This window comes from Nocardia vaccinii NBRC 15922 (genome assembly GCF_001613305.1).
GTDB lineage: Bacteria > Actinomycetota > Actinomycetes > Mycobacteriales > Mycobacteriaceae > Nocardia > Nocardia vaccinii.
This window is the reverse complement of sequence record NZ_BDCC01000016.1, coordinates 57672-112564: the sequence shown is the minus strand read 5'-3', so window position 1 is coordinate 112564 and position 54893 is coordinate 57672. Positions and strand designations below refer to the sequence as shown.

General features: G+C 66.0%; 58 protein-coding genes and 5 pseudogenes (1 of these 63 only partly in view). 34 read left to right on the top strand and 29 right to left on the bottom strand.

The genetic code is table 11. The annotated features are described in order from the left end of the window. Positions 1 to 129 precede the first annotated feature (129 nt). Both NV1_RS12370 and NV1_RS12365 read right to left on the bottom strand, forming a co-directional pair. The gene (locus NV1_RS12370; protein ID WP_067889772.1) at positions 130 to 1353 is read right to left on the bottom strand and encodes a hypothetical protein; all 1224 of its coding nucleotides are present in this window, start codon (positions 1351 to 1353) and stop codon (positions 130 to 132) included. A gap of 141 nt (positions 1354 to 1494) precedes the next feature. Continuing rightward, the gene (locus tag NV1_RS12365; RefSeq protein WP_067889769.1) at positions 1495 to 2937 is read right to left on the bottom strand and encodes an FAD-dependent monooxygenase; all 1443 of its coding nucleotides are present in this window, start codon (positions 2935 to 2937) and stop codon (positions 1495 to 1497) included. Positions 2938 to 2991: 54 nt separating this feature from the next. Here NV1_RS12365 and NV1_RS12360 point away from each other — a divergent pair, with 54 nt between their 5' ends. Beyond that, a complete protein-coding gene (locus tag NV1_RS12360; RefSeq protein WP_245713682.1) occupies positions 2992 to 3645 on the top strand; it encodes a TetR/AcrR family transcriptional regulator in 654 nt (217 codons plus the stop codon). Between the two features lie 171 nt (positions 3646 to 3816). Here NV1_RS12360 and NV1_RS12355 read toward each other — a convergent pair whose 3' ends face one another. Further along, positions 3817 to 4782 (bottom strand): quinone oxidoreductase family protein, encoded by a 966-nt coding sequence (locus NV1_RS12355; protein ID WP_067889766.1) that lies wholly within the window; start codon positions 4780 to 4782, stop codon positions 3817 to 3819. Positions 4783 to 4863: 81 nt separating this feature from the next. Between NV1_RS12355 and NV1_RS12350 the strand changes: the two genes are divergently transcribed. From NV1_RS12350 to NV1_RS12340, 3 genes are all read left to right on the top strand, one after another. After that, entirely contained in the window at positions 4864 to 5208 is a 345-nt protein-coding gene (locus tag NV1_RS12350; protein ID WP_067889761.1) for a hypothetical protein, read from the top strand. A 94-nt stretch (positions 5209 to 5302) separates the two neighbouring features. Beyond that, complete coding sequence (locus NV1_RS12345; protein WP_067889758.1) at positions 5303 to 6076, top strand: transporter substrate-binding domain-containing protein; 774 nt, start codon at positions 5303 to 5305, stop codon at positions 6074 to 6076. A 63-nt stretch (positions 6077 to 6139) separates the two neighbouring features. Then, on the top strand, positions 6140 to 7018 hold the full coding sequence (locus NV1_RS12340) for a class I SAM-dependent methyltransferase (protein ID WP_067889754.1): 879 nt from the start codon (positions 6140 to 6142) through the stop codon (positions 7016 to 7018). A 19-nt stretch (positions 7019 to 7037) separates the two neighbouring features. Here NV1_RS12340 and NV1_RS12335 read toward each other — a convergent pair whose 3' ends face one another. The 5 genes from NV1_RS12335 to mptB form a co-directional block, all read right to left on the bottom strand. Beyond that, on the bottom strand, positions 7038 to 7259 hold the full coding sequence (locus tag NV1_RS12335; RefSeq protein ID WP_067889819.1) for an FmdB family zinc ribbon protein: 222 nt from the start codon (positions 7257 to 7259) through the stop codon (positions 7038 to 7040). Between the two features lie 81 nt (positions 7260 to 7340). Next, entirely contained in the window at positions 7341 to 8315 is a 975-nt protein-coding gene (locus NV1_RS12330) for a COX15/CtaA family protein (RefSeq protein WP_245713681.1), read from the bottom strand. Between the two features lie 97 nt (positions 8316 to 8412). Continuing rightward, positions 8413 to 9195, bottom strand: a complete 783-nt coding sequence (locus tag NV1_RS12325; RefSeq protein WP_067889748.1) for an ABC transporter permease — start codon at positions 9193 to 9195, stop codon at positions 8413 to 8415. Positions 9196 to 9280: 85 nt separating this feature from the next. Further along, complete coding sequence (locus tag NV1_RS12320; RefSeq protein WP_067889744.1) at positions 9281 to 10210, bottom strand: ABC transporter ATP-binding protein; 930 nt, start codon at positions 10208 to 10210, stop codon at positions 9281 to 9283. Continuing rightward, entirely contained in the window at positions 10207 to 11913 is a 1707-nt protein-coding gene (mptB, locus tag NV1_RS12315) for a polyprenol phosphomannose-dependent alpha 1,6 mannosyltransferase MptB (protein WP_067889741.1), read from the bottom strand. The genes NV1_RS12320 and mptB overlap by 4 nt, the downstream gene beginning before the upstream one ends. Positions 11914 to 12230: 317 nt before the next feature. Here mptB and NV1_RS12310 point away from each other — a divergent pair, with 317 nt between their 5' ends. The 8 genes from NV1_RS12310 to NV1_RS12275 all read left to right on the top strand — a co-directional run bounded on the left by NV1_RS12310 (position 12231) and on the right by NV1_RS12275 (position 19341). Then, a complete protein-coding gene (locus NV1_RS12310) occupies positions 12231 to 13076 on the top strand; it encodes a helix-turn-helix transcriptional regulator (RefSeq protein WP_084525318.1) in 846 nt (281 codons plus the stop codon). Next, positions 13073 to 14509 (top strand): Fe-S cluster assembly protein SufB, encoded by a 1437-nt coding sequence (gene sufB / locus NV1_RS12305; RefSeq protein WP_067889738.1) that lies wholly within the window; start codon positions 13073 to 13075, stop codon positions 14507 to 14509. The genes NV1_RS12310 and sufB overlap by 4 nt, the downstream gene beginning before the upstream one ends. Continuing rightward, on the top strand, positions 14509 to 15726 hold the full coding sequence (sufD, locus tag NV1_RS12300) for a Fe-S cluster assembly protein SufD (protein WP_067889735.1): 1218 nt from the start codon (positions 14509 to 14511) through the stop codon (positions 15724 to 15726). Before sufB ends, sufD begins: the two co-directional genes overlap by 1 nt. 51 nt (positions 15727 to 15777) lie before the next feature. Beyond that, entirely contained in the window at positions 15778 to 16578 is an 801-nt protein-coding gene (sufC, locus tag NV1_RS12295; RefSeq protein ID WP_067889732.1) for a Fe-S cluster assembly ATPase SufC, read from the top strand. A 1-nt stretch (position 16579) separates the two neighbouring features. Then, on the top strand, positions 16580 to 17857 hold the full coding sequence (locus tag NV1_RS12290; protein WP_067889730.1) for a cysteine desulfurase: 1278 nt from the start codon (positions 16580 to 16582) through the stop codon (positions 17855 to 17857). Between the two features lie 18 nt (positions 17858 to 17875). Continuing rightward, the gene (sufU, locus tag NV1_RS12285; protein ID WP_067889727.1) at positions 17876 to 18373 is read left to right on the top strand and encodes a Fe-S cluster assembly sulfur transfer protein SufU; all 498 of its coding nucleotides are present in this window, start codon (positions 17876 to 17878) and stop codon (positions 18371 to 18373) included. Then, the gene (locus tag NV1_RS12280; RefSeq protein ID WP_067889724.1) at positions 18366 to 18743 is read left to right on the top strand and encodes a metal-sulfur cluster assembly factor; all 378 of its coding nucleotides are present in this window, start codon (positions 18366 to 18368) and stop codon (positions 18741 to 18743) included. Before sufU ends, NV1_RS12280 begins: the two co-directional genes overlap by 8 nt. Before the next feature lie 175 nt (positions 18744 to 18918). Further along, positions 18919 to 19341 (top strand): DUF4189 domain-containing protein, encoded by a 423-nt coding sequence (locus tag NV1_RS12275; protein WP_067889721.1) that lies wholly within the window; start codon positions 18919 to 18921, stop codon positions 19339 to 19341. 54 nt (positions 19342 to 19395) lie between these two features. Here NV1_RS12275 and NV1_RS45650 read toward each other — a convergent pair. Continuing rightward, a pseudogene (locus tag NV1_RS45650) lies at positions 19396 to 19479 on the bottom strand (ferredoxin family protein); the annotation flags it as partial. A gap of 494 nt (positions 19480 to 19973) precedes the next feature. Here NV1_RS45650 and NV1_RS12270 point away from each other — a divergent pair. Together NV1_RS12270 and NV1_RS12265 are read left to right on the top strand one after the other, a co-directional pair. After that, complete coding sequence (locus NV1_RS12270) at positions 19974 to 20345, top strand: DUF488 domain-containing protein (RefSeq protein ID WP_067889813.1); 372 nt, start codon at positions 19974 to 19976, stop codon at positions 20343 to 20345. 125 nt (positions 20346 to 20470) lie between these two features. Next, positions 20471 to 21166 (top strand): uracil-DNA glycosylase, encoded by a 696-nt coding sequence (locus NV1_RS12265; RefSeq protein WP_245713683.1) that lies wholly within the window; start codon positions 20471 to 20473, stop codon positions 21164 to 21166. 148 nt (positions 21167 to 21314) lie between these two features. Here the strand turns inward: NV1_RS12265 and NV1_RS12260 are convergent, their stop codons facing one another. Next, positions 21315 to 21641 (bottom strand): cupin domain-containing protein, encoded by a 327-nt coding sequence (locus NV1_RS12260; RefSeq protein WP_067889715.1) that lies wholly within the window; start codon positions 21639 to 21641, stop codon positions 21315 to 21317. A 562-nt stretch (positions 21642 to 22203) separates the two neighbouring features. On the opposite strand from NV1_RS12260, the gene NV1_RS12255 reads away from it, so the two are divergent. From NV1_RS12255 to NV1_RS12240, 3 genes are all read left to right on the top strand, one after another. Beyond that, complete coding sequence (locus NV1_RS12255; RefSeq protein WP_067889710.1) at positions 22204 to 22464, top strand: hypothetical protein; 261 nt, start codon at positions 22204 to 22206, stop codon at positions 22462 to 22464. A 228-nt stretch (positions 22465 to 22692) separates the two neighbouring features. Next, positions 22693 to 23130, top strand: a complete 438-nt coding sequence (locus NV1_RS12250) for an SRPBCC family protein (RefSeq protein ID WP_067889707.1) — start codon at positions 22693 to 22695, stop codon at positions 23128 to 23130. A 967-nt stretch (positions 23131 to 24097) separates the two neighbouring features. Next, complete coding sequence (locus NV1_RS12240) at positions 24098 to 24562, top strand: DUF2231 domain-containing protein (RefSeq protein WP_067889702.1); 465 nt, start codon at positions 24098 to 24100, stop codon at positions 24560 to 24562. On the opposite strand, the gene NV1_RS12235 is transcribed toward NV1_RS12240, so the two are convergent. From NV1_RS12235 to NV1_RS43440, 5 genes and pseudogenes are all read right to left on the bottom strand, one after another. Beyond that, positions 24559 to 25419: an RDD family protein gene (locus NV1_RS12235; RefSeq protein ID WP_067889700.1), complete on the bottom strand. Its 861-nt coding sequence runs from the start codon at positions 25417 to 25419 to the stop codon at positions 24559 to 24561. The two genes, NV1_RS12240 and NV1_RS12235, sit on opposite strands and share 4 nt — an antisense overlap. A 224-nt stretch (positions 25420 to 25643) precedes the next feature. Next, complete coding sequence (locus NV1_RS12230) at positions 25644 to 25892, bottom strand: hypothetical protein (protein ID WP_067889697.1); 249 nt, start codon at positions 25890 to 25892, stop codon at positions 25644 to 25646. Positions 25893 to 25989: 97 nt separating this feature from the next. Further along, positions 25990 to 26892, bottom strand: a complete 903-nt coding sequence (ku, locus tag NV1_RS12225) for a non-homologous end joining protein Ku (protein WP_067889694.1) — start codon at positions 26890 to 26892, stop codon at positions 25990 to 25992. Positions 26893 to 27505: 613 nt separating this feature from the next. Next, positions 27506 to 27832, bottom strand: coding sequence for a hypothetical protein (locus NV1_RS12220; RefSeq protein WP_157116842.1), 327 nt, complete (start codon positions 27830 to 27832; stop codon positions 27506 to 27508). 112 nt (positions 27833 to 27944) lie between these two features. Continuing rightward, positions 27945 to 28061 (bottom strand): annotated as a pseudogene (locus NV1_RS43440) (IS110 family RNA-guided transposase); the annotation flags it as partial. 298 nt (positions 28062 to 28359) lie between these two features. Between NV1_RS43440 and NV1_RS12215 the strand changes: the two are divergent. Then, positions 28360 to 29463: a GGDEF domain-containing protein gene (locus NV1_RS12215; protein ID WP_067889689.1), complete on the top strand. Its 1104-nt coding sequence runs from the start codon at positions 28360 to 28362 to the stop codon at positions 29461 to 29463. 877 nt (positions 29464 to 30340) lie between these two features. Here the strand turns inward: NV1_RS12215 and NV1_RS12205 are convergent. From NV1_RS12205 to NV1_RS12195, 3 genes are all read right to left on the bottom strand, one after another. Next, positions 30341 to 30679, bottom strand: coding sequence for a hypothetical protein (locus NV1_RS12205; RefSeq protein WP_067889683.1), 339 nt, complete (start codon positions 30677 to 30679; stop codon positions 30341 to 30343). A 606-nt stretch (positions 30680 to 31285) separates the two neighbouring features. After that, positions 31286 to 31699, bottom strand: a complete 414-nt coding sequence (locus NV1_RS12200; RefSeq protein WP_084525316.1) for a helix-turn-helix domain-containing protein — start codon at positions 31697 to 31699, stop codon at positions 31286 to 31288. A gap of 241 nt (positions 31700 to 31940) precedes the next feature. Beyond that, positions 31941 to 33431, bottom strand: a complete 1491-nt coding sequence (locus NV1_RS12195) for an aldehyde dehydrogenase family protein (protein ID WP_084525315.1) — start codon at positions 33429 to 33431, stop codon at positions 31941 to 31943. 225 nt (positions 33432 to 33656) lie between these two features. Here NV1_RS12195 and NV1_RS12190 point away from each other — a divergent pair, with 225 nt between their 5' ends. Continuing rightward, complete coding sequence (locus NV1_RS12190) at positions 33657 to 34772, top strand: NDMA-dependent alcohol dehydrogenase (protein ID WP_067889673.1); 1116 nt, start codon at positions 33657 to 33659, stop codon at positions 34770 to 34772. A 43-nt stretch (positions 34773 to 34815) separates the two neighbouring features. Here NV1_RS12190 and NV1_RS12185 read toward each other — a convergent pair whose 3' ends face one another. Both NV1_RS12185 and NV1_RS45640 read right to left on the bottom strand, forming a co-directional pair. Continuing rightward, positions 34816 to 36402 carry a helix-turn-helix domain-containing protein gene (locus NV1_RS12185; RefSeq protein WP_067889670.1) on the bottom strand — a complete coding sequence of 529 codons (1587 nt, stop codon included), beginning with the start codon at positions 36400 to 36402 and terminating at the stop codon, positions 34816 to 34818. Positions 36403 to 37233: 831 nt separating this feature from the next. Beyond that, positions 37234 to 37998 carry a hypothetical protein gene (locus NV1_RS45640; RefSeq protein ID WP_245713684.1) on the bottom strand — a complete coding sequence of 255 codons (765 nt, stop codon included), beginning with the start codon at positions 37996 to 37998 and terminating at the stop codon, positions 37234 to 37236. Here NV1_RS45640 and NV1_RS12180 point away from each other — a divergent pair. Beyond that, positions 37897 to 38299: pseudogene (locus NV1_RS12180) on the top strand (recombinase family protein). The gene NV1_RS45640 and the pseudogene NV1_RS12180 overlap by 102 nt on opposite strands. Positions 38300 to 38559: 260 nt before the next feature. Here the strand turns inward: NV1_RS12180 and NV1_RS12175 are convergent. The 4 genes from NV1_RS12175 to NV1_RS12165 all read right to left on the bottom strand — a co-directional run bounded on the left by NV1_RS12175 (position 38560) and on the right by NV1_RS12165 (position 42298). Continuing rightward, positions 38560 to 39582, bottom strand: coding sequence for a glycoside hydrolase family protein (locus NV1_RS12175; protein WP_218026962.1), 1023 nt, complete (start codon positions 39580 to 39582; stop codon positions 38560 to 38562). 352 nt (positions 39583 to 39934) lie between these two features. Further along, positions 39935 to 40075, bottom strand: a complete 141-nt coding sequence (locus tag NV1_RS45100) for a hypothetical protein (RefSeq protein WP_218026961.1) — start codon at positions 40073 to 40075, stop codon at positions 39935 to 39937. 44 nt (positions 40076 to 40119) lie between these two features. Then, positions 40120 to 40881 (bottom strand): MerR family transcriptional regulator, encoded by a 762-nt coding sequence (locus NV1_RS12170; RefSeq protein ID WP_067889667.1) that lies wholly within the window; start codon positions 40879 to 40881, stop codon positions 40120 to 40122. Between the two features lie 37 nt (positions 40882 to 40918). Further along, positions 40919 to 42298, bottom strand: a complete 1380-nt coding sequence (locus NV1_RS12165) for a serine hydrolase domain-containing protein (RefSeq protein WP_067889664.1) — start codon at positions 42296 to 42298, stop codon at positions 40919 to 40921. A gap of 287 nt (positions 42299 to 42585) precedes the next feature. On the opposite strand from NV1_RS12165, the gene NV1_RS12160 reads away from it, so the two are divergent. The 4 genes from NV1_RS12160 (at position 42586) to NV1_RS12145 (ending at position 46114) form a co-directional block, all read left to right on the top strand. Further along, on the top strand, positions 42586 to 43281 hold the full coding sequence (locus NV1_RS12160) for a nuclear transport factor 2 family protein (protein ID WP_067889807.1): 696 nt from the start codon (positions 42586 to 42588) through the stop codon (positions 43279 to 43281). A gap of 123 nt (positions 43282 to 43404) precedes the next feature. Continuing rightward, the gene (locus NV1_RS12155) at positions 43405 to 44037 is read left to right on the top strand and encodes a TetR/AcrR family transcriptional regulator (RefSeq protein ID WP_067889661.1); all 633 of its coding nucleotides are present in this window, start codon (positions 43405 to 43407) and stop codon (positions 44035 to 44037) included. A 320-nt stretch (positions 44038 to 44357) separates the two neighbouring features. Further along, positions 44358 to 45044, top strand: coding sequence for an alpha/beta hydrolase (locus NV1_RS12150; RefSeq protein ID WP_281181821.1), 687 nt, complete (start codon positions 44358 to 44360; stop codon positions 45042 to 45044). A 449-nt stretch (positions 45045 to 45493) separates the two neighbouring features. Beyond that, entirely contained in the window at positions 45494 to 46114 is a 621-nt protein-coding gene (locus tag NV1_RS12145) for an SRPBCC family protein (RefSeq protein WP_307628830.1), read from the top strand. 122 nt (positions 46115 to 46236) lie between these two features. On the opposite strand, the gene NV1_RS43435 is transcribed toward NV1_RS12145, so the two are convergent. Further along, entirely contained in the window at positions 46237 to 46479 is a 243-nt protein-coding gene (locus NV1_RS43435; protein ID WP_157116836.1) for a hypothetical protein, read from the bottom strand. A gap of 183 nt (positions 46480 to 46662) precedes the next feature. Next, the gene (locus NV1_RS45095; RefSeq protein ID WP_218026960.1) at positions 46663 to 46953 is read right to left on the bottom strand and encodes a hypothetical protein; all 291 of its coding nucleotides are present in this window, start codon (positions 46951 to 46953) and stop codon (positions 46663 to 46665) included. A 570-nt stretch (positions 46954 to 47523) separates the two neighbouring features. Here NV1_RS45095 and NV1_RS12140 point away from each other — a divergent pair. Together NV1_RS12140 and NV1_RS44520 are read left to right on the top strand one after the other, a co-directional pair. Then, positions 47524 to 48411 carry an SAM-dependent methyltransferase gene (locus NV1_RS12140; RefSeq protein WP_245713678.1) on the top strand — a complete coding sequence of 296 codons (888 nt, stop codon included), beginning with the start codon at positions 47524 to 47526 and terminating at the stop codon, positions 48409 to 48411. A 40-nt stretch (positions 48412 to 48451) separates the two neighbouring features. Continuing rightward, positions 48452 to 48697, top strand: a complete 246-nt coding sequence (locus NV1_RS44520) for a DUF6081 family protein (RefSeq protein WP_067889655.1) — start codon at positions 48452 to 48454, stop codon at positions 48695 to 48697. Here NV1_RS44520 and NV1_RS42075 read toward each other — a convergent pair. Continuing rightward, a pseudogene (locus NV1_RS42075) lies at positions 48669 to 49370 on the bottom strand (transposase); the annotation flags it as partial. The gene NV1_RS44520 and the pseudogene NV1_RS42075 sit on opposite strands and share 29 nt — an antisense overlap. A 148-nt stretch (positions 49371 to 49518) precedes the next feature. Further along, positions 49519 to 50070 carry a MarR family winged helix-turn-helix transcriptional regulator gene (locus NV1_RS12120; protein WP_067889645.1) on the bottom strand — a complete coding sequence of 184 codons (552 nt, stop codon included), beginning with the start codon at positions 50068 to 50070 and terminating at the stop codon, positions 49519 to 49521. Between the two features lie 110 nt (positions 50071 to 50180). Between NV1_RS12120 and NV1_RS46790 the strand changes: the two genes are divergently transcribed. The 3 genes and pseudogenes from NV1_RS46790 to NV1_RS46780 all read left to right on the top strand — a co-directional run bounded on the left by NV1_RS46790 (position 50181) and on the right by NV1_RS46780 (position 51146). Beyond that, entirely contained in the window at positions 50181 to 50399 is a 219-nt protein-coding gene (locus NV1_RS46790) for a hypothetical protein (protein WP_245713677.1), read from the top strand. 15 nt (positions 50400 to 50414) lie between these two features. After that, positions 50415 to 50486: pseudogene (locus tag NV1_RS46785) on the top strand (alcohol dehydrogenase catalytic domain-containing protein); the annotation flags it as partial. An 84-nt stretch (positions 50487 to 50570) separates the two neighbouring features. Then, positions 50571 to 51146 carry a zinc-binding dehydrogenase gene (locus NV1_RS46780; protein WP_373864606.1) on the top strand — a complete coding sequence of 192 codons (576 nt, stop codon included), beginning with the start codon at positions 50571 to 50573 and terminating at the stop codon, positions 51144 to 51146. Between the two features lie 286 nt (positions 51147 to 51432). Here NV1_RS46780 and NV1_RS12110 read toward each other — a convergent pair whose 3' ends face one another. Beyond that, a complete protein-coding gene (locus NV1_RS12110; RefSeq protein WP_169813319.1) occupies positions 51433 to 51798 on the bottom strand; it encodes a hypothetical protein in 366 nt (121 codons plus the stop codon). Between NV1_RS12110 and NV1_RS12105 the strand changes: the two genes are divergently transcribed. The 5 genes in view from NV1_RS12105 to NV1_RS12085 are tightly spaced (at most 26 nt apart) and all read left to right on the top strand, a layout consistent with a single transcriptional unit that may run on beyond the window. After that, on the top strand, positions 51719 to 52132 hold the full coding sequence (locus NV1_RS12105) for a Chromate resistance protein ChrB (RefSeq protein WP_307628828.1): 414 nt from the start codon (positions 51719 to 51721) through the stop codon (positions 52130 to 52132). The two genes, NV1_RS12110 and NV1_RS12105, sit on opposite strands and share 80 nt — an antisense overlap. Positions 52133 to 52158: 26 nt before the next feature. Further along, entirely contained in the window at positions 52159 to 52755 is a 597-nt protein-coding gene (locus NV1_RS12100) for a phosphatase PAP2 family protein (protein WP_067889804.1), read from the top strand. Further along, positions 52752 to 53933, top strand: coding sequence for a hydantoinase B/oxoprolinase family protein (locus NV1_RS12095; RefSeq protein WP_245713675.1), 1182 nt, complete (start codon positions 52752 to 52754; stop codon positions 53931 to 53933). Before NV1_RS12100 ends, NV1_RS12095 begins: the two co-directional genes overlap by 4 nt. Beyond that, positions 53882 to 54562 (top strand): isochorismatase family protein, encoded by a 681-nt coding sequence (locus NV1_RS12090; protein ID WP_218026959.1) that lies wholly within the window; start codon positions 53882 to 53884, stop codon positions 54560 to 54562. The genes NV1_RS12095 and NV1_RS12090 overlap by 52 nt, the downstream gene beginning before the upstream one ends. Further along, positions 54546 to 54893, top strand: partial view of a hydroxymethylglutaryl-CoA lyase gene (locus tag NV1_RS12085; RefSeq protein WP_067889636.1) — the 5' end (the start) only. 564 nt of this gene lie beyond the right edge of the window; the window shows 348 of its 912 coding nt (coding positions 1–348); the start codon lies at positions 54546 to 54548; the stop codon falls past the right edge of the window. The genes NV1_RS12090 and NV1_RS12085 overlap by 17 nt, the downstream gene beginning before the upstream one ends.

Here is a 54893-nt window from a genome sequence, read left to right as displayed (position 1 = left end):
TAGTGGTCGCGGCACGTCATGGCTGTGCCGGACGGGCCGTTGCCGATCGGATGACGGTCGCGGGTTGGGCACTCCGAGGCACCGAAAACCGCCGGAGCGGGCCGGAGGCATTCGGTGCGGACTCCTCAATTATCTACCCGGACAGGGCTGTAGCGGGTAGCACGCCGGTGCGATCGTGTCGGAGGGGATGGTGGGATCGGGGGTGGTCGTACCGGTGGGTTTGGTGAACTCGTCCGGCTCGGAGGTGGTGGCCGCCGGGCCTGTACTGGGATGCTTGCTGTTGCCGCCGCCGGTGCAGGTGGCCGCCACCACCAGGACGATCACCAGGAATCCCAGCAGTACCAGCGGGACGATGCTGCGGCCTCGACGACGGGGCGGCTCGGGCGCCGGGCGCGGGTCGAACGGAACCGAGTACGGCTGCGCCTGAGTCGGATACGGTGCTGCGGCGGAGAAGGATTCGCGCTGTTGCTGGTGCTGTTGCGGGGGGCGGTTCTGTGGGAAGCCGGGCGGGGGCGCGAATTCGCGAGGCGGCCCGGGCTGTTGCTGCTGTTGTCGCGGCGCCGGCTGCTGCGGTGGCGGCGGTTGCGGTGGCCGCGGACGCGGTGCACTGCCGGTGAGCGGAACGCCGGAAACCGGAGCCGCGGGCCCGGAGGGTGTGGAAGCCGCGAGCTGCGGGGCGGCGGCCGGTGCGGGTTCGCGGGTCTGGCCGCGGTCCGCGCGGGGGGCCGGGAATCCCTCGGCGATCAGATCGGAATACGTTGCGGCGGCCGCGAATCCGAGTGTGCCGAGCGCCTGGCCGACCTGCGCGGCATCCCAGGTGTCGGCCGGGGCCGGATTCCTCCCGGATTCGTCACCGGCGATCCGGTTGAAATAGGCCCGCAGCGAGGACGGACCGTCCCCGACGACCACGTCGACACCGCTCGGCAGCGGCCCCTTCTCCAGAGCGATCCGCGTGCCGAGCTGGGGGATCACCAGCACGATGCCGGTCACCGCGACCGACTCGCGACCCGGTGCACAGCGCAGTTCGTGCTCGAGTCCGCGGGTGCGGGTGTCGACCTCCTCCATCGGCTCGGTGCCGGTCTGCACGCCTTCCAGTGGGGCGATCTCGCCATCGATCGTCCACGGTTCGGTGGCGGCGCAGAGCAGCGTGCCGTTCACCCGCTCGGTGAAGCCTTTCAGGACGACCACCACGCACGTCTTGGGCGTCCATACGATGACGTCGGCGCTGTCGGACTTGACGATCGCGATGCCGGGTAACGCGTGTGCTCCGGTCCAGGACTTCAGCCAGTTCACCACTGTGCGCTCGGTGCTGGACAGCCGCGACGGGTCGTCACCACGAACCTTCACCAACATCTGATCAACCCCTGCCCGATGCCTCGTTGCCGACCGAGCGAGCAGCCGCCCGATCACCGTAAAGGGTACGGGGATCCGGGCGAATCGGCTTGCGCGGCAGCACAGATGATGCATCATCGGCGCTGCCGCGCCGCAGCCGGGTCATCCGTCGTTGCGCCAGGCCAGGTAACCGTCGGGCCGGACCAGTACGCGGGTTCCGGGGTTCGCCGCGTATTCGGTGAAGGCGTGCGAGCCGATCGCGGCCAGCTGTCCGCCGCGGGGGCGGGTATCGGGTCCGACCAACGAGTATGCCCGGGTGGCGGTGTCTTCGGGAGCGACCGCGGAGTCGTGCTCGCCGCCGAAATTCAGCAGTGTCGCGTGCGGCCCGCGGAACAATTCGAACAGCCGCACGGTGCTGCCGTCGGCCCGGCGCAGTGGTGCGTCGGGTGCGCGGTCACCAGCGACCAGCGGGCCGGTCGCGTTCGCGGCCCGGTAGGTGATGGCGAGCTGATGGGTGTCCTCGCCCCGGTCCATCGCGTCTTCGGCCCCGGAGACGTGCTTGTCCAGCAGCGCCGCGCTCAGGCCCAGGACCTGCGCGGCGACCGCGCGCCGCTCGGGCTCGTAGGTGTCCAGTGGCGCGGCGTCGCCGCCGAGCGCGGCGGCGAGCTTCCAGCCGAGGTTGTAGCCGTCCTGTATGCCGGTGTTCATACCCTGCCCGCCGGTCGGGGGGTGGGCGTGCGCGGCGTCACCGGCAAGGAACACCCGGCCGACCCGGAAACGTTGTGCCAGGCGGATATTCGGCCGCCACACGGTCGACCACGTCGGTTCGCCCACGACCAGCTCGGTGCGGCCCGAGACCCGGTCGAGCGAGTTCTGGAGTACGGCGCGGGTGGGTTCGGCGTCCTGTGCCAGTGGCGCCGCGAACTGGAACAGATTTCGGCCCGCCAACGGCGTCAGCGCGATTCCGCTCGTCGGCTCGCGCTCGTCGGCGAACCAGTAGCCGTAGCCGTGGTCGAGGGCGTCGACCGGCACGTCGCCCAGCAGCATCCGGATCGACTCGTCGGTTTCGCCCTCGAATGGGATGCCGAGGGTCTTGCGCACGGTGCTGCGGCCGCCGTCGGCGCCGACCAGATAGTCCGCGGGCACCCTTTCGCTGCCACCGGGACCCGCCAGGATGGCGGTGACTCCGTCGGCATCCTGTGTGAATGTGACCAGGGCCGTGGACAATTCGACTCGGACGCCGAATTCGGCGAGACGGGCGCGCAGGATCGCCTCGGTATCGGACTGACCGAGCATCCACGGATTCGGGTACGGCACAGCCGCGGTGGGCTCGCGCACCTCGCTCATGCGGCGCTCGGTGACCAGAACCCCGTCCAGGAACACCCGCGTCAACGGCACCGGAATGCCCGCCGCGTGTATCGCGTCCAGGACGCCGAGATCCTCGAAGACCTCCAGGGTGCGCGGCTGGATGCCGTCGCCGCGCGAGCCCGCGAAGTATTGCGCGGCCTGGTCGATGATCCGGACGCCGACGCCCCGGCGGGCCAGATCGATGGCGAGGGTGAGCCCGGTCGGACCGGCTCCGGCGATGAGTACCTGCGGTGTCATGAGACCTCTCCGTTTCTGAATCTATATTCAGTGAATGCTAATTCAGTATTGAGGTTGGTACTGTCCGCTGTCAAGGAGGTGGTCGCGATGGCCGCGGGTGGCGTGGCGAAGGGCGGACGCAGGGAGCGGTCTGCGGAGACCGAACAGGCGCTCAAGGATGCGGCCCGGCGGCTGTTCGCCGAGCGGGGCTATCTGAACACCAAGATCACCGATATCACCACGGCGGCCGGACGGGCGGCGGGCTCGTTCTACAACCACTTCGCGAGCAAGGAGGAATTGCTCCAGGCGTTACTGGAAGACTTTGCCGCCGAAGGGGATTCCGCGGCGCAGGAGCAGGAGCACAATCCGGATTTCACCGATCCGGACGCGGTGCGTTTCCACGTGGCCGCGTACTGGCGGTTCACCAGGCGGAACTGGCCGGTGCTGCACGCGATGCATCAGGCCGCGCTGGTCAACGCCGACTTCGCGCAGGTGGCGGCGCGTTTCTCGGCGGAGCATCGCAATGAGGTGGCGGATCATCTGGATGGCTTCGACGCCGCGGGCCTGCGGCTGCCCAGCACTCCCGAGGCGAGTCTGGCCATGATGTTCCTGGCGATACACGGGCTGCTCGAGGTGGTCGAGGAGGGCGCGCTCGATCTGAGTGACGAGCAGGCCGTCGAGGGACTGACCCGCTTCGTCTACCGCGGTCTCACCGGGCGGGATTGCTGATTTGCGGGGGCGCTTGCGTCGTACGTCCGGCTCACGCTCGATTCGTCTCTGCGGCAAGCGGTTTCATCGTCAATACGACAGAGCGGGACCGTCGAGGGCCGCGCCAGGTCCGAGTGCTCGAACGGGGGTGACACGATGGCGGTCACCCTCGTCCGATGGCGCGGGTGACGGTCAGGGAAGCAGGACGATCGAGCCGGTGGTCTTGCGGCTCTCCAGATCCAGGTGCGCGCGCTCGGCTTCGGCCAGCGGATAGGTCGCGCCGACCCGCACCCGGAGGGCGCCCGCGGCGATGGCGTTCATGACATCGCCCGCGCGCCATAGCAATTCGGCGCGGTCGCGGGTGTAGTGCGCGAGGGTGGGGCGGGTGATGAACAACGACCCGCCGCTGTTGAGGCGCTGCAGATCGAACGGGGGCACCTGCCCGCTGGCGCCGCCGAACAGCGCGAGCATGCCGCGGACCCGCAGCGAGGCGAGGCCGGCGTCGAAGGTGTCCTTGCCCACGCCGTCGTAGACCGCGGCCACGCCGATCCCGTCGGTCAGCTCGCGCACCCGATCGGCCAGATCGTCGCCGTAGCGCAGCACCTCGGACGCACCGGCCTCGCGCGAGAGCGCCTCCTTCTCGTCGGTGGACACGGTGGTGATGACGCGCACGCCCCGCGCGGCGGCCAGCTGGGTCAGGAGCAGGCCCACACCACCCGAACCCGCGTGCACCAGAATGGTTTCCCCGGCTTCGGGCTTGTAGACCGATTCGATCAGATAATGCGCGGTCATCCCCTGTAGCAGCGCCGACGCGGCCACCGGAGGTTCCACCCCGTCCGGCACCGGGACCGCGATCGCGGCGTCGACGGCCACCTTCTCCGCGTAACTGCCGGGTGCGTCCGCCCAGGCGATCCGGTCGCCGACCCGGATATCGGTCACTTCGGAGCCGACCTCGCGCACCACCCCGGAACCCTCGACCCCCGGGATATACGGCGGATTCGTCCGATAGACGCCGCTGCGGATGTAGGTGTCGATGAAGTTGATGCCGATCGCCTCGGTATCGACGAGGACCTGCCCGGGGCCGATCGCCGGATCGGGTACCTCCCGGTACTGCAGGACCTCGGGACCGCCCAGCTCGGAAACCTGAATCGCATGCATGTGTCGGTTCTACACCCGCACGGGTGTGATCATTCCCGGCAGTGTGCCGATACGGACCTACCGGGCGGTAAACTCGCCGTCATGAGTGCATCCGCGGCCCCAGCCAAGCCGTCGTCCGCCGTGATCGATTCGGTCGAGGATTTCGTCACCGCCCACGGCGGTTCCGCGACCGCGGTACTGCAGCCGCTCGGCCGCATCGGCGTTCGCATCACCCTGGTCGGCGGGGACGGCGTCCTGGGCGACCGTGTCGTCGGCGATCTGACCACCGCGAAGGCCGTGGTCGAGGCCGTACCCGGACTGAGCGAGGCCGAGCACTGGGACCGCGAGCTGACCTCCGTGGTCACCCCGGCCGCGGGTCACTGGGCGAAGATGGCCGGGTGGGTGGCGCACCAGGTCCGCTTCCCCAAGGCGCGAAACGAGCGCTGACCCGGCCCACATCACGTATCCTCTGCAACGCCCGGCACGATCGCCGGGCGTTGCTCGTATCCGGGCGGACCCTACGAGGACGAGGGCGGGAGACATGCGAATCCGGCGTTTGGTGACCGCGGTGGCGGTCGGTGCGTTGTCCCTGATTCCGGTGACGGCGCCGGCCGCCGCGCAACCGGGAGCCCTGCGGGTCTGCACGCCCGGAGACTATCCGCCCTATTCGGTGAGCGACGGGCACGGCGGCTATCGCGGCATCGATGTCGACCTGGTCCGCGGCCTCGGCGAAATACTGCGTCAGCCGGTGGAATTCGTCCCGACGACCTGGTCCGCCATGGCGGTGGATTTCGGCGCGAAGCACTGTGACATCGCCGCGGGCGGCATCTCCGATTCGGCCTCGCGGCGCTCCTACGCGGACTTCTCGATCGGTTACGACACCGACGGGAAGGCGCCCATCGTGCGTGCCGCCGATGCGGGCCGGTACGCGACGATCGAGCAGATCAACCGCCCCGGTGTGCGCGTCGTGGTGAATCCCGGCGGGACCAACGAGGCGTTCGCCCGCACGCATTTCCCGGCCGCGCGGCTGATCCTGTGGCCGGACAACCTGACCATCGTCGATCAGCTCGATCGGGGTCGCGCCGACGTCTTCGTCACCGATTCGGTGGAAGGCCGCTATCGGGTGCGTCAACATCCCGGGCTGCGGGTGCTGCATCCGGATCACCCGTTCGACTCCTCGAACAAGATCTTCCTGCTGCGCCGCGGCGATCCGCTACTGGCGGCCGAGGTGAACGGCTGGCTGGCGAGCCGGCTCGCGAGCGGCGAAGTGAACCGCTCCTTCGACGCCTGGATCGGCCCGCATGCGACCGCCTGAGCGCCATGCCCGTGGGACGTGACGTCGAGCCCCGTGAAAGTCGAGTACCGGTGAGGTGAGGTCGTGAAGGAGACGGAGGCGAGCCGCACGGCGGTGCTGGTGTGCCAGGGCCGCGCCGTGGGGGACGGGCGGCTGGCGCCGGATCGGTTCGCCGATCCTGTTGCGGCACAACTACTTCGCGAGGACGAGCGCGCGGATGTGGAGCTGGCTCGGTCCGGGAACGCGCCGTCGGGCTGGCGGGCGCGGATGCGCTACGAGATGCTCAACGCGACCGCCGCGGTGTTGGTCACCCGGACGGTCGTGATCGATGACGCCGTGCGTGCGGCGGGAAATCCGCAACTGGTGGTCCTCGGGGCGGGGCTGGACGCGCGCGCCTGGCGGATGCCCGAACTGGGCGAGGCCGCGGTATTCGAGGTGGATCACCCTGCCTCGCAAGGGGATAAGCGCGAACGGGCCGAGGGGCTCGAACCGGTCGCGAAATCGCTGTCCTACGTACCGGTGGACTTCGCCCGCGACGCGCTCGGCTCCGCGCTCGCGGCGGGCGGACACGATCCGGCCGCGGCGACGACCTGGATCTGGGAGGGTGTGCTGCCGTATCTGACGACCGAGCAGGTGGAGTCCACCCTCGCGGTCGTGGCCGAACGCTCGGCCGCCGGCAGTCGCCTGGTCGCGACCTATCCGGTGCACAACCGGGTGGCGACGCTCGGCCGCCGGGCATTGCGCCTGTACAGCAGGCTGACCGGTGGCAAGGATCCGCTCGAGCACGAACGGCACATCTCGGCGTGGACGCCGGAGCAGATGGGAGTGCTGCTGGCCGGATACGGCCTGCGGATCACCGTCGACCGGGACTTGCACGAAATCGTCCGAGAACTATCGATTCCGGCCCGGGAATCCCGCTTCTACGGGCTGGGCCGGGTGGCGATCGCGGATCACTCCGGCTGAGCCGCGGATCGGCCGGCGGCTAACCGCAACCGCAGCCTCCGCCGCAGCAGCCGCCACCCGAGGGCGCCGGGGCGGCGGGCGCCGGGCTGTTCGCCGAGCCGGTCAGCGCGATGGTCGTGAGGAGTTTGACGGTGTCGGCATGGCCGTCGGGACACACCGCGGGCGCGCTCGATTCGCTCATCGGCCGCTGGAGTTCGAAGGTGCCGGTGCATTCCCGGCAGCGGTACGCGTAGGTCGGCATAGACAAATTATCCCCGATCGCCGTGATCGCCCGCACTCGGCACCCGCCGAATCGCGCCGAACACGATGCGGTGCAGCGGCTTCAGGCGACCTGGGTGACCGAAGCGGGGGTTTCGGCGGTGATCCGCTCGCGGGTTCGCATCGCGGCCCACAACGCCGCGGTGGCGGCGGTGCATGCGGCCGCGCCGCCGACGTGCACGGCGACCAGTGCGGCGGGGACGTGCGTGAAGTACTGCACGATGCCGACCACCCCCTGTGCGCAGACCAGTGCGATCAGGACGATGTAGCGGTTGCGCAGCGCGCGCGTCATACCCACCGTGGCCAATCCGAAGCCCAGGCCGATCAGCAAGGCCAGGTAGGCGACCAGCATCTGGGCATGGGCGTGCACCAGCGTCACGATCTCGACCTTCAGGCGCACAACGGGTTTGCTGACGCTCTCGTCTCCGGCGTGCGGGCCCGCACCGGTCACCAGGGTTCCGGCGATGAGGGTGGCCGTCAGGGCCAGCGCGCTGAGCGCGGTCAGCCACCGCAGCGGTGCCGGGACGCGCGGCGCGGGAACCGCGTCGTCCGGTTCGCCGATCTTCGCGAACAACAACACCGCCAGCCACACCATCAGCATCGAGACCAGCAGGTGGATCGCGACCGTCCACCACAGCAGTCCGGTGCGCACCGTGATGCCGCCGATGATCGCCTGCAGCACTGTGCCGCCGGGCATCAGCCAGGCGTAGCCGACGACCTCGCGCCGCCGGCGGGCGCGCAGCACCGCCAGCACCACCAGCGCCGCGAACAGCGTCACCCCGAAGGTGAACATGCGATTGGTGAATTCGACCGTCTGATGCCAGACCGGCACCGCCGCGTGCGGCAGCGGGGTGAAACTTCCTGGGAAGCACTGCGGCCAGGTCGGGCAGCCCAGCCCGGAGGAGGTGACGCGCACGACCGCGCCGGTCACCGAGATTCCGGCCTGCGACAGGATCACCAGGAACGCGATGATTCGTTGCAGGCGGAGCGAGGGCAGCGGCAGCAGGTCGACGAGTCGCATGAAGGCGCGTGACAGCACGCACCGATGGTAGCCCCGGCCCGGTCCCGCACCACACCCGGGCTACTACAGTCCGTCGTTTTCGCTCGTCGCGAGCGGTTCGGCGAGACGGCGGGCGCTAGTCGAAACGGAAATAGCGCGTGGCGAGCCAGCCGGTCACGCCGCCCCACACGATCAGCACGACGAGTCCGTACCAGTCGACGCCGGTGCGCAGCGCCTGATCGAGCGTCTGGGCCAGGGCGCCGGACGGTAGCAGTCGAGCGACGATGCTCAGCGGCCGCGGGATGTCACCGGCGGCGAAGACGACACTGGCGACCGCGAGCATCACGAACCACAGGATATTGGCAAGGGCCAGAACGATTTCCGCCTTGAGGGTGCCGCCCAGCAGCAGACCCATCGCGGCGAAGGTCGCCGTGCCCAGGGCGATGACCACCGCGCCGAAGACCAGCCCGCCCGCGCCGGGCCGCCAGCCCAGCGCGACGCCGATCAAACCCAGCAGAATCGATTGCAGCACAACGACTATCAGCACGGCCGCGCATTTCCCGCCGACGATGCCCCAGCGCGGCAGCGCGGTGGCGCCCAGGCGCTTGAGCGCGCCGTAGCGGCGGTCGAAGCCGACCGCGATGGCCTGGCCGGTGAAGGCGGTGGACATGATCGCCACCATCATCACCGCGGGCACGATCCGGTCCACCCGATGCTCGCCGAGACTGCTCAGCGGCAGCAGCGTCAGCCCGACGAGCATGGCGATCGGGATGAACATGGTCAGCAGAAGCTGTTCTCCGTTGCGCAGCAACAGGGTCAGCTCCATCCGGGTCTGTGCGAGGAGCATCGCCGCGCGAGCGGCCGGGCGCGGGGCGGGGGTGAAGGTGCCGGGCGCGAATCGGGCGGAGGTTTCGGTCATCGCGAGTGCCTTCCGCTCGGATGCTGGGCTGGTGCGGACGGGGGAACCGGGACGGACCGAGCACGTCGGGGATGCGGGTGCGCGCTCAATTGCGCAGCTCCCTGCCGGTCAGTTCGAGGAAGACGTCCTCGAGTCGGCGCTGGTCGATCCGAATGTCGGTGGGCAGCACGTCGATTCGCGCGCACCAGGCGGTGAGGGTGGCCAGCACCTGCGGGGTGATGTCGCCGCGGAGCAGATAGGAGCCCGGGGAGGTTTCCTGCGGTGCGAACCCCTCCGGCAGTGCCGTGGTCAGCAGTCGCAGATCGAGTTTGGGTGGTGCGTTGAAATGCAGCTGGCCCTCGGCTCCCGCGGAGGTGACCTCGGCGGGCGTGCCCTGGGCGACGATGCTGCCGTGATCGATGATGACCAGGCGGTCGGCGAGTTGTTCGGCCTCGTCCATCATATGTGTGGTCAGCAGGACCGCGACCCCGTCGCGGCGCAGCGCGTCGATCAGTTCCCAGACCAGATGTCTTGCCTGCGCGTCCATTCCGGCCGTGGGCTCGTCGAGGAACACCATCTCCGGCCGCCCGACCAGCGCGCACGCGAGCGCGAGCCGCTGCTGCTGACCGCCGGACAGCCGCCGGTACGGTGTGCGCCGCGCCTCCCGCAGCCCGAGCGTGTCCAGCAGCCACTGCGGATCGAGCGGATCGGCCGAATAGGCGGCGACCAGATCCAGCATCTCCCCGGCCTTCGAACCGGGATAGGCGCCCCCACCCTGCAGCATCACGCCGATCCGGGGGCGCAGGGCATCGGTGTCGGCGATCGGATCCAGGCCCAGCACCCGCACCGATCCGGCGTCGGGTGCGGAGAATCCCTCGCACATCTCGACGGTCGTCGTCTTGCCGGCGCCATTGGGTCCCAGCAGTGCGACGACCTCCGCGCGGGCCACCTCGAAACTCAGGCCGTCCACGGCGACGGTCTCGCCGAAGCGTTTGCGGACACCGTCGACGCTGACAGCGGGTTCCGATGCGTTCACGAGGTCACACCGTATGCCGCGGGCGGTTGTGACGAGGCAGACACCCCCGTGCGGTCGCGCCACGGCAGCCGGTTGCGGGTGAGCACGATGAATCCGACGCCGACCACGACGGCGGCGCCGGCGGCCTCGATGATCTGGAAGACGCCGAAATCCGCGCCGCGCGGCATGAGGATCATGCCGACCACCGCGGACAGCACGATCGCGGGTGCGCGGAACGCCCGCGTTGTGGCCCAGGCGGCCAGCGGCACGATCGCCCACAGCAGATACCACGGCTGCACCACCGGGAACAGCAGCACGATCGCCGCGAGTGAAACACCCAGGGCCCCAACGGGATGCAACCGCCCGGTCCAGGTGGCCACGAGCATGCGCAGGCTCAGGAACGCGGCGACGGCCCCGGCGATCGGCCGCGTGATGCTCAGGACCGCGGTCGTGTGGTCGCCCAGGCCCAGCAGGACGCCGCCGAATCCGGTGATGACGCCGACCGCGGTCGGCAGTGACATCCAGCTGCGCACCGCCCCGGCGGTGTTGAGCGTGTAGATCCAGCCGAAGCCCAGACCGCTGACATAGCTGACGAACAGCGTGGTGACCACCGCGATGACGCCGAGGACCACCGCGGCCTGCAGCAGTGGGCGCACGCCGCGGCCCCAGCGCCGGGCCAGCGCCATGCCGACGAATCCGAGCACCAGGATCGATGTGAATTTGATCGACGACGACAGGGTGATGACCACCGCGCCGAAGGTCAGCAGCGCCCACTCTTTTCGCCCGAACGGATGCATCGGCTCGGTGCCCGGAATGTCGAGTCCGTGGATGGCACGCAGGCAGAACTCCAGGCCCGCGAGCATCAGCCCGAGCATCAGCGCGTCGTTGTGCACCCCGCCGACCAGGTGGAACAGCACCAGCGGATTGGCCGCGCCGAGCCACAGCGCACTCACCGGCGCGACCCCGCAGCGCCGCGACAGCCGCGGCAGCGCCCAGACGATCAGCGCGACGCCGCCGAGTTCGAGCAGCCGGTGCACCCAGACGCCCGCGATGATGTTGTCGCCGGTCAGCTGGGCGATGCCGCGGCCCATCCACAGGAACAGCGGGCCGTACGGCGCCGGGGTGTCGCGCCAGATGTTGGGCACGTTGTTGGTCAGCACATTGGCCAGGCCCAGCCCCTCGGCCGGGCCGACGACGTACGGATCCATGCCGCGCTCGGCGATCTGGCTCTGCGCGAGATAGGAGTACACGTCGTTGGAGAACATCGGCGGTGCGATCGACAGCGGGACGATCCACAGCAGCAGCGTGCGGTCCAGTTGGGAGCGGCTCAGGCGATGCCGCACCGTACCGCCGAACCCGCCCACCGCGTAGCGGCCCAGCAGCAGCCAAGCCAGCACGACCGCGACCGTGCCGATCATGCACATGGCCAGCGTCGGGGTGGCGGCGCGGGCGAACAGCCCGACCACCCGCATGCCGGAGACCGGATTCTGGTGGACCGGTTGTGCGCCCACGCCCAGGGCGCTGATCGCCATCAATACCGCGCCGGTGGCTCCCAAGAGGCGAATTCGCTTGAACTGTGCGGTTTCTCGGGCGTTGAGGCCGGGGGCATCGGCTTCGTTCGTATGGAGGACCGCGATGGTGTGGTCGGCAGGGGGCACGTCCAGGCCCAATGCCCGGCGAGTCACTCCGATGGATTTGCGCCGAATGTCTTCCACTACCGCCACGGGGTAGAGCGTAGCTGTGTCTTTTTTGCGCCGAAAACCTTGGAGTTGATGTTGCTGAACCTATCGCTTCGCGGGCGACTTCCGGCCGGACAGAGACGCTTCGCCGCTGGGTGCGTGGGGGTGGCTGGGTTGGTTCGGAGGCTCGGGTGAGAGCTGGGCTCGCCTGCGGTAACGGTAATCGGCGTGGCGGGCTTGTTGCGAAATTCAACGGGTCGCAGCAGTGGTGTGAGGAAGCCGGCAGGTTAAGGGAAATGCGCTCGAGCAGCGGTTATGTCTGTTTCCGAGGTCGAGGAAGGTGAACCTTACTAGAATGCGGGATGGAATTCCGTCACACTGATGTTGTGAAAACCGTGGGTTTGCGGAATGCGGAAACTTCCGCCGGGCGCCGGGAGGGCGCTCGGAGTGCTGTCGCGCCCGCCGCGCCGGCGGGCGAGGGGCACACCCGTGAAGCGGTCGTTCAGTTGCTGCTCGAGCAGGGGCCGGTGACGGCCACGGCCATCGGTGAGCGGCTGGGGTTGAGCCCGGCCGGTGTGCGTCGGCATCTGGACGCGCTGATCGATTCCGGTGAGGCGCGGGCGACCCGGTCCGCGCCCTGGCAGCAGAAGGGCCGCGGGCGTCCCGCCAAGCAATATCAGCTGACCGCGGCGGGCCGGGGACGGCTCGGGCACGCGTACGACGATCTGGCCGGTGCGGCCATGCGCCAGTTGCGCGAGATCGGCGGTCAGGCCGCGATCACCGATTTCGCGCGCAAGCGGGTGTCGACGATCGTGGCCGGTATCGATCGCCTCGCCCGGCACACGCCGGAGACGACCTCGGCCAAGGCGCGCGAGATCGCCGAGGCGTTCACCGATGCCGGATTCGCCGCCTCGACGCGCAAAGTCGGTGCGGGAGTTCAGATCTGCCAGCATCACTGCCCGGTGTCGCATGTGGCCGAGGAATTTCCGGAACTGTGCGCGGCAGAGCTGGAAGCCTTTCGTGAGCTGCTCGGCACCCATGTGCAGCGCCTGGCGACCATCGCCAACGGCGACTGCGCCTGCACCACCCACGTGCCACTGGTCGTTCCGGCGGCCTCCGAAACCGCAACCCTCGATGAGAACGAATCCGACGCCGCCGCGCAGCCCGCGACGGCATCTCGCAACAACTCCGGAAGGAGTGCCGAATGACGACGACGACCGATCAGTCGCAGCCGCTGACCCAGGAGGAGACCATTGCCTCCCTGGGCACCTACGGCTACGGCTGGGCAGACAAGGACGTCGCAGGTGCCAGCGCCCGGCGAGGCCTGTCCGAGGAGGTCGTGCGCGACATCTCGGCGAAGAAGAACGAGCCCGACTGGATGCTCGAAGCGCGCCTGAAGGCACTGCGCATCTTCGACCGCAAGCCGATGCCGGGCTGGGGTTCGAACCTCGAGGGCATCGACTTCGACAACATCAAGTACTTCGTGCGCTCGACCGAGAAGCAGGCCGAGAGCTGGGAAGATCTGCCCGAGGACATCAAGAACACCTACGACAAGCTGGGCATCCCGGAAGCGGAGAAGCAGCGCTTGGTCGCCGGTGTCGCCGCGCAGTACGAGTCCGAGGTCGTCTACCACCAGATCCGCGAAGACCTGGAGGCCCAAGGCGTCATCTTCCTGGACACCGACACCGGACTGCGCGAGCACCCGGAGATCTTCCAGCAGTACTTCGGCTCGGTCATCCCCGCCGGTGACAACAAGTTCTCCGCGCTGAACACCGCGGTGTGGTCGGGCGGTTCGTTCATCTACGTGCCGCCGGGCGTGCACGTGGACATCCCGTTGCAGGCCTACTTCCGGATCAACACCGAGAACATGGGCCAGTTCGAGCGCACGCTGATCATCGTCGACGAGGGCGCCTACGTGCACTACGTCGAGGGTTGCACCGCGCCGATCTACAAGTCCGATTCGCTGCACTCCGCGGTGGTCGAGATCATCGTGAAGAAGGGTGGCCGCTGCCGCTACACCACCATCCAGAACTGGTCGAACAACGTCTACAACCTGGTCACCAAGCGGGCCAAGGCCGAGGCGGGCGCGACCATGGAGTGGATCGACGGCAACATCGGCTCCAAGGTCACCATGAAGTACCCGGCGGTCTGGATGACCGGCGAATACGCTCGCGGCGAGGTGCTCTCGGTGGCGTTCGCCGGTGAGGGCCAGCACCAGGACACCGGCGCGAAGATGCTGCACCTGGCGCCGCACACCTCCTCGAACATCGTGTCCAAGTCGGTGGCGCGCGGCGGCGGCCGGTCCTCCTACCGCGGTCTGGTCCAGGTCAACAAGGGTGCGCACGGTTCGCATTCGTCGGTGAAATGCGATGCGCTGCTGGTGGATACGATCAGCCGCTCGGACACCTACCCGTACGTCGACATCCGCGAGGACGACGTCACGATGGGGCACGAGGCCACCGTCTCGAAGGTGTCCGACGATCAGCTGTTCTACCTGATGAGCCGCGGTATGACCGAGGACGAGGCGATGGCGATGGTGGTGCGCGGCTTCGTCGAGCCCATCGCCAAGGAACTGCCCATGGAGTATGCGCTCGAGCTGAACCGCCTGATCGAGCTGCAGATGGAAGGAGCCGTCGGCTGATGCCGGTCGAGAACATCGCAGAAGCCGGCGAGGCCCGCGTGAGCGGAGCGAACCATCGGCAGAGCCCCGCGCTCAACAAGGGCGAGGTCTTCACCTCGTTCGACGTGAATGCCTTCGAGGTACCCTCGGGCCGGGACGAGGCGTGGCGGTTCACCCCGCTGCGCCGCCTGCGCGGTCTGCACGACGGCACCGCGGGGGAGAACTCCGGTGGGGCGATCGAGGTGTCCGCCGTTCCGAACCTGACGGACGCCGGTGTGTCCGTCACCTCGGTCGCCCGGGACGACGATCGACTCGGCGTCGCCGGTGCTCCCGCGGATCGCGTTGCCGCCCAGGCGTTCTCGTCTTTCCAGTACGCTGTGATCGTCGAGATCGGCGCAGAACGGGAGGTCGCCGAGCCGGTCTCGGTGACCGTCGAGGGGCCGGGTGCGGACAAGTACGGCTACGGCCACCTGCAGATCCGGCTCGGCGCCTTCGCCAAGGCGACGGTCGTCATCGACTACCGTGGCAGCGGAACCTATGCCGAGAACGTGGAATTCATCGTAGGCGACAGCGCGAAGCTCACCGTCGTGGCCGTGCAGGACTGGGCGGACGACGCCGTGCACGCCACAGCGCAACACGCGAAACTGGGCCGCGACGCGGTGCTGCGGCACACCAACGTCACCCTGGGCGGCGACCTGGTACGCCTGACCGAGACCGTCCGCTTCGACGGCCCCGGCGGCGACGCGGAACTGCTCGGCCTGTACTTCGCCGACGACGGACAGCACTTCGAGCAGCGCCTGCTGGTGGATCACGCGGTGCCGCACTGCAAGTCGAACGTGCTGTACAAGGGCGCGCTGCAGGGCGATCCGTCCTCGGACCGGCCCGACGCGCGCACCGTCTGGGTCGGCGACGTGCTGATCCGCGCCGCGGCCGAGGGCACCGACACCTATGAGGCCAACCGCAACCTGGTGCTCACCGACGGCGCCCGCGCCGACTCGGTGCCGAACCTCGAGATCGAGACCGGTGAGATCGTCGGCGCCGGACATGCCTCGGCCACCGGGCGTTTCGACGACGAGCAGCTGTTCTACCTGCGCGCTCGCGGTATTCCGGAGGAGACCGCCCGCCGTCTGGTGGTGCGCGGATTCTTCCACGAGATCATCCAGAAGATCACGGTCCCGCAGGTCCGGGAGCGGCTCGAGGCGGCCGTGGAGGCCGAACTCGCCGCTATCGGGGTTTGAACACTGTCGGCTGACTCCATTTCTTCCACCCCCGCAAAGGAATTCGATTCGATGACCATCCTGGAAATCAAGGACCTGCACGTCGAGGTCGCCAATCCGGACGAGTCCGGTGACCCGATCCGGATCCTCAACGGCGTGAACCTCACCATCAAATCCGGTGAGACGCACGCCATCATGGGTCCGAACGGCTCGGGCAAGTCGACGCTGTCGTACGCGATCGCCGGACACCCCAAGTACACCGTCACCCAGGGCTCGATCACCCTGGACGGCGAGGACGTACTGGCCATGTCGGTCGACGAGCGCGCCCGCGCGGGCCTGTTCCTGGCCATGCAGTACCCGGTCGAGGTTCCCGGCGTGTCCATGTCGAACTTCCTGCGCACCGCCGCCACCGCGGTCCGCGGCGAGGCGCCCAAGCTGCGTACCTGGGTCAAGGAGGTGAAGGAGTCGATGAAGGAACTCGAGATCGACTCCGCCTTCGCCGACCGCAGCGTCAACGAGGGCTTCTCCGGCGGTGAGAAGAAGCGTCACGAGATCCTTCAGCTCGGCCTGCTGAAGCCGAAGATCGCCATCCTGGACGAGACCGATTCGGGTCTGGACGTGGACGCGCTGCGGATCGTGTCCGAGGGCGTGAACCGCTACGCCGAACGCGGCTGGGATGATGGCTCCGGCACGCCTACGGCAGGCGGCATCCTGCTGATCACCCACTACACCCGGATCCTGCGGTACATCCAGCCGCAGTTCGTGCACGTGTTCGTCGGCGGCCGCATCGTGGCCGAGGGCGGACCCGAGCTGGCCGAGGAACTGGACGCCAACGGATACGTGCGATTCACCTCTGCCGCCGTAGGAGCATGAGATGACCGTTGTCTCGGACGTGACCGTTCCGGCCCTGGACGTGGCTCGCATCCGGGCCGACTTCCCGATTCTGAGCCGCACGGTGCGCGACGGGAAGCCGTTGGTGTACCTGGATTCGGGCGCGACCGCGCAGCGACCGCTGCAGGTGCTCGACGCCGAGCGCAAGTTCCTGCTCGAGCACAACGCGGCCGTGCACCGCAGCGCGCACGCCCTGGCCGAGGAGGCCAACGACGCCTACGAGGCCGCGCGTGCCACCATCGCGGCGTTCGTCGGCGTCGGCGCGGACGAGATCGTCTACACCAAGAACGCCACCGAATCGCTGAATCTGGTCGCCTACGCCTTCTCCGACGACCGCTTCCGGTACCGCCTGGGCGCCGGCGACGAGATCGTGATCACCGAGGTGGAGCACCACGCGAATCTCGTCCCGTGGCAGGAGTTGGCTCGTCGCACGGGCGCCACGCTGCGCTGGTACGACGCCACCGACGAAGGCCGGATCGATCTGGATTCGCTGGATCTGTCGCCGCGCACCAAGGTGGTGGCTTTCACCCACCAGTCCAATGTGACCGGGGCGGTCGCGCCGGTGGCCGAATTGGTCCGGCGCGCAAAGGAAGTCGGCGCTCTCGTGGTGCTGGATGCCTGCCAGTCGGTGCCGCACATGCCGGTGGATCTGCGCGAGCTGGGTGTGGATTTCGCCGCCTTCTCCGGGCACAAGATGCTCGGCCCGTCCGGCATCGGCATCCTGTACGGCCGTCGCGCGCTGCTCGAGGACACTCCGCCGTTCATCACCGGCGGGTCGATGATCGAGACGGTCTACATGGACCACAGCACATTCGCGCCGCCGCCGCAGCGGTTCGAGGCCGGATCCCAGATGATCTCGCAGGTCGTCGGATTGGCTGCGGCGATCGATTACCTCGGCGGCGTCGGCATGGCATCCGTTGCGGCACATGAGCATTCGCTGGTCGGCGCGGCGCTGGCCGGTCTGGGCGAGCTGGACGGCGTGCGGATCATCGGTCCGACCGAGAACGTGGACCGCGGCGGTGCGGTGTCCTTCGTCGTCGATGGCGTACACGCGCACGACGTCGGCCAGATCCTGGACGACGAGGGTGTGGCGATCCGTGTCGGGCACCACTGCGCGTGGCCGCTGCACCGCCGGTTCGGCATCGCCGCGACCGCCCGGGCGTCGTTCGCGCTGTACAACACCCTGGACGAGGTGGACGCCCTGGTCGCCGCTGTGCGCAAGGCGCAGAGCTTCTTCGGTGTGAGCTCGGGCGAGCAGTAGACAGGAGGGGAATACCCCATGCGCATGGAGCAGATGTACCAGGAAGTGATCCTCGATCACTACAAGCATCCGCATCACCGCGGACTTCGCGAACCCTTCGGGGCCGAGGTACACCACGTCAACCCGACCTGCGGGGACGAGATCACCCTGCGGGTGCATATCGATGACAACGGCGACGTCGCGGACGTCTCCTACGACGGTCAGGGCTGTTCGATCAGCCAGGCGGCCACCTCGGTGCTCACCGATCAGGTGATCGGCATGCCGGTGCAACAGGCGATGAAGGTCGTGGACGCGTTCAGCGAGATGATCTCCAGCCGCGGCACCGTCGAGGGGGATGAGGATGTGCTCGGCGACGGCATCGCGTTCGCGGGTGTCGCGAAATATCCGGCTCGCGTGAAGTGCGCACTGCTGGGCTGGATGGCGTTCAAGGACGCGGTCGTGCGGATAACCTCCGCGCAGGATGCGAAGAATGTGATGGGAAACGGCATCTCCACGAAGGGGGAGCACGATGAGTGACACGTCCGCGAGCGAATCCGCGGCGGTCGCGCCCGAGCGCGAGCTATCGGCCGAGGAGATCGGTCGGCTGGAGGACCTCGAGGAGGCCATGCGCGACGTCGTCGACCCCGAACTCGGGATCAACGTGGTCGATCTGGGCCTGGTCTACGACATGCGCGTCGAGGGCGAGATCGCGGTGCTCGACATGACGCTGACCTCGGCGGCCTGCCCGCTGACCGACGTCATCGAGGATCAGTCGCGCAATGCCCTGGTGCGCAGCGGCCTGGTCGAGGATCTGAAGATCAACTGGGTCTGGATGCCGCCGTGGGGCCCGGACAAGATCACCGAGGACGGTCGCGAGCAGTTGCGCGCGCTCGGTTTCACCGTCTGATCGAGCGTTCGCCGAGCCTGCCGCGGGCGTGGTGCCGGGCGGTGCGAATCACCCGAACCGGTTGCGGCTACTCGGATTTGGGGCGCTGTCCCCGATCCGGTAACGAGCTGGACAAAATCCAGCAACTCGGCAATGATCCTCCCCGACATATTTCTCGAACGGGGAGGATTCATCGATGTCATTGCTGCGCAAGGCCGTCTTGGGCCTGGCAGTCGTCTCGACCACGGGGCTGAGCGTCCTGGGCACGGGTACCGCGAATGCCGATCCCAATGCGTACGGGGCTTTTTCGCTATCGGAGAGCACCGGAACGGTGGCCTACGCGCTGAACTACGCCAACTATCCCGACGCTATCCACGCCGCGGACCGCAAGTGCGGACATGCGGACTGCCACAACATCATTCAGATCGTGAATGCCTGTGGTGCGGTCGCGCAGGGCGCGGACGGGCGGTTCGCCTGGAACTGGGCGCGCTCCAAGACCGAGGCCGAGCAGTCCGCGGTGAAGGCGCTGGGCTTGAGCGCCCCGCCGTTCCCGGACCTGGGCAGTGCGTCGCCGCGGGCGGCGCATGTGGTGCTGTCGGCGTGCACGGCCAACGTGTGATCTGAGCGTCGCCACGGTGGTTCGGCCGGTCCGCGAGTCGGGTCGGCCGAACCATTCGTAGATGCAGTCGACCGGGCACTCCTGCACGCATCCGTGGTCCATCACATCCACGCACGGCTCGCCGATCACATATGCCATAACCCGTTTTTACAATAAATTCTTGAATAAACCAGGGTGATCGCATGTTCGGCATCGGCCGCCCGCCACCGGCGTGCGACCGGCGAGTCGTACGAACCGGCGACCAGGGGGACCAATGGCCCCTGGCTGGGATGTTCGCTGCCGGACTACCGTCACTGTTATGGGGTGGTGCCTGCAATATCCCGGCCGGCCGCCGCGGCATGCCGTGCAACGAACCGCGCCTGCGCGCCGCCGGCGTACATCGCCGGTGACGGCCCGGCAAATCGCCGAGCTGGAGAATGTCCCCGCGGGGCTAATCGAGATCCGGCTGCGGTGTGCGGGCGGCACTGGTTCTCGCCACCAGAAGTATTCCAGCGCGGGTTGGCCGGTGCGGGAGTCCGGTACCGGATCGCGCATCCGGCGGTGACCGGGCCGGCCGGATCCGCCTCACCGGCGAGCAACTCGACGCCGGGGAATATCCGCCCCACCACATCGCAGACAGATCGGAGACAGACATGAGTGGTCATGTCACCTATCGCAGGGTTTACGACGAGATCTCACCGGCCGATGGCGCGAGGGTGCTGGTCGACCGCGTCTGGCCGCGTGGATTGCGCAAAGACAGCTTGGACCTGACCGAATGGCTGCGCGATATCGCACCGTCGACCGAGCTACGGCAGTGGTACAACCATCAGCCCGAGCGATTCGCCGAATTCCAGCGCCGCTACCTGGCCGAACTGCGCACACCCGAGCGGCGTTCGGCTGTCGATCACCTCGAGCAGATCGCCGACCGCATGGATGTGACGCTGTTGACCGCCACCAAGGACGTTGATCACAGCCAGGCCGCGGTCCTTGCGGACTGGTTCGCACACACTCAGCGACGGGGCTGATCAGGCCCGGAATGCGACGATACGACCGCGCCGGAACCGGGCCGCAACCGTCGGCGGACACGTCCGCTCACGACTATCCACGCACCGGGGCCCCGGCTGCGGATACCATCTCGGGTCTCGAATCGATGCTGGTGCGATGCCGGGCATGTCCACGCCTGGTCGCCTGGCGCGAAAACGTCGGCACCCTCAAGCGCGCCGCCTACCGCGACTGGGATTACTGGGCCAAACCGGTGCCAGGGTTCGGGCCACCCGATGCCCCGGTGCTCCTCATCGGTCTCGCACCGGCGGCGCACGGCGGCAACCGAACCGGCCGAATCTTCACCGGCGACCCCTCCGGGGACCTGTTGTATGCCACTCTCCACGAACTGGGCGCCACGTCCCAACCGACCGCGACCCGCCGCGATGATGGCCTGAGACTGCGCGGAGTTCGAATCACCGTCCCCGTGCACTGTGCCCCGCCCGACAACCGCCCGACCCCAGGCGAGCGCGACACGTGCCGCTCCTGGCTGGTCCGCGAACTTCAGCTCATGAAACCGGGTCCGTCGGTCGTCGTCGCATTGGGGCGATTCGCCTGGGATGCCTCGATCCCCGTGCTCGTCGAGGCGAGATGGCGGTTTCCCACGCCTCGGCCAGGTTTCGGCCACGGCCACCATGTCCTGCTCGACGATCCGGTGGCGGACCGTCAGCTGCACCTTTTCGGCTGCTATCACCCCAGCCGGCGCAACGTATCCACCCGCACCCTGACTCCCGCGATGCTGCGGGACGTCCTGCACCGTGCGATCACCGCCGCAAGTGACACCGGGCAGAAGCATGTTCAGTAGCCGGCACCCACCCCTGCGGCGCGGCGCCCCGGCCATCACGGCCTGCCGGACCTCGCCGTGGCCGCCCGACCAGCACGTGCCTGCTTCCGCGGCGCAACGCCACCACCATCACCCTGGCGCCCGGCGCGAGTTCAGCGCCTCGTCCAGGCTACTTCGCGACCGTCAGCAGTATCGCGCTGTGTTCGACGGCCTCCAGGCTGTGCCGGGCCTCCGGCACGACGAGCAGATCGCCACGGCGGCCCTCCCACACGGCCTGCGGGCCGTGTAGCCGTACTCGGCCGCGCAACACGAAAACCGTTGCCTCGCCGGTATTGTCGTGCTCAGCCATCGACGTCCCCGCCGCCAGCGCGACCACGGTCTGCCGCAGCCGATGCTCGTGCCCGCCGTACACCGTGGTGGCACTGCGTTGCGACGGCAATGACCGGGCTCGATCCAACTGCTCGCGTGCCATCGCCTCCAACGAGAACTTCTCCATCGCCCCGTCCTTCCCTCGCCAGGCAGTCGATCTCCGGCCCATCATCGTCGAACGATGCGTGGTAGACGACATCGGCGACGTGTCGCTCGAGGACCTCGAGCGCCTCTCTCGAAACACGCTCCTGTTCGCATCGTCATCGGGTTTCGTCGCCGCTGCCTGTACCGGCAGCATATTTCCTATTCTTCAGCGGACCCGGCTCAGCCACACTGCGTATTCGGCTACGAACCTCGCCGCCGGCTGTTCTGGATTGCCGTGTGCCCGTACCGCCTTGTGCCGATGACACGGCTCGTCGATACCAGCATGACCGAGGCGGGCGCGGGATGTGACCGATTGGAAAGGAGGGTTGTCATATGAGCCGCGTCGACCGAGACGTCGAAGAATTGCTGGGTAATCCGGCGCGACAATGATTGTGGCGCGGACTGCCTTATCGGACAGCGCCGCGGATGTATCGACCGGTATTTCCGCCGCTGGTTCAGCGGCAGTCGACCGAGTAACCTTCCGCCTACTCCGCGCGGGACAGCCGTCGCATATCGAGTTGAAAGGGTCATCGGAAGGATCAGCAGTGTTCACAATAATCAGGCAAACGACGGCTCGGACCGTCCTCGCCGCCGCGATCGCAGTAACCCCGGTCACCGCCGTGACCGTACCGGCGCAGGCCGATGTCGTCGTCACCCACACCGCCGCCCCTGTCGACCGGCACTGGGGCCACGGCTGGGAAATTAAGCACATCATCCCTCCGGGCTGGGGAATTCCTCCCGGGTGGGGAATCCCTCCCGGGTGGTTCCACCACCTGCTGCCGTTCGGTTCCTCCGGTAGCGACTAGGTTGGGCCCGCACCGCACTACGCAGCCACTTCGCGCGGCTGCCGGCGAAGTGGTGCCTCCGGGGCTCACAGGGCCCGGTCCGACATCACCAACTTCGGCCGAGGATCACAGGCGCGGCGTAAGAGGGGCCCATCGGCCCTAACGGGTGGCGCAGCGGGGAGGCACCCTGAGCTGGACAGTCGGATCGGCGTCGACGTCCCTCGCCGGCGCGGACAACGGAGTAGCCACATGCCGACCGATAGCGCCACCAGGACCGTGCGGATTCAGGCCCCGCCGGCGACCGTGCTCGCGACGATCCGTGACGTGAACAGCCAGCCGGAGTGGATTCCCGAGATCCGCGAAGCAGAGGTGCTGGAGACGGACGAGCGGACCGGACTGCCGATCACCGCTCGGTTCACCGCGTCCGCGGCGGTCGGCACCGACAGCTATACCCTCAGATTCAGTCACCATGATGACGGTATGAGTTGGTCCATGGTGCAGGGGCGATTGCAGACCGGTCAGGAAGGCCGCTACCAGCTCGACGAGATCACTCCGAACACCACATCGGTGACTTATCAGCTGACCATTCATCACAACCTGCCGCTACCCGGCTTCATCCGCAGCCGAGTCATCAAAGGATTGGTGAACAGCACGCTGGCCGGTTTGCGTCGGCGGGTCGAATCCTGACCGGCTCCGGCGGGACGGTTCGATGCCTCCGCGGAAACGAAGACCACGTGCAGAATTGATCGCATCGTATTATTCCGGCGGGCGTCGAAAAATTGCTCGTCGGATGAGCAGATGTGCATCGGGACTGTCGTATCGAATGAATAGGTCTGACGTCGCCTGGATCAATGAACCACCGAAGGGGAACATCAACGCAGAATTCGTGGCCGGGCCGGTGTCAACCGATTTGTCTGCTACCGACCGGCCGTATCGTCCGACGGTGGCGCATCCACCGGAACGGCGACGGTTCTCGCCGGCAGCCGGTGTCGCACCCTGTTCACGTTAGATGCAGAAACTGAGGCTCACCGACCCCAAAGGAACGTTGAGGCATACCCAGAACCATTGAATCTGCGTCGCTTGGGCAACTGTGGCACTGGTGCCCGGCGGATCGGCCGTCGCCGGCGCGGCCGAAGCGATCGCGGGGGCGGCGACCCCCAAGGTCAATGTAGTGATAACCGTGGCGACGGCAACGGCGATTCTTTGAGACATTGCAAATCCCTTCGGAGGAGTTCGGAACACTGCTCATTAATTTTCCGTCCGGCGTTGTGGCGATCACAAGTGACTCAATTCCCTACTTGGTCGTCGGCTCGTGCGCGGTCGCGATGATTTCGGTCGACACGGTTGCACGCGCCCGAGTGTCACGGCGGTCAGCGGATTCTGAATGGTGGTTCATTTACCGGCCGCAGTGATTCTCGGAAAACGGCTGGTCATTGTGGGTGCCTATCCAGGAGGACGGCCTCTCGTGGGTTCGGCTCGCGGGCCGAGGTGCGGTCCGGTAGGTGCCGGGCCTGTCCACCCTGCAGCATCTCCGCTGGGCTACGGCACTGCGGCCGGTTCTCGAGCATATTCGCCAGCGGGGTCACAGCGTGTTCTCAGCAATCGAGTGGACACTCGATGCGATTCCATTCCGTCTGTCAGGAGTACCCCTGCAATGTCGACCATCAACGGTCTGCCGGCACATGTGCTGCTCGTCCATATCATCGTCGTACTGGTGCCGCTGACCTCGCTTCTGGCCATATTGTGTGCGGTGTGGCGCCCGGCGCGGCAACGGCTGGTGTGGCTGGTCGCGGTACTGGCGGCGTTCACCGTCGTGATGACGCCGATCACCACCGATGCGGGGGAGTGGCTCGAGCACAAGGTCGGCCGCTCACCAGCCATCCATACGCACGCGCACCTGGGTGACACCATGGTCTATTTCACGCTCGGCCTGCTGGTGGTGGCGCTGTTGCTGCTGTTCGTCCATCTGCGGGAGCGTGGTGAACGCCGGGTCGGTGTCGTCCTCGTCGCGGCGGTCGCGGTGCTGACCATCGCCGCGGGCGCCGCGGCGACCGTGCAGGTCTACCGGATCGGCGAATCGGGTGCGCGGGCGAGCTGGGCCGATCAGGTCGGCGGTTAGACCTGCACGACGATGGTCTTCATGATCTTGTCGGCGAAGGTCTGGCGCTTCTCGTCCCAGATCGGCCAGAGATAGCCGATATAGCAGAAGCTGTCCAGAATGTGGCACAGGTTGCGGACGAAGGCCATGCCGAATCCGAGAACCTGTCCGTCGGCCTCCCGGACCAGGCGGATGCCGACCATCCGCTTGCCCGGCGTCTGCCCTGTGGTGCCCACCAGATAGATCAGGTACAGGCCGCCCGCAACCGCGAACACCCAGGCCACAACGAACAGGATCCATCCGGCGCCGGACAGGCCGCCACCGGTGCAGACCGGATAGCCGTTCTCGTCGGGAGCGCAGGTCTGCGCCGAGAAGCCGACGGTGAAGCCGATGATGTAGAGGATGGCGGCCGGTACGCCGATGATCAGTCCGTCGATGAGTGCGCCGCCGACGCGTTGGATCCAGCTTGCGTACGGCGGTCGCGGTCCCGCTGGAGGATAGCCGTATCCCGGGGCTCCCTGCTGATAGCCGGGCGGTGGTCCGCCGTAGCCGTATGCACCGGGTTGCGGGGGCCCATATCCGGGCGGCGCGCCATACGTCGGAATTCCTGGGGAAGAGGGTCCGCCGTATCCGGGCGGCGTGCCGTAGACGGGATTGCCGGGTGTGGACGGTCCGCCGGAGCCCGGGGGTGGGTAACCGGCTCCGGTGCCCGGCGGTCCCTGCGGCGGCGGGCCGTATCCGGGCGGGGGAGCACTGTAACCGGGTGACGGCGGATAGCCGTATCCGGGCGGCTGGGGGACCTGTGGCGGCGGATTCTGATCCGGCGGGGGATTCGGGGAATCGCTGGAGCGGTCGTGCGGATCCGACGGGTTGCTCATGCGATTTCTCCGATACGCGAAGGGCGGCGAGCCGTTCGGTTGCCGCCGACTCGGTTCAGTATCGCTGATTTACCGAGCGCATCGTGGCGAACATCGCCCCGCACCGAGAAGTGCCGACCGGTTGTCCCGGCCCGGACGACGAAGGCCTCCGAGGGATGCGCATTCCGCTCGGAGCCTTCGTCAGGTCGGTTCGGCGGGCCGAGGCCGACGCTCCTGCCCGGCAGCTAGCCCGCGTTACCGGTCGGAAGACGCAGCGGATTGGACTGCTGCTGGGGTGCGGGCTGCTGGCGGTTCTGCTCCTGGCGGTTCTGATTCTGGTTGTTGTTCTGATTCTGGTGGTCCTGCTGATGTGCGGACTGGTTGTTGCCCTGGGGCTGCTGCGGGGTGTCGGCGAATGCGGGGGCCGAGGCCATCACGATCGGGGTGGCGACGAGCGCGCCCATCATGGCGAACTTCGCGATGCGGTGTGCCATCGGGCAAACCTTCCTCTGCTGTGACAATGACAGCTCCGATCACACCGCGGCAGCCCAGCTGCCGGATAGGTCATCCCCGTGGATGTGGTGTGTCCGGTCACGCGCCCTTGCGAGTCGTTTTCGCGGTGCTTTTGGCCGGGCTCTTCCGGGTGGCTTTACGTGCGGTTTTCTCGGCGGGCTTTTTCGAGGCTTTCTTCGCGGCCGGTGCGGGAGCGCGCCGCCCGGATGCCTCGAGGCTGCGTTGCAGGGCTGCGACCAGGTCGACGACCTCGGCGTCCGCCCCGACCGGAGCGGTTTCCTCGCGCTTGACCACCGTGCCCGATCCGGAAGCGATCGCCTCGTCGAGCACCTTCCGCAACTCGATCTGGTACTCGTCGGTGTACTGGGACGGATCGAAGTCGTCGGACATGCTCTCGACCAGCGTCCGGGCCATCTTGATCTCCTGCGCCCGCGGCGGGGCCGCGCCGTCGAGCGCGGGGAAATCCACCGTGCGTACCTCGTCGGGCCACAGCAGCGTCTGCAGCATCAACACGTCGTCGTGCACCCGCAACGCCGCCAGGCGGGTCTTCTGCCGCAGCGTGAAATGCACCACCGCGATCTGATCCACTTGCTCGAGCGTCTTCGCCAGCAGCACATAGGCTTTCGGGGTCGTGGAATCGGGTTCGAGGTAATAGCTCCGGTCGAACAGGATGGGGTCGATCTGCTCCGCCGGAACGAATTGCAGCACCGGAATCTCGTGCTTCTCCGCCACCGGAAGTTTCGCGAAATCCTCGTCGGTGAGCACCACCCGTTCACCCTCGGGCGATTCGTAGGCCTTATCGATGTCGGCGAACTGCACCGACTGCCCGCACACGGTGCACACACGGTCGTATTTGATCCGTCCGCCGTCCTTGGCGTGCACCTGGTGAAACCTGATGTCATGGTCCTCGGTGGCCGTATAGACCTTCACCGGGACGTTCACCAAGCCGAACGCGATGGAACCTTTCCAGATCGATCGCACCCTGTGATGCTACTTGCGACCGCCCGGTTTCGTCCGCCGAACCGGTGCGACCTGGGGCTTCTTGGTTATTGCGGGGTGTTGCTGGTTGTTGATTGCTGCTGTCCGTGAACCGACATACGACTCGGTGCGGTCCGGCCAGTGATTGGCAAGGTAGTCGTTCCAGTTGATACGCGCCGATGCCGAGCCTTCGTGCTCCTTGGGGTGTGGAGCAGGGCTTTTCCGACGCCGCGGCCGCGCATGCCTTCGGCGACGTGGACGGAGGTTTCGGCGACGCCGCGGACCGCGAAGATCAGCGGATTCAGCGGCAAGACGTAGTCATCAGGAAGTGGTCCCGAACCGGGCCGCCGCGTGGAAAATGGCGAGACCCCGGCGATGTGTCTGGTATCGAAGTATCAGGTAGGGATCGTTTCGGGGTTTCTGGCGGCCAGCATATGCGACGCTGCAGAGGTGTGCGGACAGGGCCGGATACCGGTCTCGCGATGCGGACATGGTGACCGGTCGGCTGCGATCTGACGACCCTCAATCCATGGTCTTCCCGCACTACTGCTCCTCACACCCCGTGCGGCGTTCGGCCCAGTCACGGGGGTACGGAGTCGCCGGGCAGGCGGGCGGATTACACCGAGACTTCGTGGACGGCGGCGCCGGCCCGCACGTCCAGGATCGCCAACAGCACCATCCGGCACACGGCCATGTCCGACATGTGTCCACGCACAGTGATCACCGCGTGCGCCGCAGCGCGTCGGCATTCCTGGACCAGATCCGCGAACGCGGGGGGCAACGTAGCGTTCTGCGGTTCGGGCTCGTGGAATACCGTTCCCAGTTCGTACCCGAGCGAGCGGGCGGTCTCACGCAGCTTGTCTTCACTCGAACCGACGTCGCGGTCATCGAGGAGGTCATCGCGCACGTAGCCGTAGGCGAGCGGCAATAGAGCAGTTGTCATGGTGATTCGGTTCTCAGTCGGCCTGCTTTTCCTGTACGACAACCACCCTGCGCCGGAGACAACACCCCCACATCGGTGGAACTACCTACACCGCTACCTGAAAGCGTGTTCGGCGATATCCGTTGTTGCCGGCATCGATCCGGATCGAGCCGAGATCGGAATTCGTCGACGGTTCGACCACCGTCGCGGTGTGGCTGGACTTGTGCGGGTCGATGCCGATCAGCATCATCAGGTATTCGGTCCTCGTCGTTGCCGGGCAGGGAATCCACGGCCGACATGGCGACTTCCAGAACTGCACGCGCGGGTCGTCGTCATACCTCTGTCGAGTCAGACCGTGAACGGAGACCGGTCGGACAGACATATCACGGGCAAGTCAACTACGTTGACTACGGGATGGGATGTCCATTCGTGCGCTGTCTGTGACTATCCGGTCTAGACTGCTGCGGATTAGCTGGTGAGATTTCTTGGAACTCTCGCAGTCGGTACGAGCAACGGTTGGTCATGCGGTCGGGACCACGGGTGAGTCGATGAACGACGGAAAGACGCTTCGGGCCTGGTGGAACGACCCGGTGGACTACGGCTGGCTGGTGCGTACCTTGGCGGCTCGATCGGCGGTGGGGCCGTTGAAGGTGTTGATCGGTGTCGCAGGTGCAGTGATTGCGGTGTTGGGTGCGGTCATCGCGGGTACGCCCGTGGGTCCACCGGGCGAGCCTGGCATTGCTGCGACGATCGGGGTGCTGTGCGGGATACTGTGGGCGTTGCGCTGGTGGCTACTGTCCTGGCCGAGCAAGATCGAGTCGCTGGTGTTGATCGGCTGCGCCGATGCGCTGTTCACCATGGAGTTCTTGCAGGTGCCGGACCGATTGTTCGGAGCCATGGGTGCTGTGCTGCTCGTAGCCACTGGCAGTTATCTGGGCTTTTTTCACAATGCGCGAGCTTTGGCGGCGCATTCGGCGTGGTCGTTGCTGTCGGTGGTCGTGTTGTCGGTGCGGATCGCCACCGGCGGCGGCGGTGTCCGGTTGGCAGTTGCGGCCGGGTTGTTGCTGTTCGTGTCGGTGGTCAGCGTGTTGCCCGCGTTACAGGTGCTCTACTGGCTACTGCGTACCGAATCGCTGTCGGACCCGTTGACGCACCTGCTGAACCGACGGGGTTTGGAGATTCGGCTGCCGGTGCTGGTTGAGCGGTATCCTGCGGTCTGTGTAATGTCGTTCGACCTCGATCGATTCAAGAGCGTGAACGACACGTGGGGGCACCGGGTCGGCGATGCGGTTTTGGTGCGGACCGCGCGGCGTTTGTCCGACGCCACAGGAGGCGGCGCGGTGGTGGCGCGTACGGGTGGGGAGGAGTTCGTGGTGGCCGTGCCGGTGACTATTGGCGTTGCGCATACCGAGGCCGAACGCCTGCGTCACATGATTGCCGAACCGTCGGAGACAGGGGTGGCTGTCACTGCAAGTATCGGTGTCGTGGTCTTCGACTCGACTACCTGTTCGCGATGCCCTCGGCCGAGCCCGGACCGCTTACTGCAATCCGCCGACGCCGCTATGTATCAGGCCAAACACTCTGGCGGAAATCGTGTTGTAATCGAGGAACTCACCCCGCCGCGCGGCCGCCATCATCCTGTTTCCGAATGATGGCGGCATGGCAGTTACGCGACATGCGATAGGAATTGCTGCAGGATAAGTGGCACTGACCTGCCCCACCTTTCGGGTTCCAGTCTCGGTGGCCAACTGACAGCGGACATGGGTGTGTTCTCGGAGAGTAGTTCGAACTCGATCGGGGTGCGGTAGGCCAGGGGGCAGTGGCGGCGTTGGCGGTTCGCCATGTCCAGTGCGTTGACAATGAGGGTGGAGTCGGCGCGCGAGTCGATGGACGAGCCTACGATCTTGCGGTAGCCGTATGTGCCTGGTGATGTGACGTGGACTTCGCGAGTCCCGTGAGCCATTGGCGCCGCAGCTGTGTCGGTGTGGTCGGGCGCCGCTTGGCTTTGTAGTAGTTCTGCCTGGCGACCCCCAGGACCCGGCAGCATCGGTCGATCGGAGCCCCGGCCGCGGCCAGGCTGTCGATCACCGGGTAGAACCGTCTTGTGGGCCAGAAGTGTCCTCCCCGAGGAACTTCGCGGCGTGGCGGATGATCGCCAGCTCGGTTTCGAGTTCGCGGATCCGGCGGCGAGCAGCACGCAATTCCGCGGACTCTGCCGAGGGTGTGCCTGGTCGTAGTCCGTGGTCGATGTCGTCCTGGCGCAACCATTTCGACAACATGCGCTGTCGGCGTCCGGACAGGCCCGGGGCTGCATCCTATTCGTCGCTTCGAGCGACTGCTCGCCGAGGCTCATGTCGGACGTCGGCTCACTGACACAAACGCCGCCAGGTATCACCTGGCGGCGTTTTGGCTTGTACCACAGGACAGGATCAGCGGTCCGCGGCGTCGATGGCGTTGTGTGCCTTGGTGCCGACTCCCAACCTTCTGATCCGTGGTCAGCCGGAATTTACATCCCATCTCCGGCAGCGATCAGCCGTGCATCACGACCTCGAGACGCGACGCGTCGGGGAAGTGGGTACTGAGGGTGGTCAGCTCGATCGCGATCCGTCCCGGGCCGGGGGCGAAGGATATCGAGTTGGTCTCGTTGTGGAACATGTGCCGGGACACGCTACCCACCCCACCGCTGTCCAAATTGCGCCAGTTGACGACCGCGACCAGCGACGACCCGCATCCGGCGCTGCCGGTGCCGGCGATGTCGTTGGTCTGGTAGCCGATGGAGACCTGGTTGCTGTCATCGAAGATGTTGGCCTTGGCGTTGATGGTCGTCGCGCACGGGCCGCCATCGAACTGTGCAGTCAGCGTCGGCATACCGGTGTGCGATTCGGCTGAGGCAGGCGCGGCCTGAAACAGAAGCGCGCTACCGACGGCAGCGAGGATGGAAACAAAGGCAGGAGCGTGCATGGTGTCCTCTCGTAGTTCAGGCCTTACACGCTATCGACACACGGGTTCAGGTTCCATCGACCGCACCACCCTCGGACTCCACCCTGACCCGGTAGGTGCCGGCGCAACCGTGCATCTTCCGGTGCAGCCCGAAGATGCCCTCCGGCGGGTGCGTCAGATTGGGGTACACCTCAACACCACCGAAGTCCGGCACTCAACTAGCGGAACCGATTTGGCCACAGGACTCGTCGGCAACAAGACGTCCGCCATCGATGAAACGTGGTCGGGTCTGCGCTTCGTCGTCCGCTGGCCGATCGGCACTGAATCGGAGGGGACGCTCCAACAGGGGTTCCGGTAGTGAGCGTGCGGAAAACAACGTCGGCGGTTACAGGCGAATGTCGACCGATCGAGCGGCCGCGGTGTCATACGCCATCCATGAGCCGAAACAGAAGCGCTCCCGCGAGGCGTGGAACCGCGTACTCGATTTCGGCGTGACACTGATCGAAGAGGGCGGCTACGAGGCGTTCACGATCGCTACCCTCTCCGAACGAGCGCAAGTCGCTGCGGATCCGTCGACAGTTTCCAAGTGTCCACCAGGTGTGGCTCGAGCCCGAACGCCCGCCAGATCCGCGAAATCGACGACTGCGACAGGCCGGTCGCGGCGGCCATTCCCCGTGTCGACCAGTGCGTATCCCCACCCGCCGGGGTGCGCTCCAGCGTGGTCACGATGCCCCCCTCGACGTGATCATCGGTGATCGTGCGCGACGCGCCGGGTCGCGGCTCGCCTACCAAGCCCTGCAAGCGATTTCGCACGAACCGGCCCCGCCGCCGGACCACAGTCTGCTCCCCCGTCCCCAGCGCCACCGCCACATCCTTGTTGACTGCTCCCTGCGCACACGCCAACACGATCCGCGCCCGCACCCCAGCTTCGAATCGCCCTTCGCCCATCGAACAAGCACGTCACACTCTATATCGGGCAGTGCAATCTCAGCCTTCGGCCGCCCCGTTCGCGCCAGCCACAAACACTAGCAACTTACAGCGCTAAACAGCGACTCAGGACGCTAGCGGGATCCCGTCCCGTCGGCGTGTCGTTCGCGCGACACGCCGACGGGTTTTTCAGATTGGCAACACTCCAAACAGTCTGATCGCTCGTGGTGACGAAATACCAGGCAAGCGATTCAGTCGCTGTCTACCGCTCGGGAGAGGCGCTGATAACCAGACCGTAAGCACGCCGGTCGCGTCGGCCACTGAGATCGATGGTGACGGACTTCTGCTCGGTGAACTCATCGAGAGCGTCCGGCCCGAGTTCGCGACCGATCCCACTCTGCTTGTATCCGCCGAAGGGCATGTGACGCGAGATGGTGTGCCAGTCGTTGATCCACACTGAACCGGCCTCGAGTTGTTCGGCGACAGTAAGGGCGCGCTGCACGTCCTGGCTCCAGACCCCGGCGGAGAGTCCGTACTCGGTATCATTGGCGATCTGGATGGCCTCGTCGACCGAGCTGTAGCGTAGTACCGAAAGGACCGGACCGAAGATTTCCTCACGCGCGATGCACATGTCGTTGGTCACCCCGGTGAAAATCGTTGGTTCGACCCAGAATCCACGTTCGTATTCCGGGCCGATCGGGCTGCCGCCTCCGAGGACCACCTCGGCGCCTTCACGCTTGCCTCGTTCGATGTAGTTGAGGATGCGGTCGCGTTGGAGGGCGCTCATTACCGGGCCGATGTCGGTCGAGGGGTCCAATGGATTGCCGATCTTCAGGGTCTTAACCCGTCGGATCAGCCGGTCGACAAATTCATCGTGCAGCAAGTCGGGCAACAGCAGACGGGTGCCCGACTCGCAGGCCTGCCCCGCATGCAGCAAAAAGGCAAAGATCGAACCGTCGACCGCGACATCGAGATCGGCGTCGTCGAGTACAATGTTGGGTCCCTTTCCGCCGAGTTCGAGGGTGACCTTCTTGATCGAGTCGGCGGCCTCCCTCATGATCTGGCGGCCGGTCACGGTCGAACCCGTGAATGAGAGCTTACGGACGTCGGGATGGCGGACCAGGTGTGCGCCGACGGTCGGTCCGTCCCCTGTCACGACGTTGTAGGCACCGTCGGGTAGACCCGCCTCTCGGAGAATCGTGGCGAGTTCGAGGGCGCCGATCGGGGTTTTCTCGTCGACTTTGAGAACCACCGTGTTGCCCGCGGCCAGCGCCGGGATCGACTTCCAAACGGCAATCACAAGTGGAAAGTTCCACGGTACGATGCCGCCACACACACCGAGCGGCTCACGGCGGACGAATCCTGTGTGCAGCACCTGCCCGGTGACCGGACCAGGTCGTTCCCACTCGTAGCGGCGAAGCAGGTCGGCGAAGTGCTGAACGTGCTCGAGAGGGAAACCGACGGTGAGCGCCTGAGATAGCCGGAACGGTGCACCATTTTCCCGCGCCCCGAGTTCGGTCAGCTCGTCCATCCTCTCTGCGAGCGTCGCCACGACACGGTCTAGTACCTCCGCGCGACGCACGGCCGGAGTGTTCCGCCATTCACCGCTGCGGTGGGCCCCCAGAGCGGCAGCAACGGCGGCGTCGACGTGCTCGGTCGTTCCCTTGGCGGCCGTCGCGACGATTTCCTCCGTCGCCGGATCGATCACGGTGTAGTGCTCATCGGTGTCGATCCATTCACCGCCGATGAACATCCGGTAGTGCCTTGCACCGGGACGAGCCGTCGGCTGCCCCGCATCGAGTGTCTGTGTCATTTCTCCCATTTCTCTACCTACGTTCGTCGAGTCTCGGCCACGGGGTCAGGACACTACGACGAGGAGGATCCCCGTGGTGTCCAGTTTTTTGGACACATTTGGGTGGCTGGGGCTGGCACGGTCTGGGGTGCCTGAGCAATATCGCGTGGGTTCGAGGAGGAACCAATGAAGACCAAGGCCGCGGTCATACACGAAGTAGGCAAAGCAATCGAGATCGAGGAGCTGGATCTCAACGGCCCCGGTGCCGGCGAAGTGCTGGTGCGCTATACCCATGCAGGGTTGTGTCACTCGGACGTACACCTCAAGCACGGCGACCTGCCTGCCCGTCTCCCGATGGTTTTGGGTCACGAGGGCGCAGGGATCGTCGAGGACGTGGGCATCGGCGTGACTCGGGTCAAGCCGGCAGACCACATCGTGTGTTCGTTTATTCCCACCTGCGGGAAGTGCCATTGGTGCGCGACCGGACAGCAGGCGATTTGCGATATGGGTGCGACGATCCTGGAGGGTAGTCTCCCTGGCGAGCGCTGGCCATTGACCGGACCGCGCGGGCAGTACGGTGCCATGTGTATGTTGGGCACGTTTTCGCAATACGGGGTTATTCACGAAACTTCGGCGGTGCCGATCCGCGGGGACCTGCCGTTGGAGCAGGCTGCTCTGGTCGGCTGCGGCGTGCCGACGGGCTGGGGGTCGGCGGTGAACGTCGCTGGTGTACGGCCCGGTGACACCGTCATCATCTACGGTGTCGGCGGCATAGGCATGAATGCGGTACAGGGCGCGCGCAGCGTGGGGGCCACGAATATCATCGTGGTCGACCCGATCCAGTGGAAGCGGGAGAAGGCAACCTCTGTGTTCGGCGCGACGCACGCGGTGGAAAAGGCCGAGGACGCCCAGCAACTCGCCATCGACCTCACCTACGGTGTTGGTGCCACGAGCGCGATCATCACGGTCGGAGTGGCGGATTCCGAAGTGGTGGAACAGGCGTTTCGGGCCATTTCCAAGGGCGGAACGATTGTCGTTACCGCTGTCGGCAAGTTCGGCGAGAACACCGTAGTGTTGCCCAGCGCGGAGCTGACGTTGTTCCGCAAGACCGTCAAAGGAACGGTGTTCGGGGATTGCAACCCGACGTCAGACATCCCTCAGATCTTGGACATGTACCAAGGTGGCAGACTCAAACTCGACGAGTTGATCACCGAACGGTTCGCCCTCGAACAGGTCGACGAAGCATACGATCGGCTGCTCGCCGGTGAGATACTGCGGGGCGTGATCGTGCACGAGCACTGAGGACAGCTGACCGGTGGCGGCTTCCACGTAGCCGCCACCGGCATCAGACCTCGATGCCCAACCAGTGAATTTTGTTGTACAGCGTCGATCGGCTCATGCCGAGCGCTTCGGCCGCGCGCCTCTTGTTCCCGCGTGCGGATTCCAATGCGGACAGGATCGTGTCGATCTCCGCCTGTTCCACCGCGGTGTTCACGGCGCGACCGGTCCGATAGTGCGCCGGCAGGTCCGCGACAACCACGTCCCCGCAGGAACGACGCACTGCCAGCGTCTCGATCACCCTGCGTAGTTCGGCGAGGTTCCCCGGCCACTGCTGTCCGGCGAGTGTCCTCAATACCGCGGGTGTCAGCCGGGGCGCCGGTCCCGGTCGGTCGGCCAGCATCCTCTGGGCCACCGCGGGGATTTCATGCCGGCGGAAACGGAGAGGAACAAGGTCGATTCGTTCAGCGCAGATTGCATTGAGCGAGGCATGGGAGCCGGCGAGATGTTCGCCGGGAGTAGAGGTCAGCGCCACGAGTCGTGTGGTACTTCTGATTGTGTTGGAGAGCAGGATGAGTGCTCGCTCGCTCAGCAGATGAATGTTTTCGATCACCATTGCGGCGCCGTCGCGATCAAGCATCCAGCAGACGCGCTCGGACCAGACTGTCTCACCGACTGTAGCGGTCGCCGCCGCGTCCATAGTGACGGGCACGTCGCTGCCGAGGTGGGCGCGCGCGGTGCTCGTCCGTCCGGTACCTGCTTCGCCGACCACCAACAACGGCCATTGCTGAGTCGTTGGTTTCAGATAGGACCGGTGCCCCCGCGCAAACAATTCGACTAAGAAACCCGCGGTGTCCTCGACCGGCTCGATTCGCACCCGCACCCTGAGACCTGACGAGAGTGTCACCGATGGGTGCTCGCTGGCTCGCGTCCCAGACAACTCGGCCAATGCGCGCAGCGTCTCATGGTCGGTGTGGTCGAGCATGTCCAACGCGGACCTGGTGGCGAGCGCAACCCGATGTCCGATGGCTAGGACAGCGCACCGCTGAAGCCGGACCCGCTTTTCGAAGGCTTGTGCGAGGATGCGCGCCGCCGACGGGGAACGGGCAATCAGCTGGTCCTGTATGTCCCGCACGACCCGCCGGGCCAGGACCGAGTAGAGCGGATGATAGTTGTCTTGGTGGCTGCTGAGGTTGAGCACGCCGAGCAGACGATGGGTAAGCGGGTGGAATACGGGTGCTCCGTAGCAGTCGAAATCTCTGAATGACTGTGCGAAGTGTTCGCTACCGCGGACCGCGACCTCACGGCGAAGCTCGCCCGCGGTACCCACAGAATTAGTCCCGATGTCTTCCTCGCCGAGCCGCACGCCGATCTCGACACCGACCTCGGCGATTGCCTCATGAAGACGGCTCTCGGTGCACCGGATATCGACCACCCGGTAATCCGCGTCGGCCAATAGCACGGCAGCGGCGGCGGTATCCAGATCGGTGCGGGCACGCTCGAGTGCCAGCCCGGCAGCGTCGCTCAACAGAGACGTACCGATCAGCTCCACTTGTTCGTGTGTAGGTCGCAGTTTCGGGTGCAGGCCGTAGAGCTGCGAGCGACGCCAGGAATTGGCGATCTCCGGACGAGGCGAACCGGTGTTTTTCAACATTGAACTCCTTTCCGCCACGGCGCGTGGCCACCCGGTAGAGTTTGTTATCTATTTGCTCTAGGTGGATACCGGTGCACGGCTCGGAAGGCTGGCTCGCCCAGTGTTCCGAAGGCTAATCGTTCACACTGTTCATGATCCATGTGATCAGGCTGTCGTGAGTCCGTCGCTCGTGGCGATGATGTGCTTGACCGCGATCGGAATGCCCAGCAACGGCGTCGGACACCGGCACGGCGCAGCTCTTGGTCAGTTCGACGCCGGTCAGCGTCCTGGAATTCATAGCGGCCATGGTGTCGGAAACGGTGAAGGGCTGTTCATGCGGAACTCCAGGCGGCTTTGGGTCGGATGCACCTGATGGTGGCGGTGTCGATCCGAACGTTGACTGTGATCATGAGGCGAGTCGATTCGCCGCACGGCGACCCGTCTCGCTGGAATGCCGGATTGCTGTGATCGGTCGGAACGCGAGGCGAGTCGGCCGGCCCTGACAACAAAGATAGGTCATACCATTGTGATTGTGGGCCGATTCCCGAAAAGGGTGGGGGTGCGAGGGCCCTGCTTCAGCCGACGCAGGCGTTATCGCGCCATTGCGTGTGGGCGGGTGTCCACTCTGCGCGAAGGTTGCGCGGCCGCTTCGCCGCCTGTTGTCCGTGCCAGTCGGGGCGGAGGGCTCCGGGCGGACGCGGGTCCATTACGTCATCCGTCGTAGCGAATCGGCCAGTGATGCGTCGGTCTTTGCTCGCTGGTCCAGCAATCCAGCGTGTGCCTGCTGATCACCAGCTACCAGGCTCAGCGAGTGCTCGGGGCTGCACCGCCACGACGAACACGACCAGTGGGTCAGCTTGCTCGTTGAGATACTGGTCCCCGCTTGAAGTCACTGCGATCGAGAAGCTTGGAGTTGGCGAACGAGATCGGGGCTGCTGCACGTTCAGGTGACAGTGTCACCTCTCCGCGCAGCAGCCCCGTTCTTGGTTGTTGGTGGGTGTTGCTGGTTGTTGTTTGTTGCTGTTCGTGGGTCTGTGACGTCCTGTGGATGTCCTGATACCGATGCGATTTGCCCATGTCCCGTGGCTGTTTCGGGCGATCCGGTGGTGCTGAACTGGGCTGCGCGAGGCTTCGGCGACCGGATCGTCTGCTTTGTGCCAATAAATGCGTCACAGGGGGTTCAGTCAGGCCGTCAGTGTCCACGCCGACTTGCTCCGCCAGGTGGACGGTGACCTGCGGCGGCTCAACTTTCCACATCGCGCGCGACTCGCAGCGCAAGGCGTGACTTGCCGGCCGGTGAAGAATCCCTGGTCGGCCACTCCGGACCGCTGTCGGAAAAACATGTCGAAAAGTCTTGCTGTGCAACAAGTCCTGTCGGACCTTTCTCGTACAGTCACGCCCATGACCGACATCTCCGCCGCGACGCCGGCGCTCGTCCTTGACGGTGACGCCCTCGACCCGATCGGCGGAGGCGGTGCCCTCGTCGGCTACGCCCGGGTCTCGACCGCGGGCCAGCTGCTCGGCCGCCAGCTCCACGCGCTCACCGCGGCCGGGTGCCAGAAGGTGTTCGCGGACAAGAAATCCGGCAAGAACGTCGAGCGCGGAGAACTGTGGCACTGCCTGGACTACCTGCGGGCCCGGGGACACCCTCGTGGTGCCCGCGCTGGATCGGCTCGGCCGCTCGCTGCAGGATCTGATCTCGATCGTCGCCGGACTCCGCCAGCGCGGCATCGGATTCCGGTCCCTGCACGAGGCCCTGGACACCACAACTCCGGGCGGACGCCTGGTCTTCCATGTGTTCGCCGCGCTCGCGGAGTTCATCCGCGAGCTGATCGTCGACGGCACCAATGAGGGCCTGGCCCGGGTTCCGGTAGTAATCGCCGAAAAATACAACGGATATCGGCGTAGCCGCTGGTAGTAGGCAGCGTGGCGAGGCTACGGAATCGTCTTGTCGAGATCCCGGTAAGGGACATAACCGCTGGTCAAGTCGTTGTCGTTGTTTCCGTGCGATTACTACCGGACCCCAAATTTCGTTGCACCCGCGCGCTTTTCGCGAGATTGGCCTGGTCTGGTCCGCGGACCGGCCGCTGGCGCCGGCGGTCCGCGCGTTCGGTGACTATGCCGAGAGCGGGGCCGTGGGTGCCTGGTCGGTGCGGGCAGGCCGCGGCCCGATCGTCCTCACCGCGTGACGGGCTTCGGGCCCGGTTGCGGGCCGGTGTTCAGCTGTTCGGGTAACACGGTGAAGTGGCGGACGAAACCGGACAGGACGGGCAGGTCCTTCGGTGTGGTCCACTCGCCGAGCAGGTCGCCGGTGACGGTGTCGCTGTAGAGATAGTGACCGTGCGTGGGTTCGTCGAGGTCGTAGGCATCCAGGTAGATCCGCCATCGGCCGTCGGGGAGCGGGATCACGCACTGTCCCTCACGCGGTTGTCCCGGGCCCGGTCCGCCCCAGCGCGCCCAGTTCCCGGTTCGCGCGAACGTGTACGGGCCGACCAGGCGGTCGGCCACCGCGACCTCGACGTTCTTGGTCGATTCGTTCTTGACGAACGCGTAGTAGCGTCCCTGCGACAACGTGACCGTGGTGTCGATGTAGCCGAGGCCGCCCGGTGCGGGAAGGAAGCCTGCCAGCGGTATGGGCGTGGTCCAATGCAGCCGGCTCAGCGATGAGGTGGTCGCGGTCATGACGCAGGGACGGAAGACCGTGCCGTCGTTGATGTTCACCAGGACGCTGACCGTGCCGTCACGGTCGACGAACCATTCCGGCGCCCAGGTATGGGTGACACCGCCGAACGGAATCGTGTACTCGTACAGGAACTCCCAGTGGATCCGGTCGCGGCTGCGAGCGAACCCGATGGTGTTGCCGCCCCATGCGGTCGTGTACGTCACGTAGTACTCGCCGTCGATGTGACGAAAGACGCTGGGGTCGCGGCACAAGCCCTTCTTGGTCGTGGCCGCCGCTACCGGGGTGTCGGCGGGGTCGGCGTCCGGCGGACGGTAGGCGTCGGCCTGGACGAGCCGGAAATTCGTTGCGTCGGTGGATTCGTAGACCCACATATCGGTCTGGCTGGCGTTGGTGAACGCCGTCATCGTGTATCGGATCGGCGGGGCGGCGGCCACTGCGCGTCGGGATGCCGCAACGCTCAACGGTACGCTCGCTGCCAGGGCGAGCATCGCTCTGCGGGACAGCCCGATCGACGTCATATGCGGATTATTCAGCCCGTGAACGCTGAATGATTGCTGACACACCGCGCGTGGTGGGTAGATCGATATGCTGCTGTTGTGATGGCAGCACAGGCCGCCGACGCCGGCCGTCCCGGGCGGCCGCCGGACTCTGCTGCGTGGGCCGTGGAGATGAAATGGCATGCGCACCATCTGGTCTGCGAGCCGGGGCGATGCCGTCTCTACAGGGGTTCAGGAAGTAATCGCGCGAAAGACAACGACAACGGCTTGACAAGCAACGATGTGCCGTAGCGGCTCGGGCTGCGGACGTGCTCGGTTGGTACTTGGCTCGGCTGCCGAGAGGTCAATCGGTTGCTGGAAGCTAGGGGGAGCGTCAAACGCGGGCCACGCGTACCAACACGGTGATCGGGGCCGCGGCCACGATCGCGCCGGCCGCGATGAGAGCCGTTGCCGCCCAGCCGAACCAGCTCACCGCGGCATTCAAACCATCCCCGCAGGCCATGCGCGAACTCAACAGCCTCATCGGCCCCGACGCGTCCCGCACCCACTGACCAGCAACTACGCCATATCCGCCCGAAATTCGGCCGATACAACGGCGACCCCCTTTTGTGCGATCTCTGCCAGTCGTTCCCACGCCGGCGAGGTGATTCCGACGGATTCGCTGACCAGGCGGGTCAGTTTCGGGTCCAATGCCGGGGTTGTCCGGTCGGCTCCGGTGTGTCGGGCGGTCTGCCACCGTCGGGTGCGGTCGGCGAGGTCCATCAGGCGTGGATCGTCGGGAGACCAATCGAATGCCGCGTCGTAGTCGAGGTAGATCGCCCGGAATTGGGGGTCGTCGATGGCGTCGAGCTTGTCGGCGATCCAGGCCGACGCCTGGTCCGGAGCGACCGATTGCATCAGAATCCAGAGGTCACGCTCCATCCGGACTGCCCGATCGCTGCCCCCGAGTTGTTGCAGGCGGTCGAGGTAGTCGGCGACGTCGGTGGACACGAACAGGCGGTCGCCGGAGCCCAATTCGGCGATCTGTTCGCGGGTTCGGCGGATCTCCTCGGCGCGGTCGGCGAGTGCGCGGTCGATCTCGGCGATCGCTGCCGCGAACTCGTCGGAGTTCGCGGTGAGCAATTGCTTGACACGGGCCAAGGGAACACCGGCGTGTGCCAGTGTCTTGATCTTGACCAGTTCGATGGCGTCTTCGGCGCGGTAGCGGCGATAGCCGGACGAGTCGCGCGCCGGCTCGGGCAGCAGTCCGCGCTCGTGGTAGACGCGCACGGCCTTGATCGTCACCCCGGCATACCGTGCAAGCTGCCCAATCGTGATCATGCGCGTCTCCGTTCAGTGGTGTGTCATCCCGTGGCGGTCATCGCACCCGGGCGAACAACCGCCCGGCGAGATCGATTCCGGTCACGGCACCGGATTCGTCACGGGTGAAGAACCCTCGCTGTCCTACTAGACCACCCTCGGTGACGATGTACTCGTCCGCGTCGCCGGGCAGCAGACCGAAGACAGCCGGTGGCAGATCCGGCGGCATTTCGGTGTCCGCGGCGGCCCGGACCTCCGGTTTGATCGCACATCCGATCGTCGACTGTTTTCCGTCGGCGTCGAGGGTGAGCCGCATCATCTCGTTCTCGTAGTGACCGGCGATCTCCGCTGCCCGCGCCGTGTTGTAGGGCAGCGGTTGCGGGTCGGGCTCGACCACGCCGAGGTAGTGTTCGAGCACCCAGTTCACCACGGTCCGGTTGAATGCGAGGCCCGCGTCCGGGCCCGCGTTCGATGTCACGGCGACGGCGAAGTTCCGGTCCGGCACGATGAGTAGGTCGGCGAATTGGCCATTGCCCGATCCGCCGTGCCCGATGGTCGCGACACCGTCCACCTCGCGCAGGAACCAGCAGATGCCGAACCCGTCACCCAGTGTGCTGCCGCGCAACTCCACAGTCTGCTGCCGCATCCGGTGCAGCAACTCGGTGGGCAGAATACGCTCGCCGGTCTCGGTCCGGCCGTCGCCGAGATGAAACCGTGCCCAGCGCAACAGATCACTTACCGACGTCGCCACGCCGCCGCCGGGGTTGTTGGCGCGGTTGTCCTTCCACTGCTGGGCGACCGTGAGCAGGCCGTCGGCATCGACGTTGTGTCCCACAGCGAACCGCCGGGGCATGACGTCGTTGACCGCGTAGCGGCTGTGTTCCAGTCCGAGCGGTTCGAACAGCAGCGATGCGATGGCCCGTTCGAAGGTCGATCCGGTGACGGTCTCGATGGCCCTGCCGGCCAGGTTGAACCCCGCCTGACTATAGGACGCCCGCGTTCCCGGTTCCGCGATCAGCGGCGATTCGCCAAGTTTCACCGCGTGCCGCGCCAAAGCGTCGTCGCCTTCGCCGGTATCGACGCCGAGCTTCCACTCCAGCCCGGCCGTATGGTTGAGCAGCCGCATTACGGTGATCTCGTCCGCGGCCGCATCGGTGGGGGCGAATTCCGGGACATACCGCCGCACCGGCGCATCCAACTCCACCCGGCCCTCGGCGGCCAACCGCATCAACGCTGTCGCGGTGAACGTCTTACTCACCGATCCGACCACGAACATCGTGTCCCGGTCCACCGGAAGCGGATTGTTCATGCTTGTCACCCCGTGGCACGCGAAGTCCTCTCGAACACTGGCCAAGACGCCGACCGCGACACCCGGTATACCCAACTTCTGCGCCGACGCCGCTGCGAATTCCGACAACTCCTGTGCTGTTTCGTTCATGCCACCATGCTCGAACCTTAACCCCGGGGCAAGGTCAAGCCGTAGGGCGAAGCTCCCTCCGGCAACGGCCGCCAGGCCGGTGGCAGGCCCCGAACAGCACACGTCGGAAAGCGCCCTACAAGCACAACTATCAGTCGGCGTCCAGAACCGGGAGAGACACCCCGGCAAACAGGATGAACGCCAGCACCACAAGCCCGACGTCTGCCAAGAAGACCACGTAGGTCAAGCAGGACGATTACGAAGCAAGGTTCCAGCAGGCGCTCAGCGAATTGCACATCGCCAAGGAGATGCCGCCGTTCGTCCAGGGCAACCGGTCGGCGCCCGTGCCCACGGTCGGTGAGCGGGAGTTGCAGCGGATGACGCACCAGCTCTTCGACGAGGTCGAGGGGCAGTGCGCGTTCTACACCGAGCGTCTCGGCATGGACGTGATGTGGGTGCTCGAATGGCTGAAGAAGTACTGGTCGGCATGGAATGGCGGCGTCAACGAGGACTTGGTGCGCGAGACCGTCTCCGAGGACTGCCGGTACAAGGACCCGCTGTCGTTCGGCCGGACGATGGTCGGGATCCAGGCGTTTATCGACTACAACCAGGCGTTCTACGACGCGTCCCCGGACATGGCCTACTACCTGATCCCCGGCGAGGTCTCCCTGCAGGTTTCGCCCAAGGGCGAGGTCATCTTCATGGGGCGCTACGTCGGGTGCGGGCACTGGGACTATCCGCTGCGGATGTATCCGTTCACCCCGGGCTCGCCCGCGATCCCCGGGACCGGCGCGTACATCCAGGGGTACCCCGTCGACCGGTACCACTTGGACCCCATTACCCACAAGGTGATCCGGGGCGAGACGCTGTGGGACCCGTTTGAACTGCTGCAGATCCAGAAGCTGATGCCGGCCGACACCAGTCTCGCGTTCAAGGCGATGGTCGGGGCGGGCAAGCTCGTGACGCCCGCGGTCAAGCTGGCCCGCCGGTTCGGCGGAAACTGACCACGACGCCACGATGACCAGCTCCACGACGACGTCCGGTCCCGTGGCGATGTCCGGCGGCGGGGCGGTGGCGAGCGCCACCGTCCCGCCGCCCGGCCGGCCGAGCACTTCGGGACGTTGACGATGACCCGCCAGGCGGTCCAGAAGGGAACCGGCTCCCGGACCATCCTGGGCGAGACGTCCGATGAGCGCCACGCCCGCCACCGCGACGCGCTGATCGACGCTGCGCTCACAATCGCCCATGAGAGCGGGCTCGCGGCCGTCGGTGTGCGGAGCCTGTGCGCCCACACCAAGCTCAACCAGCGCTACTTCTACGAGAGCTTCGACACGGTCGACGACGTCCTGATCGCCGCGCTCGACACGATCGTCGGCGAGCTGCTCGTCGCCGGGTTCGCCGCGCTGCACGACCGCCGCCACCGCGCCCTGCTCGCACGCGCACAACACGGCATGAGCATCGCGCTCGGCGTCATCCTCGACGACCCGCGCAAAGCCACCCTGATCGGCGCGATCAGCGGCGGCCCCGAACCCCTGCAGAACGCCTTTCGCCAACGGATCGCCCAGGTCGCCGACGTGAGCCTCGCAGATCCCGAAGCGGCCGAGCAGGGGTTCGATCGCGCCACCGCCATCTACGTCGCAACGGGAAGCGCCCAGCTCATCGTCGCGTACCTCGCCGGCGAGCTGGACCTCGACCGCGACGCGCTGGCCGACAAGCTCGCCCGGCTCGCGATCGGCGCCTTGGGACACCACATCAGCTGACCTGCCGCTTCGAAGCCCGGATCGACCCGACGGGAAACCGACCCTCACCGTCCGCCCAGTACGGCACTGGGAAGCGGTGGCGTGCAAGGTATGTGGCGCCGACGACGCCGGCCTCTCCGCAAGAGTGGCGGCCGACGTGCTCGGTCACCCCGATCCCTGTGACTGAAGAGGAATCGGAGGAGCCCGGGGGCCGCGGTGGCTGCGGTGTGGATGGACGAGCAGATCCGCCGGTGGGCCAGAAAGGCTACGGGAGCTGACCGACTTCGCCAACCGTCCGCGCCAGAGGTGTCGCGCTCGAGTCCTCCACGAACACCGGTCGAGTGTCACGAACGCGACTCGCGGAATGGCCCCGGAGACTCCGTCTCCGGGGCCATTCTCGTCGATACATCGACTACCTGGTCGAGTTACCCGAGGTAGATCCGCAGCGGATCGGTATGTTCGGAATCAGCATGAGCGGCTACTGGGGTTCGCGGGCTGCGGCGACCGACCGGCGACTGGCGGCGTTGGCGGCGTTCGAAGCGCCGACCGGCGACTTCGCAACGATCTTTGAACGCGCTCAGCCGACGTTCAAGAACAACTTCATGTACATGTCCGGTTATATCGATGAGAGCGCATTCGACCGTGAATTGGCGGGCTGCATGCCTCTGGGATCCCTGGTCACGAAGATTCTCTGCCCAGTGTTGTACGGCATCGGCGAATTCGATGAGTTGACGCCACTCGAGCAAGCGTTGGCGAATTACGAACTTGTTCGTGCCCCCAAAGAGATTCGAGTCTATGAAGGCGAGTTTCATCCACTCGGTGGGGTGGCCGCCGAGGTGTTCCGGTTCGGTGCGGAATGGCTGGAGCGGGCTTTGTCGGGGGACTTCGCGCAGCCGGGTCGCGATGTGCGCCACTACGTGCACCGCGATGGGCGCACGACCGACGGCACCGCCGACCCGGATCGGTGGCTCGGTGCCGTGCCGTCCGTGGTTCAACAGGCGCGTTCTGCGCGATCGGCACAGGATTGACGTTCACTGCCGACCAGCGCAGCCGGCCAGGTTGAATCAGGCTGTGACCATAGGTGATTCGAGCACGGTGTCCAGCTCCGATCGATAGTGGTCAAGAGCGCAGCACACATGTGTTGTGGAAGTGGAGGTCTGCATTCGGCGCGCTGCTCTGTCCTGGCCAATGACAGGGTTCGCGCCGTGGTGTCGGCTCGGGACCGCCGGTCCTCAGTGTCGGCTGAGGAGTTGATGAAGAGGCTCGCGCGGCCTACCCATGATGCTCGTGTACCAGTGAACCGCCCGATTGGCTTGCTCGGGTGGGGGAGGCAACGTCCCCGAGGCATCAGCCGGAAGATCATCCCGTGGACCGAGGACCGCATGAACGCCATCTGGACAGCACTGCCCGACCGCAACAAAATCGTCATCCCTCTCGGTGCTGCTGCGGATGGGGGAGATCATGGGACTCTCACCCGATGACATTCGCCGCAAAGAACGGGTCTTCGTGGTGCAGGGTCGGACTGCGGCGGGATAGCCGTCGGATGAAGCTCGTCGGGCCGCGAGTTGCCCCACGCCGTGACAGTGATCAGGATCGGGGCCATGGATTTGGAACCACGTGTCCATCAGGAGTCGATCGAGATCGCGGCGAGTCCGGATGCGATCTCGTCTCCGACGTCGCCAGAACTGGTGAGTGGTCACCGGTGTGCAAGCGATGCTGGTGGGATGAGGGTGGCGGACCGCATGTCGGTGCACGGTTCACCGGCCGTAACGAGACATCCGAACGTACCTGGGAGACCACCTCGACTGTCACCGCAGCCGAAGCGGGCCGTGCGTTCGCTTGGGAGGTGGGGAAGGGATTCGTTCGCTGGGGCTACCGCATCGAGCCCCTGGGCGCGCGGACAAGACTGACCGAGAGCTGGACGTTCACCACCGCAGGACAGGAGTACTTCGTCGCTGTCTTCGGCGATGCTGCTCCGGCCCGGATCGACGGGGCTACCCGAACCGCGCACGACGGCATTCGCGCGACGCTGGAAGCGATCAAACGCATCGCCGAAGCGGCCGAGCGCGCCGACGACGCCCTGCTCGGCAACAACTAGTGCCACGTCTGAGAAGGTTGATGCTGTAACCCGCACCCAGGGGTGGCGGGTTGATCATCGGTCACCGAACGGTGATGCTGCCGGTGGAGGTGATGCCGGTGCTCGGAAATCGGATGTGTTGGTCATGGCTGTAACCCCGGAAGAGGGCCGGGGTGGTGTTCACAGGGCGCGTTCGCGCACGCCGCGGCTACCACCGCGATCACGGCGAGTGTGGGTGTCAGGACGCCGAGTGAGAGGTGCAGGGTGAACATGTCGCTGTTGAACGACCGTAGGAACGTCGCGGCGACTGCTGCCCCGGCGGCGACGCCGATGGGTGTCGCAAGGATTGTGGCGGTGAGGTTTTCCAGTGCGAGTGTGGCGGTCAAAGTCGCATTAGGCGCAGGTCAGGAACTTGAACCCCCGAACCGCTGTCAAGGTTCGGGGGTTCGCCGTGTTCACAGCCGATCACCGGTAGTACCTAACACCTCCCTACCTGTGGTTATGCGGCGACAGCAGCGCAGGAGGGTCGCGGAAGATCACATGCGGTCACGCCGAAATTTTGGGGTGGGTCAATTCTGATGCGTCACAGCGCTTGGAGGGCGGGGCGCTGTGGACATTGAAACGGCCTGACCGGATGCTTCTTTCGGGCAGTTGGTGGCTGAAGCCGATTGCCAGCGATGGATCGGCCGTCCATCGGTGATCTGGCGGCTGTCAACGGTCATTAGGAACTTGGCTTCGGGGATCGTCGATTCTTCCGGCAGCCAGGACGAGAACGTCTTGCTGGTCGGGAAATTCGCGGTCTTGCACCGCATGCGCCGGGTCGCCGAATCGCGGCCTGAGACTTCCACGGCCAGCAGCACTCGCAGCACTCCGGCGGGGTCCCAGCGTTGGGCTCGGGCGGTGGGCGGTGGCGATCACGTCGGGCGCGGCTTTGGGCAGATAGGGCAACCGCATCCGGCGGCAGATCTTGTCCAGCTCTTCGGGCAGCGCAGGGGCTTTCGGGGAACTCACGCGCCGAACTTCCCCAACCAGCGGTCCCGGGCTGGACAGAATGCGCCTCGTCGGCGCGCACCACCTCAGCCAAACTGGAGACCTGGCCAGATGATCGAGGAAATCTGATCGCCCCGACCTCCCGGGACCGTCGATCTGGCGACGTCGAAGAACGACATCAACTGGAGTTCCAACGCGCTTTCGTTGCGTTGGACGGTAATCCTTACCGGCTGACCTTGTCGTCGAGTCCGGCGGCCGGACCTGGATTGTCTGCGGTCGAATCCGAATGTCGATGCCGAGGTCGTTCCCGCGGGGTTTCTCCAGCCGCCGTAACGACATTGGTATGTGGCGACCATGGTCGATCGCGTTACCTTACGCCCCCCGCGGTTCTAGGCTGATGAGCTGTATCACCGCCGTGCAGAGAGGGTTTCATGCCGGACGTGTCCGAACCCACCCCAGTGACCGGGGTCCGAGTACCGGTCGGTGTGGACACCACACGAGCGAGTATCGCCCGCGTCTACGACGCGACTCTCGGCGGCAAGGACAACTACGGTGTCGACCGTTCGGTGCGTGACAAGGTTGCCGAAATCGCCCCGCGCCAAAGCGAAGTCGCGCGAATGAACCGGCAGTGGCTGCACCGCGTGGTCCGCTACCTGTCCGGGCCGATCGGCATCGACCAGTTCCTCGACATCGGCGCGGGTCTGCCGGCCGTCGGAAACACTCATGAGATCGCGCAGCAGCAGAACCCCACCGCGACCGTGGTCTACGTCGACAACGATCCTGTCTGCAACGTGCATGGCCGCGTTCTGCTCGAAAAGAACGAGTACACCCATTTCGTACCCGCCGACCTGACCGAGCCCGATACCCTGCTCACACACCCCGAGGTCGTCGCGCATCTCGACCTCACGCAGCCGGTCGCGCTGATCCTGTGCGGCATCCTGCACCACGTCGACGACGCCCTCGACCCCGTCGGCATAATGCGGCACTACATCGAGGCGATCCCGCCCGGCTCCTACGTGGCGATCACCCACTTCTGGGATCCCGCTGACGGATCCAAGGCCCACGACATGGCCATCAAACTCCAAGAGCGCTTCGTCGAAGCGGGCCTGGGCTCGGGGTGGTATCGGACTCGTAGCGAGATCACCGCCTTGTTCGGAGACCTCGAACTCATCGAGCCGGGTCTGGTCGAACTCGATGACTGGTGGCCCATGGGCCCGGCCCTGGAACCCCGTTGCACCGAAAAACGCCTACTGCTCGGCGGAGTCGGCCGCAAACCCGCAGAATCCAATTCGGTGACCCCTCTGCTGCGCGGCCGGCCCAAAACGTAGCGACCGCCACGAATCCACCAGCCCGAAAGACGAATTCCGAATGACGCTGTACGACGACCTGTCCGGCCCCACCCTGCGTGATGGCCGATGGCAGTTCCTGCAAGTCCCAATCGACGAGACCCGGACATGGACCTATACCGAGCCCGAGGCGAAAACCGATGTCAGTGACGGGACAGTCTCGATCCGCATCGATGAATTCACCCGCTCGCACTCGCAGGTGCAAATCCTCGACAACCCCAAACACCTACTCGTATCCAGGACTCGATCGCATTCGTGGAGCAGATGACGCGTCGGATCTCCACGTCGTAATCGAGGAAGGGGATGAACTCCTCCCATACGTTGTTCCAAAGCCGCACGACTGCAACGTATTTCGACCCTCAACGCTCGGTCAGCTCGTCCAGTGCGGCACTGGCGGCCTCCGCGTTGACTGCGTTGTAGATCGGTTTCACGTCTCGTTTGATCGCGTCCCAATGTTGGCGGGACACGAGCCGGAACGTGTTGCGGATCAAATGGATGATGCACGTCTGCACCGTGGCCAGCGGCCGCACGTTGCCGACCGCGTCGGGCAACCCTTTCAGACCGTCACAGACCAGGAAAAACACGTCATTCACGCAGGCCTTTGGCATACAACGACAGCACGATCTCATCCACACCGGTCAGGCGGCGCTGGCGCTTCTTGACGATCCGGGGCTCGAACGACCCTTCCCGGTCGCGGGGCACGTCGATCTGCACATGCCCGCTCGACTCGGTCAGCACCGTCTTGCGACGAGTCCCGTTGCGCACGTTCGCGCTTGGTCGATCTTCGGGTGCCTGGTGCTTGTCGAAGCCGAGGTGATCGGTCATCTCCTCGTTCAACGCGGTCTCCAGGACCGTCTTGGTGAACTGTTCGAGCAGCCCGCCCGGCCCATCAGCGACAGCCCTTGTTCCTTGGCCAGCCGGGCCAGCTCCGCAGCGGCCAACTCCTCGGCCGAAGCCTCGACCCGCCTCTTCTCCGCGTCACCGGATCAAGTGTCGTCATGGTGGCACCTTCCCGCTGAACTTCGTTCAGCGAATCAGGCCGGAACCACCGTTGAATCCACAGTCCCTTTCGGACCGTCCTCACCGCACTCAGCGGCGTGGTGCCGACCGTTGAACGCTGTCCGCAGGGGCGTGGTCAGCGGGCGGATCGATGGCGCTGGGCTGGGGATCGGCTGCGCCGATCAAGGTTTGCAGTATGCGCCGCAGGGCGGTGCGGTCGGCCGGGGAGAGCGGCTCCAGGAGCTGTTCTTCGAGCTGTGCGTTCAGAGTTCGTAGTTTCGCGGCGACTCGGAGGCCCGTGGGGGAGAGTTCGAGCACTCGCCGACGCCGGTCGGTGGGGTCGACGCTGCGGGTCAGCAGTCCCCGTTCGACCGAGGTTTCGATGATCGGAACGGCGTTGCGGGGGTCGATGCCGACCAGTTCGGCCAGCCGCTGCTGGCCGAGCGGACCGGTCTCGTCGAGGGCCGACAGGAGCTTGTATTGACTGGGTGTCAGCTCGAGCTCGGCTAGTTCGTCGGTCCACCGCCGCAGCGTGAATTTGCCGGCGCCGCCGAGCAGCCACCATGTCGCGCGCTGGAACCCGAGGCTGTCGGGGATGCCCGATGTGGGGTTCGTGTCGCCGATGTCCGTCTCCCAGGTCACGAAATAAGTCTAGCGAATAAGCGTCTCCCATGATTAACATGAGTCATGTATCAACATGAGACATGTTTAATGTGGTGGACAATCTACCGCCCTGACCAAGGAGATCGATGATGAAAGCAGTTCGCTTCGACCACTACGGTGACGTCGATGTGCTCGACGTGCCCGCGGTCGACGCCCCGGTGGTGAAATCCGGCCAAGTGGTGGTCGAGATCCGTGCGGCTGCGGCCAACCCCGGAGACGTTTACGTACGGGAAGGTCTTGCCGAGCAGGCGTGGGCGTTGCGGGCGCGATTGTCCGGACGGGACACGGACGTGCCCCAATCGTCGTGAACGTTCCCCGCTGGGCAGGGTTCGGACTTGGCCGGTGAGGTCGTCGCCGTGGGTGAGGGGGTCGAGCGCTGGCGCGTCGGCGATCAAGTGCTCGGCTGGTCTGCCGAGCGAACCGCCCAGGCCGAACTCGTTGCCGTGGCCGCGGACGACCTGGTCGCCAAGCCTGCCGCCATGAGCTGGGAAGTCGCCGGCTCGATGTGCGTCGCGCCGATGGCGGCGCTCGCCAGCGTCGAGACGGTCTCCCCGGAGCGCGGTGAGACGGTAGTGGTGTCCGGTGCCGCCGGCGCGGTCGGGGTCGTGGCGGTCCAACTCGCTCGCCGACGCGGTGCCACGGTCATCGGGCTGACTCGTGAGGCCAATCACGCCTGGATGCGAGACCACGGCATCGTACCCGTGACCTACGGTGACGGCCAGGCGGCCCGGATTCTCGCGGCCGCCGGCAACCGGGTCGACGGTTTCATCGACACCTTCGGCGCCGAGTACGTCGATCTCGCGCACGAACTGGGCGTTTCCCCACAGCGTATCAATACCGTCGTCAACTTCGAGGCCGGTATAGACGGCCGGGCGAGTATCGCCGGCACCAACGACGCAGGTGGTGCCACCGGACTCCAGCGCTTGGTCGATCTCGTGGCGGCGGGCGAACTCGAAATCCCCATCGCCGCCACCTACCGGCTCACCGACGTTCGCAAGGCCTACCAGCAGGTCGCTGAAAGGCGCACGAATGGGAAGATCGTGCTGGTCCCCTGATCGTCCTCCGCGCCGATGAACACGCCGCATGGTGCGCGCCTCGCCGACCGGTGGGCCGTGCGGCTCCCGAGGCCGCGGGCGCGGTGCTTCTGCAGACAGATGGGTGTCTGGGAGAGCAGCTATGTCGCTCTCGGTGAGCCAATGTCGTAAGGTCTGAACTACCTCGGTACCTATATATGCGCATCTAAATATTAGAAATCGAAATCGGTGATCCGCAATGCCGGGACTCGGTAAAGAGGCAGGGGAGGTGAAGCTTCGTTCGCACCTCCGGGGGGAAGATCACCACCTACACCGTCGCCGCGGCATGCGCCGCGGCGCGCAGTGGCCCACGCACCATGGCGATCGCGGCGTCGGATTCGGGCGCCGATTTCAATGTCACATGAAAGTCGGCGACCGAATTGTCCTGCGACAGAGCCGGTTCCGGCAACTGTTCGCCGCCAGACATCCGGGTCAGGGCGGTGCGGTAGCTTGCGAACTGGTCCCGGCTCAGCAAGGTTCGCGACTGCGGCAGGACATCCGAGGGCTGGGTGACGTCGGCGGGCATGCCCTCGAGCAGTTCCTTGCTGTAGAGGGTGCCGGACGTGCCGGTGTTCGCCGATGGCGTCACGCGGGCGATCGAGTTGGCGCGACGCGGCGAGGGCGAGGTGCTCATGCTCGACGCCGTGGGGCGTGAGGAACCCGACTCGGCCCGGCTCGAGGCGCTGTTCACCGCCGAACGCGCCGAGGAATGGGCAGAGTTCCTGGCCGACTGCGCCGGGTTCGACGCCGAGATCGACAAGGAGATCGGCAAAGCCAAGTTCACCATGGCCGAACTCGAAGAAGAGGAGCAGAGCCTGGAACGGCTACGCCGCTGGTACCGCGACATCAAAGCCCGCGACGTGTTCGGCGCTCCTGCCGCCGCCGAGGCCGCCGGGCAGCTCGAGCACTGCGCCGACCGGCTGGCCGACTACACCGAGCGGGTCTTCCACGCCCTGCACCAGATGTGACCCCCACCATGCACGAAGGATCACCGATGAAACTGGACACGCGAATCTTCTACGACATCAACGACTTCGCCCGCGATACCCCGTGGCTGCACCCGATCGTGTCCGGGTACGCCGCCTACGGAGTCGTGCTGTTCGCGGTGCTGCTGCTGGCCGGATGGTGGATAGCCCGCGGCGAGACGAACCCGGCGCGGATGGTCGCGGCGATCTGGGCGCCGCTGGGCATGCTCGTCGCCTTGGCGGTCAACCAGCCGATCGCCGCCGCCGTCGGCGAGACCCGCCCGTGCAACGCCCTGCACGACATTGTCGTGCTGCACTGCAACACCGACGCCGGGTTCCCCAGCGACCACACGGTCATGGCTGGTGCGGTCACCGCCGGGCTGTGGCTGGTACACCGGCGCCTGGGCGCGCTCGCAGCGTTGACTGCAGTGGTGATGGCATTCGCCCGCGTGTACATCGCCGCGCACTATCCGCAAGACGTCCTCGCGGGGCTCGCGCTCGGAGCCGTGATCAGCCTGGCCGGATACGTTCTGGCGCGAAGCCCGCTGCGCGGATTGCTCACGCTCCTGTCCAGACCTACATCAGCGGACTCGATCAATTACTCGACCGCAACTATCGCGCCATGAAAACCCTGTTGACGACGGTGTTCGCCGATGGGCAGACACTGTCGTTCACCGATTACATCGATGACGACGGATTGGGTTACGGCCCGTACGAGCTGAAGCTGAGCCTCACCCGGACAGGTGAGAGAGTGCTGCTGGATTTCAGGGGCAGCAGTCCGCAGGCGGCCGGGCCGATCAATTACTACATCAACGAGAATCTGATCCGGATGTTCTTCGGGATCTACATGATCACCGTCGCTGATCCGCAGATTCTCTGGAACGACGGGTTCTATCCGCTCGTCGACGTCGAAATTCCGGACGATTCGTTCTGGAAGCCGAAGTATCCGGCCGCGCTCAACGCTCGCAACCACGGCATCGGGCGGGTGTTCGACCTCTTCGGTGGCCTGCTCGGCCAAACCAATCCGGACCTGCTCAACGCGGCCGGCTTCTCGTCGTCGCCCCATTTCATGTACGCGGGCACCTACGCCGAGGGCCCCCGTAAGGGCGAACCGTTCCAGCTCTACTCCATCGGATTCGGCGGGATTCCCGGCCGTCCCATCGGTGACGGCCCGGACGGGCATTCGCTGTGGCCTTCGTTCGTCAACATTCCGTGCGAGTACCTCGAGGCCTACTATCCGCTGCGCATCGAGCGCTGGGAAACGGTCGCCGATACTGGAGGCGCCGGGGTGCATCGCGGTGGAAACGCGGTGGATGTGGCCTACCGGTTCCTCGAACCGGGCACGATCACCCTCCATGACGACCGCTGGCTGACCTACCCGTGGGGGGTGAACGGCGGTGACCCCGGCGCCCGCAGCCGCAAGTGGATCGAACGTGCTGACGGCACCACCGAGATCTTGCCGAGCAAGATCCACGATGTGCCGGTCGTCCCCGGTGATCTGCTGCACTTCGTCACCTGGGGCGGCGGTGGCTGGGGTGATCCACTGGACCGTGACCCCGAACTCGTCGGGCTCGAGGTCCGTCGGGGTCTGGTCACCGCGGAGGGAGCGCAGCGTTTCGGCGTCGTGTGCGACGCTACCGGCGCGGTGGACGCCGCCGCGACCGCTGAATTGCGAGACCGGATCAGCGCAGACCGCCCACACCCGCTGCCCACCTTCAACACCGGTCCGGCGCTTGCGACCATTCTCGACCGATGCTTGGCCGAGACCGGACTGCCCGCACCCACACCACCGGTCGCGCGGTGAACATGTCGACGACGTTCGATGAAGGCTTCGGCGAGACATTGACGCCGGGGCCACGTCCGGTGGTGCTCGCCATCGACATGATGCGCGCGTACTTCGACCCGGACAGCCCGCTGTACCTGCCCTCGGACAGCTGTCTCACCTCGGCAGCCACTGTTCTCGCCACTGCTCGCGCTCATCGGGTTCCGATAATCCACACGCGAGTGGCCTATCGAGCCGATGGCTCGGACGGCGGACTGTTCGTCCGTAAGATACCCGCGTTGCGACACTTGTTCGGCGACGGTCCACTCGGTCGACTCATGCCCGAGGTCGCACCACGCGACGGCGAGCCGGTTCTGGTCAAACAGTTCGCGAGCGCGTTCTTCGGGACGGAAATGGACCGGATTCTCAGCGATCTCGACGCCGATACGGTCGTCATCGTCGGTGTGAGCACCAGCGGGTGCGTGCGGGCCACTGCTGTCGACGCGATTCAGCACGGTTATCTGCCCGTGGTCGTCAGCGACGCCGTCGCCGACCGGACGCCGGAAACCCAGGCCGGCAACCTGTTCGACCTCGCCGCGAAATACGCTCAAGTCATCGACGAGCGCGCCGTGTGCACCTATCTCGAGGAGTTCCATGACGCCATCCATTGAGATCGTCGAAGTGTCCCCCCGCGATGGCCTGCAGAACGAGGATGTCGTCTTGTCCACCGGCGACAAGATCGAACTCATCGAGCGGGCCGCCCGTGCGGGAGCCACCCGGATCGAGGTCACAAGCTTCGTCAACCCCAGCCGGGTCCCGCAAATGGCCGACGCCGACCGGTTGATGGCCGAGCTACCCCGCTTCGACGGCGTCCGGTACGCGGGATTGGTCATGAACGACCGCGGGCTCGACCGCGCGATCTTCGCCGGCGTCGACGAGATCAATATCGTGGTCGTCGCCAGCGACACCTTCTGCCAACGTAACCAGGGCACCACCACCGTC

Excerpts from the sequence above, each read along its gene's own strand:
- NV1_RS12205 (WP_067889683.1), bottom strand. The coding sequence starts at position 30,679 with ATGCCGACGCTGACTGCACAGTTCGATGGCGGCCCGTGCGCGACGACC.
- NV1_RS12160 (WP_067889807.1), top strand. The coding sequence starts at position 42,586 with ATGCCGCCGTTCGTCCAGGGCAACCGGTCGGCGCCCGTGCCCACGGTC.
- NV1_RS12345 (WP_067889758.1), top strand. The coding sequence starts at position 5,303 with ATGCGAATCCGGCGTTTGGTGACCGCGGTGGCGGTCGGTGCGTTGTCC.
- NV1_RS12250 (WP_067889707.1), top strand. The coding sequence starts at position 22,693 with ATGCCGACCGATAGCGCCACCAGGACCGTGCGGATTCAGGCCCCGCCG.
- NV1_RS12185 (WP_067889670.1), bottom strand. The coding sequence starts at position 36,402 with ATGTTGAAAAACACCGGTTCGCCTCGTCCGGAGATCGCCAATTCCTGG.
- NV1_RS12215 (WP_067889689.1), top strand. The coding sequence starts at position 28,360 with ATGAACGACGGAAAGACGCTTCGGGCCTGGTGGAACGACCCGGTGGAC.
- NV1_RS12090 (WP_218026959.1), top strand. The coding sequence starts at position 53,882 with ATGCTTGGCCGAGACCGGACTGCCCGCACCCACACCACCGGTCGCGCG.
- NV1_RS12190 (WP_067889673.1), top strand. The coding sequence starts at position 33,657 with ATGAAGACCAAGGCCGCGGTCATACACGAAGTAGGCAAAGCAATCGAG.
- NV1_RS12145 (WP_307628830.1), top strand. The coding sequence starts at position 45,494 with ATGACATTCGCCGCAAAGAACGGGTCTTCGTGGTGCAGGGTCGGACTG.
- NV1_RS12220 (WP_157116842.1), bottom strand. The coding sequence starts at position 27,832 with ATGACAACTGCTCTATTGCCGCTCGCCTACGGCTACGTGCGCGATGAC.
- NV1_RS12155 (WP_067889661.1), top strand. The coding sequence starts at position 43,405 with ATGACCCGCCAGGCGGTCCAGAAGGGAACCGGCTCCCGGACCATCCTG.
- NV1_RS12200 (WP_084525316.1), bottom strand. The coding sequence starts at position 31,699 with ATGGGCGAAGGGCGATTCGAAGCTGGGGTGCGGGCGCGGATCGTGTTG.
- NV1_RS12095 (WP_245713675.1), top strand. The coding sequence starts at position 52,752 with ATGAAAACCCTGTTGACGACGGTGTTCGCCGATGGGCAGACACTGTCG.
- NV1_RS12370 (WP_067889772.1), bottom strand. The coding sequence starts at position 1,353 with ATGTTGGTGAAGGTTCGTGGTGACGACCCGTCGCGGCTGTCCAGCACC.
- NV1_RS12170 (WP_067889667.1), bottom strand. The coding sequence starts at position 40,881 with ATGATCACGATTGGGCAGCTTGCACGGTATGCCGGGGTGACGATCAAG.
- NV1_RS12290 (WP_067889730.1), top strand. The coding sequence starts at position 16,580 with ATGACCGTTGTCTCGGACGTGACCGTTCCGGCCCTGGACGTGGCTCGC.
- NV1_RS12275 (WP_067889721.1), top strand. The coding sequence starts at position 18,919 with ATGTCATTGCTGCGCAAGGCCGTCTTGGGCCTGGCAGTCGTCTCGACC.
- NV1_RS12110 (WP_169813319.1), bottom strand. The coding sequence starts at position 51,798 with ATGAGCACCTCGCCCTCGCCGCGTCGCGCCAACTCGATCGCCCGCGTG.
- NV1_RS12270 (WP_067889813.1), top strand. The coding sequence starts at position 19,974 with ATGAGTGGTCATGTCACCTATCGCAGGGTTTACGACGAGATCTCACCG.
- NV1_RS12195 (WP_084525315.1), bottom strand. The coding sequence starts at position 33,431 with ATGTTCATCGGCGGTGAATGGATCGACACCGATGAGCACTACACCGTG.
- sufD (WP_067889735.1), top strand. The coding sequence starts at position 14,509 with ATGCCGGTCGAGAACATCGCAGAAGCCGGCGAGGCCCGCGTGAGCGGA.
- NV1_RS12100 (WP_067889804.1), top strand. The coding sequence starts at position 52,159 with ATGAAACTGGACACGCGAATCTTCTACGACATCAACGACTTCGCCCGC.
- NV1_RS46780 (WP_373864606.1), top strand. The coding sequence starts at position 50,571 with ATGAGCTGGGAAGTCGCCGGCTCGATGTGCGTCGCGCCGATGGCGGCG.
- NV1_RS12265 (WP_245713683.1), top strand. The coding sequence starts at position 20,471 with ATGCTGGTGCGATGCCGGGCATGTCCACGCCTGGTCGCCTGGCGCGAA.
- NV1_RS12325 (WP_067889748.1), bottom strand. The coding sequence starts at position 9,195 with ATGACCGAAACCTCCGCCCGATTCGCGCCCGGCACCTTCACCCCCGCC.
- NV1_RS12165 (WP_067889664.1), bottom strand. The coding sequence starts at position 42,298 with ATGAACGAAACAGCACAGGAGTTGTCGGAATTCGCAGCGGCGTCGGCG.
- NV1_RS12260 (WP_067889715.1), bottom strand. The coding sequence starts at position 21,641 with ATGGAGAAGTTCTCGTTGGAGGCGATGGCACGCGAGCAGTTGGATCGA.
- NV1_RS12365 (WP_067889769.1), bottom strand. The coding sequence starts at position 2,937 with ATGACACCGCAGGTACTCATCGCCGGAGCCGGTCCGACCGGGCTCACC.
- NV1_RS12280 (WP_067889724.1), top strand. The coding sequence starts at position 18,366 with ATGAGTGACACGTCCGCGAGCGAATCCGCGGCGGTCGCGCCCGAGCGC.
- sufU (WP_067889727.1), top strand. The coding sequence starts at position 17,876 with ATGCGCATGGAGCAGATGTACCAGGAAGTGATCCTCGATCACTACAAG.
- NV1_RS12235 (WP_067889700.1), bottom strand. The coding sequence starts at position 25,419 with ATGAGCAACCCGTCGGATCCGCACGACCGCTCCAGCGATTCCCCGAAT.
- NV1_RS12335 (WP_067889819.1), bottom strand. The coding sequence starts at position 7,259 with ATGCCGACCTACGCGTACCGCTGCCGGGAATGCACCGGCACCTTCGAA.
- NV1_RS12350 (WP_067889761.1), top strand. The coding sequence starts at position 4,864 with ATGAGTGCATCCGCGGCCCCAGCCAAGCCGTCGTCCGCCGTGATCGAT.
- NV1_RS12175 (WP_218026962.1), bottom strand. The coding sequence starts at position 39,582 with ATGACGTCGATCGGGCTGTCCCGCAGAGCGATGCTCGCCCTGGCAGCG.
- NV1_RS46790 (WP_245713677.1), top strand. The coding sequence starts at position 50,181 with ATGAAAGCAGTTCGCTTCGACCACTACGGTGACGTCGATGTGCTCGAC.
- NV1_RS12240 (WP_067889702.1), top strand. The coding sequence starts at position 24,098 with ATGTCGACCATCAACGGTCTGCCGGCACATGTGCTGCTCGTCCATATC.
- NV1_RS44520 (WP_067889655.1), top strand. The coding sequence starts at position 48,452 with ATGACGCTGTACGACGACCTGTCCGGCCCCACCCTGCGTGATGGCCGA.
- sufB (WP_067889738.1), top strand. The coding sequence starts at position 13,073 with ATGACGACGACGACCGATCAGTCGCAGCCGCTGACCCAGGAGGAGACC.
- NV1_RS12230 (WP_067889697.1), bottom strand. The coding sequence starts at position 25,892 with ATGGCACACCGCATCGCGAAGTTCGCCATGATGGGCGCGCTCGTCGCC.
- NV1_RS12355 (WP_067889766.1), bottom strand. The coding sequence starts at position 4,782 with ATGCATGCGATTCAGGTTTCCGAGCTGGGCGGTCCCGAGGTCCTGCAG.
- NV1_RS12310 (WP_084525318.1), top strand. The coding sequence starts at position 12,231 with ATGGAATTCCGTCACACTGATGTTGTGAAAACCGTGGGTTTGCGGAAT.
- sufC (WP_067889732.1), top strand. The coding sequence starts at position 15,778 with ATGACCATCCTGGAAATCAAGGACCTGCACGTCGAGGTCGCCAATCCG.